This is a genomic window from Amycolatopsis sp. VS8301801F10 (assembly GCF_046195355.1).
Classification (GTDB): Bacteria; Actinomycetota; Actinomycetes; order Mycobacteriales; family Pseudonocardiaceae; genus Amycolatopsis.
The window spans coordinates 6,174,450-6,231,854 of record NZ_CP176065.1 but is presented as its reverse complement, the minus strand read 5'-3'; the positions used below and the strand labels follow the sequence as shown (position 1 = coordinate 6,231,854).

At 71.2% G+C, this 57,405-nt stretch carries 53 protein-coding genes (2 of these 53 running past the window's edge); 31 read left to right on the top strand and 22 right to left on the bottom strand.

Annotation, left to right across the window (positions count from 1 at the left end; genetic code table 11):
- Positions 1-19, bottom strand: partial view of a glycosyltransferase family 4 protein gene (locus F9C11_RS29430; RefSeq protein WP_409180602.1) — the start only. It extends 1,115 nt beyond the left edge of the window; only the first 19 of its 1,134 coding nucleotides appear in the window; the start codon lies at positions 17-19; its stop codon lies beyond the left edge, outside the window.
- Between the two features lie 91 nt (positions 20-110).
- Here F9C11_RS29430 and F9C11_RS29425 point away from each other — a divergent pair, with 91 nt between their 5' ends.
- Positions 111-251, top strand: coding sequence for a hypothetical protein (locus tag F9C11_RS29425; protein ID WP_409180601.1), 141 nt, complete (start codon positions 111-113; stop codon positions 249-251).
- A gap of 7 nt (positions 252-258) precedes the next feature.
- Here F9C11_RS29425 and F9C11_RS29420 read toward each other — a convergent pair whose 3' ends face one another.
- The 9 genes from F9C11_RS29420 to F9C11_RS29380 all read right to left on the bottom strand — a co-directional run bounded on the left by F9C11_RS29420 (position 259) and on the right by F9C11_RS29380 (position 11,406).
- Entirely contained in the window at positions 259-1,512 is a 1,254-nt protein-coding gene (locus tag F9C11_RS29420; protein ID WP_409180600.1) for a polysaccharide pyruvyl transferase family protein, read from the bottom strand.
- Positions 1,513-1,765: 253 nt separating this feature from the next.
- Positions 1,766-2,941, bottom strand: coding sequence for a glycosyltransferase family 4 protein (locus tag F9C11_RS29415; RefSeq protein ID WP_409180599.1), 1,176 nt, complete (start codon positions 2,939-2,941; stop codon positions 1,766-1,768).
- Positions 2,886-4,226 carry a lipopolysaccharide biosynthesis protein gene (locus F9C11_RS29410; RefSeq protein ID WP_409180598.1) on the bottom strand — a complete coding sequence of 447 codons (1,341 nt, stop codon included), beginning with the start codon at positions 4,224-4,226 and terminating at the stop codon, positions 2,886-2,888. Before F9C11_RS29410 ends, F9C11_RS29415 begins: the two co-directional genes overlap by 56 nt.
- Positions 4,223-5,371, bottom strand: coding sequence for a glycosyltransferase family 4 protein (locus tag F9C11_RS29405; RefSeq protein ID WP_409180597.1), 1,149 nt, complete (start codon positions 5,369-5,371; stop codon positions 4,223-4,225). Before F9C11_RS29405 ends, F9C11_RS29410 begins: the two co-directional genes overlap by 4 nt.
- Entirely contained in the window at positions 5,368-7,635 is a 2,268-nt protein-coding gene (locus F9C11_RS29400) for a hypothetical protein (protein WP_409180596.1), read from the bottom strand. Before F9C11_RS29400 ends, F9C11_RS29405 begins: the two co-directional genes overlap by 4 nt.
- Positions 7,632-8,729, bottom strand: a complete 1,098-nt coding sequence (locus F9C11_RS29395) for a glycosyltransferase family 4 protein (RefSeq protein ID WP_409180595.1) — start codon at positions 8,727-8,729, stop codon at positions 7,632-7,634. The genes F9C11_RS29400 and F9C11_RS29395 overlap by 4 nt, the downstream gene beginning before the upstream one ends.
- Complete coding sequence (locus F9C11_RS29390) at positions 8,726-9,196, bottom strand: hypothetical protein (protein ID WP_409180594.1); 471 nt, start codon at positions 9,194-9,196, stop codon at positions 8,726-8,728. The genes F9C11_RS29395 and F9C11_RS29390 overlap by 4 nt, the downstream gene beginning before the upstream one ends.
- A 2-nt stretch (positions 9,197-9,198) precedes the next feature.
- A complete protein-coding gene (locus tag F9C11_RS29385) occupies positions 9,199-10,068 on the bottom strand; it encodes a glycosyltransferase family 2 protein (RefSeq protein ID WP_409180593.1) in 870 nt (289 codons plus the stop codon).
- Between the two features lie 534 nt (positions 10,069-10,602).
- Positions 10,603-11,406, bottom strand: a complete 804-nt coding sequence (locus F9C11_RS29380; protein ID WP_409180592.1) for a crotonase/enoyl-CoA hydratase family protein — start codon at positions 11,404-11,406, stop codon at positions 10,603-10,605.
- A gap of 71 nt (positions 11,407-11,477) precedes the next feature.
- On the opposite strand from F9C11_RS29380, the gene F9C11_RS29375 reads away from it, so the two are divergent.
- Both F9C11_RS29375 and F9C11_RS29370 read left to right on the top strand, forming a co-directional pair.
- Entirely contained in the window at positions 11,478-12,026 is a 549-nt protein-coding gene (locus F9C11_RS29375) for an HD domain-containing protein (RefSeq protein WP_409180591.1), read from the top strand.
- Between the two features lie 85 nt (positions 12,027-12,111).
- The gene (locus F9C11_RS29370; protein ID WP_409180590.1) at positions 12,112-12,546 is read left to right on the top strand and encodes a L,D-transpeptidase; all 435 of its coding nucleotides are present in this window, start codon (positions 12,112-12,114) and stop codon (positions 12,544-12,546) included.
- On the opposite strand, the gene F9C11_RS29365 is transcribed toward F9C11_RS29370, so the two are convergent.
- The gene (locus F9C11_RS29365) at positions 12,547-13,704 is read right to left on the bottom strand and encodes an NAD(P)/FAD-dependent oxidoreductase (RefSeq protein WP_409180589.1); all 1,158 of its coding nucleotides are present in this window, start codon (positions 13,702-13,704) and stop codon (positions 12,547-12,549) included.
- Positions 13,701-14,018, bottom strand: a complete 318-nt coding sequence (locus F9C11_RS29360) for a bifunctional 3-phenylpropionate/cinnamic acid dioxygenase ferredoxin subunit (RefSeq protein WP_409180588.1) — start codon at positions 14,016-14,018, stop codon at positions 13,701-13,703. Before F9C11_RS29360 ends, F9C11_RS29365 begins: the two co-directional genes overlap by 4 nt.
- Before the next feature lie 280 nt (positions 14,019-14,298).
- Here F9C11_RS29360 and F9C11_RS29355 point away from each other — a divergent pair, with 280 nt between their 5' ends.
- Positions 14,299-15,420, top strand: coding sequence for an aromatic ring-hydroxylating oxygenase subunit alpha (locus tag F9C11_RS29355; protein WP_409180587.1), 1,122 nt, complete (start codon positions 14,299-14,301; stop codon positions 15,418-15,420).
- On the opposite strand, the gene F9C11_RS29350 is transcribed toward F9C11_RS29355, so the two are convergent.
- Positions 15,417-16,079 (bottom strand): GntR family transcriptional regulator, encoded by a 663-nt coding sequence (locus F9C11_RS29350; RefSeq protein WP_409180586.1) that lies wholly within the window; start codon positions 16,077-16,079, stop codon positions 15,417-15,419. The genes F9C11_RS29355 and F9C11_RS29350 overlap by 4 nt on opposite strands.
- Before the next feature lie 71 nt (positions 16,080-16,150).
- Here F9C11_RS29350 and F9C11_RS29345 point away from each other — a divergent pair, with 71 nt between their 5' ends.
- From F9C11_RS29345 to F9C11_RS29310, 8 genes are all read left to right on the top strand, one after another.
- Entirely contained in the window at positions 16,151-17,395 is a 1,245-nt protein-coding gene (locus F9C11_RS29345; protein ID WP_409180585.1) for a sarcosine oxidase subunit beta family protein, read from the top strand.
- Between the two features lie 8 nt (positions 17,396-17,403).
- Complete coding sequence (locus F9C11_RS29340; protein ID WP_409180584.1) at positions 17,404-17,682, top strand: sarcosine oxidase subunit delta; 279 nt, start codon at positions 17,404-17,406, stop codon at positions 17,680-17,682.
- Entirely contained in the window at positions 17,679-20,456 is a 2,778-nt protein-coding gene (locus tag F9C11_RS29335) for a 2Fe-2S iron-sulfur cluster-binding protein (RefSeq protein ID WP_409180583.1), read from the top strand. Before F9C11_RS29340 ends, F9C11_RS29335 begins: the two co-directional genes overlap by 4 nt.
- A complete protein-coding gene (locus tag F9C11_RS29330) occupies positions 20,446-20,997 on the top strand; it encodes a sarcosine oxidase subunit gamma (protein WP_409180582.1) in 552 nt (183 codons plus the stop codon). The genes F9C11_RS29335 and F9C11_RS29330 overlap by 11 nt, the downstream gene beginning before the upstream one ends.
- On the top strand, positions 20,994-21,839 hold the full coding sequence (gene purU / locus F9C11_RS29325) for a formyltetrahydrofolate deformylase (RefSeq protein WP_409180581.1): 846 nt from the start codon (positions 20,994-20,996) through the stop codon (positions 21,837-21,839). Before F9C11_RS29330 ends, purU begins: the two co-directional genes overlap by 4 nt.
- Positions 21,840-21,858: 19 nt before the next feature.
- The gene (locus F9C11_RS29320; RefSeq protein ID WP_409180580.1) at positions 21,859-24,282 is read left to right on the top strand and encodes an FAD-dependent oxidoreductase; all 2,424 of its coding nucleotides are present in this window, start codon (positions 21,859-21,861) and stop codon (positions 24,280-24,282) included.
- Between the two features lie 18 nt (positions 24,283-24,300).
- Positions 24,301-24,771 (top strand): hypothetical protein, encoded by a 471-nt coding sequence (locus tag F9C11_RS29315; protein WP_409180579.1) that lies wholly within the window; start codon positions 24,301-24,303, stop codon positions 24,769-24,771.
- 84 nt (positions 24,772-24,855) lie between these two features.
- Positions 24,856-25,644, top strand: a complete 789-nt coding sequence (locus F9C11_RS29310; protein ID WP_409180578.1) for an aldo/keto reductase — start codon at positions 24,856-24,858, stop codon at positions 25,642-25,644.
- Between the two features lie 228 nt (positions 25,645-25,872).
- On the opposite strand, the gene F9C11_RS29305 is transcribed toward F9C11_RS29310, so the two are convergent.
- The 5 genes from F9C11_RS29305 to F9C11_RS29285 form a co-directional block, all read right to left on the bottom strand.
- Positions 25,873-26,559 (bottom strand): hypothetical protein, encoded by a 687-nt coding sequence (locus tag F9C11_RS29305; RefSeq protein ID WP_409180577.1) that lies wholly within the window; start codon positions 26,557-26,559, stop codon positions 25,873-25,875.
- An 89-nt stretch (positions 26,560-26,648) separates the two neighbouring features.
- Positions 26,649-27,581 (bottom strand): 3-methyladenine DNA glycosylase, encoded by a 933-nt coding sequence (locus tag F9C11_RS29300; RefSeq protein WP_409180576.1) that lies wholly within the window; start codon positions 27,579-27,581, stop codon positions 26,649-26,651.
- A complete protein-coding gene (locus tag F9C11_RS29295) occupies positions 27,578-28,621 on the bottom strand; it encodes a hemolysin family protein (protein WP_409180575.1) in 1,044 nt (347 codons plus the stop codon). The genes F9C11_RS29300 and F9C11_RS29295 overlap by 4 nt, the downstream gene beginning before the upstream one ends.
- On the bottom strand, positions 28,618-29,943 hold the full coding sequence (locus F9C11_RS29290; RefSeq protein WP_409180574.1) for a hemolysin family protein: 1,326 nt from the start codon (positions 29,941-29,943) through the stop codon (positions 28,618-28,620). The genes F9C11_RS29295 and F9C11_RS29290 overlap by 4 nt, the downstream gene beginning before the upstream one ends.
- Positions 29,944-30,231: 288 nt before the next feature.
- Positions 30,232-30,819, bottom strand: coding sequence for a TetR/AcrR family transcriptional regulator (locus F9C11_RS29285; RefSeq protein WP_037814298.1), 588 nt, complete (start codon positions 30,817-30,819; stop codon positions 30,232-30,234).
- Between the two features lie 131 nt (positions 30,820-30,950).
- Here F9C11_RS29285 and F9C11_RS29280 point away from each other — a divergent pair, with 131 nt between their 5' ends.
- From F9C11_RS29280 to pip, 4 genes are read left to right on the top strand one after another with little or no spacing between them, the layout of a single operon-like run.
- Entirely contained in the window at positions 30,951-31,334 is a 384-nt protein-coding gene (locus F9C11_RS29280) for a hypothetical protein (protein WP_409180573.1), read from the top strand.
- A 35-nt stretch (positions 31,335-31,369) separates the two neighbouring features.
- Positions 31,370-32,155 (top strand): PPE domain-containing protein, encoded by a 786-nt coding sequence (locus F9C11_RS29275; protein ID WP_409180572.1) that lies wholly within the window; start codon positions 31,370-31,372, stop codon positions 32,153-32,155.
- A gap of 24 nt (positions 32,156-32,179) precedes the next feature.
- Complete coding sequence (locus F9C11_RS29270) at positions 32,180-32,908, top strand: ESX secretion-associated protein EspG (RefSeq protein WP_409186998.1); 729 nt, start codon at positions 32,180-32,182, stop codon at positions 32,906-32,908.
- 11 nt (positions 32,909-32,919) lie between these two features.
- Positions 32,920-33,864, top strand: a complete 945-nt coding sequence (gene pip / locus F9C11_RS29265) for a prolyl aminopeptidase (RefSeq protein ID WP_409180571.1) — start codon at positions 32,920-32,922, stop codon at positions 33,862-33,864.
- Between the two features lie 227 nt (positions 33,865-34,091).
- Here the strand turns inward: pip and F9C11_RS29260 are convergent, their stop codons facing one another.
- Entirely contained in the window at positions 34,092-35,288 is a 1,197-nt protein-coding gene (locus F9C11_RS29260) for a Glu/Leu/Phe/Val dehydrogenase dimerization domain-containing protein (RefSeq protein WP_409180570.1), read from the bottom strand.
- A gap of 120 nt (positions 35,289-35,408) precedes the next feature.
- Between F9C11_RS29260 and F9C11_RS29255 the strand changes: the two genes are divergently transcribed.
- The 10 genes from F9C11_RS29255 (at position 35,409) to F9C11_RS29210 (ending at position 47,677) form a co-directional block, all read left to right on the top strand.
- Positions 35,409-36,335, top strand: a complete 927-nt coding sequence (locus tag F9C11_RS29255; RefSeq protein ID WP_409180569.1) for a LysR substrate-binding domain-containing protein — start codon at positions 35,409-35,411, stop codon at positions 36,333-36,335.
- 268 nt (positions 36,336-36,603) lie between these two features.
- Entirely contained in the window at positions 36,604-37,866 is a 1,263-nt protein-coding gene (locus tag F9C11_RS29250) for a glutamate-cysteine ligase family protein (RefSeq protein ID WP_409180568.1), read from the top strand.
- A 62-nt stretch (positions 37,867-37,928) separates the two neighbouring features.
- Complete coding sequence (gene egtB / locus F9C11_RS29245) at positions 37,929-39,278, top strand: ergothioneine biosynthesis protein EgtB (protein ID WP_409180567.1); 1,350 nt, start codon at positions 37,929-37,931, stop codon at positions 39,276-39,278.
- Between the two features lie 4 nt (positions 39,279-39,282).
- On the top strand, positions 39,283-40,047 hold the full coding sequence (egtC, locus tag F9C11_RS29240) for an ergothioneine biosynthesis protein EgtC (protein WP_409180566.1): 765 nt from the start codon (positions 39,283-39,285) through the stop codon (positions 40,045-40,047).
- Positions 40,044-41,015 (top strand): L-histidine N(alpha)-methyltransferase, encoded by a 972-nt coding sequence (gene egtD / locus F9C11_RS29235; protein WP_409180565.1) that lies wholly within the window; start codon positions 40,044-40,046, stop codon positions 41,013-41,015. The genes egtC and egtD overlap by 4 nt, the downstream gene beginning before the upstream one ends.
- Complete coding sequence (locus tag F9C11_RS29230) at positions 41,008-41,478, top strand: nitroreductase family deazaflavin-dependent oxidoreductase (protein ID WP_009078086.1); 471 nt, start codon at positions 41,008-41,010, stop codon at positions 41,476-41,478. The genes egtD and F9C11_RS29230 overlap by 8 nt, the downstream gene beginning before the upstream one ends.
- 534 nt (positions 41,479-42,012) lie before the next feature.
- On the top strand, positions 42,013-43,641 hold the full coding sequence (locus F9C11_RS29225) for an alpha/beta hydrolase (RefSeq protein ID WP_409180564.1): 1,629 nt from the start codon (positions 42,013-42,015) through the stop codon (positions 43,639-43,641).
- Positions 43,642-43,758: 117 nt separating this feature from the next.
- On the top strand, positions 43,759-44,898 hold the full coding sequence (locus F9C11_RS29220; protein ID WP_409180563.1) for an EfeM/EfeO family lipoprotein: 1,140 nt from the start codon (positions 43,759-43,761) through the stop codon (positions 44,896-44,898).
- Positions 44,895-46,055: a Dyp-type peroxidase gene (locus tag F9C11_RS29215; protein WP_409180562.1), complete on the top strand. Its 1,161-nt coding sequence runs from the start codon at positions 44,895-44,897 to the stop codon at positions 46,053-46,055. The genes F9C11_RS29220 and F9C11_RS29215 overlap by 4 nt, the downstream gene beginning before the upstream one ends.
- Positions 46,056-46,072: 17 nt before the next feature.
- On the top strand, positions 46,073-47,677 hold the full coding sequence (locus F9C11_RS29210; RefSeq protein ID WP_409180561.1) for a phospholipase C: 1,605 nt from the start codon (positions 46,073-46,075) through the stop codon (positions 47,675-47,677).
- Positions 47,678-47,991: 314 nt separating this feature from the next.
- Here the strand turns inward: F9C11_RS29210 and acnA are convergent, their stop codons facing one another.
- Entirely contained in the window at positions 47,992-50,817 is a 2,826-nt protein-coding gene (gene acnA / locus F9C11_RS29205) for an aconitate hydratase AcnA (protein WP_409180560.1), read from the bottom strand.
- 371 nt (positions 50,818-51,188) lie between these two features.
- On the opposite strand from acnA, the gene F9C11_RS29200 reads away from it, so the two are divergent.
- Entirely contained in the window at positions 51,189-52,541 is a 1,353-nt protein-coding gene (locus tag F9C11_RS29200) for an NlpC/P60 family protein (RefSeq protein ID WP_409186997.1), read from the top strand.
- Here the strand turns inward: F9C11_RS29200 and F9C11_RS29195 are convergent.
- Positions 52,531-53,325, bottom strand: coding sequence for a GNAT family N-acetyltransferase (locus F9C11_RS29195; protein ID WP_409180559.1), 795 nt, complete (start codon positions 53,323-53,325; stop codon positions 52,531-52,533). The two genes, F9C11_RS29200 and F9C11_RS29195, sit on opposite strands and share 11 nt — an antisense overlap.
- Positions 53,326-53,451: 126 nt before the next feature.
- On the opposite strand from F9C11_RS29195, the gene F9C11_RS29190 reads away from it, so the two are divergent.
- The 4 genes from F9C11_RS29190 to F9C11_RS29175 all read left to right on the top strand — a co-directional run bounded on the left by F9C11_RS29190 (position 53,452) and on the right by F9C11_RS29175 (position 57,168).
- Positions 53,452-54,006: a molybdenum cofactor guanylyltransferase gene (locus F9C11_RS29190; protein WP_409180558.1), complete on the top strand. Its 555-nt coding sequence runs from the start codon at positions 53,452-53,454 to the stop codon at positions 54,004-54,006.
- Positions 54,007-54,118: 112 nt separating this feature from the next.
- Complete coding sequence (locus F9C11_RS29185; RefSeq protein WP_037806526.1) at positions 54,119-55,183, top strand: MoxR family ATPase; 1,065 nt, start codon at positions 54,119-54,121, stop codon at positions 55,181-55,183.
- 76 nt (positions 55,184-55,259) lie between these two features.
- Positions 55,260-56,141: a DUF58 domain-containing protein gene (locus F9C11_RS29180; RefSeq protein ID WP_409186996.1), complete on the top strand. Its 882-nt coding sequence runs from the start codon at positions 55,260-55,262 to the stop codon at positions 56,139-56,141.
- A gap of 46 nt (positions 56,142-56,187) precedes the next feature.
- The gene (locus F9C11_RS29175; protein WP_409180557.1) at positions 56,188-57,168 is read left to right on the top strand and encodes a VWA domain-containing protein; all 981 of its coding nucleotides are present in this window, start codon (positions 56,188-56,190) and stop codon (positions 57,166-57,168) included.
- Here F9C11_RS29175 and F9C11_RS29170 read toward each other — a convergent pair.
- Positions 57,134-57,405, bottom strand: the final stretch of a protein-coding gene (locus F9C11_RS29170) for a helix-turn-helix domain-containing protein (RefSeq protein WP_409180556.1). It continues 580 nt past the right edge of the window; 272 of the gene's 852 nt are visible here — the last part of the coding sequence; the start codon falls outside the window, past its right edge — the gene reads right to left on this strand; its stop codon occupies positions 57,134-57,136. The two genes, F9C11_RS29175 and F9C11_RS29170, sit on opposite strands and share 35 nt — an antisense overlap.

The window sequence follows — 57,405 nt, the reverse complement described above, 5'->3', positions numbered from 1 at the left end:
CGGTGCGTTCTCGGCTCACGGAGGCTCCTGTCCTCATTGGTCCGGTTGGCTGGCCGCGCGCGGATGTGATGGTGTGTGTGCGGGGATGGGGGACTTCGAGGAGGCGCAGGATGTCCGGGATCCGGATGCCGTGGGCGACGGTGCGGTGCCGCGCGTGCGGCCACGAACGCAGCGAGCACCAGCATTTGCGCGGCGGCACCGACTGCGGGCGCTGCGGCTGCCGCCGGTTCCGCTGGCTGCGCCGGGGCTGACCGCGGTTCAGGCGGCATCGAGCAGCGCGCTCAGGTCGCGGGCCCGGCGCGCGTACGGGGGAAGCACTTCGCGCAGGTGCCGCCGGTAGGTGTCGCGGTGGTCGACGAGGGCGTCGAGCAGCGCGGGCAACGTGGTGTCGCGGACCTCGCCGATGCCGACCACCCACTGTTCGAGGCCGAGATCGCGCATGATGCCCCCGGTTTTGTGGTCGTACTCGATCGCCAGGCACGGGACGTGCGCGGTGAGGGCGAAGATGACCGAGTGGAACCGGGTGCCGATGACCAGGTCGGCTTCGGCGTAGAGGGCGCGGGCGTCGCGGTGGTCGAAGGAGTCGTCGCCGAGGACGCGCAGCCGGGGGTGCTCGAGTCCGGCGGCGAGGCGGGTGTTGATCCGGCGGTCGTCGTCGCCTTGGTAGGCGCAGGTCACCTGGGGGACGAGGACGACGTGGTACCCGCGGCCGAGCAGATGCCGGATTCCCGCGGTCAACGCGCGCTCGTACCGGAGCTGTCCGGCGTCGTCGAGCCACTGGCGGGCGGTGACCATCGCGATCCGGGCGTCGGCGGGGAGGCCGAGAGCGGTGCGCCAGTCGCGGTCGGACCGGGTTTCGAAGGCGAAGGCGCTGTCCACGCTGCGGGTGAGCAGCTGCGCCGGCAGCCCGATTTCGGTGAGCCGGTCGCGGCTGATGTCTTCGCGGACGAGCACCGCGTCCGCGCGGCCCAGGACGTGGCGCACCAGCACGCGCTGGACGCGGCGGGGGAACGGCCCGTAGGACTGCGGGCCGGTCACGACCCGGACGCCGAACCGCTCGGCGAGCCACAGCGGCAGCAGCAGGAACAGGATGTTCAGGTCGGAGGCGAAGTCCGCGCGTCCGTTCAGGTGGCCGCCGCCGACGGAGACGACGAGATCGGCGGTGGCGAGGGCGCGCAGTTCGCGGCGGGGTTCGGCGGGCAGCAGCCGGGCCGCGGCCAGCCGAATCCGCCGCGGGAGCCGGGCGGCGGCGAGGGCGACGACGGGCAGCAGGCTGAGTTTCCGCAGGATCCGCCGGAGCCGGGGGATGTCCTCCTCGCCCGAGTAGCGGCGGAACGAACCGAGGTTGGGCACGCCCTCGAACTCCGGCCAGCGCGCGGGATGCTCGAAACCGGCGATCGCGATCCGGGCTCCGGGCAGCGCGCGGCGGATCTGGTCGAGCAGCACGCTGAGCAGGGCGGCGTCGCCGCGGTTGCCGCGGTCGAACGCGTTGACTACGACGACGCGGGTCATCGGCGGGCCTCCCGGCGGGGGCGGAGGGGGCGAAGCGGGTGTGCGGGCAGCGGAGTGGGGAAGCGAGTCACGGCTAGGGCTCCCTGTGGGGTCGCGCGGTCCGGACCGCAGTGGCGTGCGGCGGCTCCGGGACAGGGCGTGGGGTCGTCGGCAGGCCTCCCCGTGGGAGCGGGGGCGGGCGGGCGGCGGGCGCGGAAAGCGGGTGATGACCGGGGCTGGCGAGGTCGCGCCGCGGCGGGGCGGGGAACGCGGGTCATGCCCGAACCTCCCGGTAGTGCTGTTCCAGCCGGTCGAGGAAAGTGCCGAGGCGGTGGCACGCGGCGAGCCCGGCCGAGCGTGCTCCCATCGCCCGGCGCAGGCCCGGGTCGCCGAGGAGGCGGGTGAGGGCGTCGGCGAGGGCGCGCGGCTCTCCCGGCGGGACGAGGATCCCGTTGTGGCCCGCCCGAACCAGCTCGGGGATGCCGCCGACGTCGGTGGCCGCGACCGCCCGGCCCACGCCGAGGGCTTCCAGTGCGACCGTCGGGAAATTCTCCGGCCACACCGACGGGATCGCCACGACCGAAGCGGCGCGGTAGGCCTCCGTCAGTTCGCGGCCGCGGAGCCAGCCGGCGAACCGGACGCGGTCGGCCAAGCCGTGTTCGCTGACCGCCTTTTCCAGGGCCGCTCGCTGGGCGCCGTCGCCGGCGAGGGTGAGCCGGGCGTGCGGCAGGCGGCGGGCGACCGTCGCGAAGGCGGCCACGAGCACGTGCGCGCCTTTCACCGGTTCGAGGCGGCCGACGAACAGCGCGTCCGGGGCGTCGGGGACCGGAGAGGCGGCGGGCAGCGGCACGCCGTTGGGAACGACGTGGATCGGGGTCCGGGGCAGGTCGTGCCGGACGGCGTCGGCGAGGAACCGGCTCGGGGTGAGGATCCGGTCGACCGTCCGCAGGCGGCGCAGGTAGGCGGGGCGTTGCAGGAAACGCAAATAGGCCAGCCGGGCGACGTCCATTGTGGACAGCCGGGCGCGGCCTTCGGCGCGGCTGCGCAGGTTCCACGACAGCAGCTGCCCGGTCCAGTCCTCCGGGCCGTGCACGGTGAGCACCCGGGGATAGGCCGCGGACGCGCTGAGCACGGCCGGGCTGAACTCGCCGATGGTGTGCAGGTGCACCACGTCGGGCCGGAAAGACCGCAGCGCGGCGGTCACCCGCCGGTAGGCGGGCCGGTGCCAGAAGTAGCCCGCGACGCGCGCGGCCGGGCCGCCGCGGATGGCGGGCACCAGGACGTCGGCGAACACCTCCCGGTCGCTGACGGCGGGATCGTCGAGCAGGTGGTCGGTGGCGACGACGAGGACCTGGTGCCCGCGGCGGCGCAGCCCGTCGGAGACGAGGCGGACGCTACGCTCCGCGCCGCCGGCTTCGAAGCCGACGTTGACGACGTGCGCGATCTTCATCCGAACCTCCTTTGCCAGACGGAGACAGTCCGCGCAGGGCGAGCGCGGCGACCGCGACCAGGCCGGACGCGAGATTGCCGGCGCCCCAGGCCGCCGCGATCCAGACGAGGCCCCGCTGGGCCCCGAGCGCGGCGAGGCCGACGGTGACCGCCGCGTAGACCACATTGGACAGATTCAGCGCGGGCAGTTGCCGGGTCACTTTGAGCAGGAACCCGGACCACGTGGTGAACGCGACCGCGAGAGCGGAGACCGCGAGCACGACGAGGCAGTTCCGGGCCTCGGCGGCGTAGCTGGCGCCGAACAGGGCCAGCACCGGTTTCGCGAGGACGACGGCGGCGCCGACGGCGGGCAGCACGATCGCGAGGATGAGCAGCGCCGAGCGTTTCGCCAGCCGCTTGAGGTCTTCCTGTTCGTGCGAGCCCTCGGCGAACAGCGCCTCGCCGACGGCGAACGGGACGGCGTTGACGAAGTTGGCGATCTGGAACGCCACGAAGTAGGCCGCCGACGCTTCCGGCCCGAGCGAACGCAGCACCAGCAGCGGAATCACCAGCAGCGGCACCAGATTCAGGCAGCTGGAGGCGTAGTTGCCGAGCGAGTACGCCAGTGTGGAGCGCAGCGTCGCCGGGTGCACGCGGGGCCGCACCGGGATCCGCAGGCGGCGGCGGATGACGAGCACGCTCGCGACGGCGGCCACCGCGGAAGCCACCGTGCTGGACAGGAAAACGCCGATCGCGCCCGCGCCGACGAAAACGATCGGAAGGGCGATTTTGACCGCGCTCATCAGGACGCCGTTGAGGAGCAGGTTGTACTTCGCCGCGCGCGAGGCGACGAACACCGAATCGGTGAGCAGGTTCTGCGCGACGGCCATCGCCAGCAGCGCGAACAGGGCGACTTGCGGGAACGAGCCGCTGAGGAACGCCAACTCCGGCGAAACGAACGGTGCCACGAGGGCGAAACCGGCCCCGAGAACAGTGCCGGTGACGGCCACCGCGGTGAGCGCGGAACTCACGTGCGCCGCGCGGGACGGGGCCGTGGGCAGGTACCGGACCAGGCTGGAACTGAGCCCGAGCCCGCTGAAGTAGCTCAGCAGGGTCACCGCGGAGAGCAGCGAACTCGCCAGCCCCACTTCGGCGGGCGGGTACAGCCGGGCGACGACGATCCAGAACACGAATCCGGACCCGGCGCCGAGCGCGGTCGTGGCCATGAGGAAGAACGAGTTGCGCACCAGCGGGTCGGATTTCAGCCGCGCGGCGAACGACGGCTCGGGGTCGGCGACCGCGGTCATGCCGGAACCTTGGCCGGGCCGAGCGCTTCGCGGTAGCTCTCTTCGAGGCGCTGGGCGTGGCGCGGCCAGGAGAAGTGTGCGGCGGCGAACCCGGCGGAGTAGCGGCCCATGGCGGCGCGGCGGGCGGGGTCGGCGGCGAGGGAACGCAGCGTCGTGCGCAGGATCGCCGCGTCGCGGGGGAGCAGCGCGACTTGCGTCCGGTCGAGGCCGTAGCAGGCGTAACCCGGGTCGTCGGTGGTGACGACCGGGAGGCCGGAGGCCATGGCTTCTTGGACCGTCAGGGGGAATCCTTCCGCCGTCGAGGGCAGGGCGAAGACGTCGCAGGCGCGGTAGAGGCTGCTGAGGCGGCCGGGGCTCTGCGCGCCGAGGTGGTGCACCGACGGATCCTCGGGGACGTGTTTCGGCCGTTCCCCGGCGAAAACCAGGTCGTAGTCGGGATGCCGGGCCGCGAGCAGCAGGTCGTAGCCCTTCTTCGGCACCGGCCGTCCGACGAACAGCACCAGGACCCGGTCGTGCGGCAGCTGCCAGCGTTCGCGCAGCCGCCGGGCTTCTCCGGGGAACGCGGGCCGGTAGCGTGCGGTGTCGACGCCGTTGGGCAGCACCTCTACGCGGCCGCCGCGAAACCGGCGCACGAACGCCGCGACGGAATCGTTGACCACGAAAACCTCGCGGCTGGCCCGGAACAATCGCCGTCCGATCGACCGGTACACCGCGTGCTGAACCGCGCGCACCAGCTCCGACGGATGCTCGACGACCGCGACGTGCTGGGTCAGGAAGAGCGGCGTGCCGGTCCGCGCCGCTCGCCGTCCGGCGCTCCAAGAGGAGGGGTACAACGTGTCGTGCACGTGGACGACATCCGCCCACCCCACCCATTCCCGGACCGCGCGGAACAGCTGGGGCCCGAACACCGGAAACGGCACTCCGGTCCGGTCTTCGATCCAGTTGAAGGCGGGGACGCGCACGACCCGGAATCGGTCGGCGGGGGCCGGGCGGGCGGCGGGCAGCGCGCTCGTCAGCACGGTGACCTCGGCGCCGCGGGCGGCGAGCGTCCGGGCCTGCTGGGCGGCGACGTTCTCGATCCCCCCGACGTGCGGCGGGTAGTAGTGCGAGACGAGCAGGATCCGGAGGGGACGGGAGGGCGTCATCGGTACACACTCGTTCCATTGCTGCTGTAGACCTTGTTTTTGGTGGCGTCGAGGAACTGCAGCGGATAGCGGTAGGTGACGAGATCTCCTTGGTAGAACACGGTGACCTCGCCCTTGCGGACGGCCGGGTAGCCGAGCAGGACGAACGAGCCGGGCCGCACGAGCGGGGGATAGATGTCGTCCCCCGGACGGCCGTCGAGCAGCGTCTGGAGCCGGCTGAGCGTGTAGCGGTCGGACTGGATGCGCTGGGCCGCGGTGTGCTGTTCGAGCCACGCGAGGGCGGCTCGTTCCTGCGGGTGCGCGTAGTAGATGTCGTAGTACAGCCCGGCGTTGTCCAGTTGCAGTTGCGCGGGATAGCCGCCGAACAGCCGGGGCAGCGCGCCGGTGAGGTCGAGGAACAGCAGCAGCGCCACGGCGGTGGCGGCGGGCATTCGCCACCGTTTCCGGAGCCACGACAGCGCCCAGACCGAGCCCATCGCGATGAACGGGGCGAAGCCGAACAAGCCTTGCTGGAACGTGCGCAGGAGCCCGTAATCGACCGAGAGCTGCGGCAGCGCGAGTTCGGCGGCGAGCACGCCCAGGCCGCCGGCGGCGAGGACGAACAGGTCGTGCGTCGGCCGGAACACGGTCGCGGTGGCGATGAGGGTTCCGGCTAGGCCGAGGAGCAGCAGCACTTGCAGCCCGTCCGCGCACCAGGTGCGGAGGAGGGCGTTGATGCGGGGGACGTCGAGGCCAAGCTGGTCGAGCGCGGAACCGGCCGCGGTCAACGGCAGCTTGCTCGGCGGCGCGACCTGAGTGGTCGCCGCGCGCAAGGCCAGGGGCGGCGCACTGCCGGTGCTCGCTCGGGTCGATTCGGCGTAATCGCGCAGCCGTTGCTGCGGGCTGACCCGGGCGGAGCTGAAGATGCTGTACGCGGTGTCGGACGAGCCGCGTTGAACCTGGTCCGGGTGGAACAGGCCCTGGGCGGTGGCGACGGCGGTGTGCTGGAGCTGATGCCAGGTGCCGGTGACCGGTCCGGTCCACAGCGCGGAGCACAGGACCGCGACGCCGATCATCGGCCAGGCGACGAAATCGGTGGCCTCCTTCGGCGCACGCTCGGCGAGACGGCGGCGCAACGGCGGAACCACCCGGATGACGCCGCTGGCGAGCTTTCCCAGCAGCAGCACGCCGATCAGCACGTAAGTGGTGGAGTAATGCGAGAGCACGATTCCCGCGAACAGGACGGTGAACGCGATCCGCCGCGCGCGCCGTGGGGCAGTGCGGTCGCTCAACGCCAGAACCGCGCAGCCCAGCAGGAGAAACGCGATCTCCTGGCGGCCGAGGAACGGCATGTCGGTGAAAAACGTGGGGAAGGCGAGGAAATAGGTCGCGGCGAGCAGCGAAATGCGTTTAGCCGTGAGATTGCGCGTCGTGCGGTACACCGCGACCGGTGCCGCGGCGAACAGCATCGGCAGCACCACCTTGAAGATCGCCAGGCCGGGCAGGCCGGTCAGCTGCGCCAGCGAGGCGGGCAGGAGGGTGATGCTGAGGCAGGCCTGGTACGCGTCGGGGTCGCCGGAAACATCCCAGTGGCCCTTGGCTGAAGTCAGCTGGAAAAGCAGGTATTCGCGTTGGATGTCGTGCCCGGTGACGAACCAGCCGCGCAGCGAGGTCAGCAGGAGCAAAGCCGTTGCCGCGCACAGGATTCCGCACGCGAGGACGCCGTCCCCGTACCGGTCCGCCTGGACGAACAGGAGCCCGAGCAGCGCCGCGACGAGGAACAGTGCGAGCAGGCTCGTCGCGCCGGTGAACCCGTTGTTCAGCCGGATGGCTCCGGCGATCGCGACCGTCAACGCGAGGAGTCCGAGGACCGCGACCGGTGCGACGTCGCGCACCGGCATCAAGCGCGGCGCCCGCACCGGCGGCGAAGTGCCGGTGAGCCGTCGGTCCACCACCGCGAGCGCCGCCGCGGTCAACATTTGGGCCACCGCCAGCGACGCGGCCGTCAACGGGCGTGACACGCCGAACCAGGGGAGCACGGTGTTGACGGCCAGCGCGGCGACCATCGCGGCCAGCACGGCGAAACCCAGCCCCAGCAGCCACTGAGCCTCGCGGGTGGACGCGATGCGGGTGGAAATCCGGCGGCACAGCCAGGCCGGGGCGCCCAGCACGAGCCACAGACCGGCGACTGTCACCAGTACTGCTGGTCGCCACGGCAGCAGCTCCACGAGACCGGCGGCCAGCACCGTACCGAGCACGACGGTGCGCTGACTGGGAAGCATCACGGCAGCACCTCGGCGTAGACGGCCTCGACCTGGTCCGCCACCGCGGTCCAGGTGAACTCCCGAGCTGCTCTCGCGCTGGCCGCGGCGGTCCGTTGCCAGAGGTCCTCGTCCGCGGCGAATTCGTCGATCGCCGCGGCCAGTGCGGCGGAATCGGCCGGGGCGAGGGCACCGATGCCGCGGAGGAGTTCGGTGTTTCCCGGTACGTCGGTCGCGAGCACCGGCAACCCGGCGGCCATCGCTTCGAGCGCGGCGAGCGACATTCCCTCGCGATCCGAGGGCAACACGAACAGGTCCGCTTGCTCGTAGCGGTTTCGCAGAGCGGCACCGTGCAGCCGGCCGTGAAACCGCACTCCCGGAATCCCTTGCTGCTGCACGGTTTCCTCGAGCTGCTGCCGTTGCTCCCCGTCCCCGGCCACATCGAGGACCACCGGCCGGCGCACCAGCATCAGCGCGCGCAGGAGCCGCGCGAGGTTCTTCTGCGGGCTCAGCCGTCCGACGAACAGCAAGCGCAGCACCGGTTCCCGGCGCGGGCGCGGCGGGAGGAAGAACTCGCCGGACACTCCGTTCGGCACCGCGAAGATCCGCCCCGGGTCCACCCGGTACGCGGTGCGGACGAATTCCCGCTGCGCCTCGGTCAGCACCAGCACCCCGGCGGCGGCCCGCAGAACGCGGCCGAACACGTGTTTTTTGTAGTGCGGCAACAGCCATCCCAGTTTTCCGGACTGGTCGACGTCCAGGTGGAAGTGGAGCAGGAACGGCTGGCGGCGCACGGCCGCGGCGAGCGCGACCTGCTCGGGCAGCACCGCGTGGGCGGCGTGCAGATGCCACACCGCGGTCCTCGGCGTGCGCAGCAAAGCGGGAACGAGACCGGCGGATACCGGCGTATGCGCGACATCGAGCGCGGCGGTGCGGATGGTGGCGACGTTGTGCACCAGCTCGCGCCGCGGCGAGTCGCGCGCACCGACGGTCGTGGTGAGCACGGTGACTTCGTGGCGTTGCGCCTGCTGCCGGGCGAGATGCTGCACTACCGCTTCCATTCCGCCCAGATGCGGCGGGTAGTACGGAGTGATCTGGACGATCCGGCGGCGCTTCACGGCCTGCCCCCGGAAGCGTTGCCGGGCAAGCGGAACCGGAGGTTCTCCAGGCCGCCCGCGACGTTCACCGCGATCGCGTCGACGACCTGCCCGGGCGGGATCGGCAGCCGGAAGTCCACCGCGGTGAACTGGCCGGGCTCGAGGGTCACGTGCCGCGAGACTCCCGGGAGCCGGTCCGCGGACGGGGTCTCCAGCGCGGCCACCACGGTGTAGTCCGCGCGGGCGGGACCGTGGCGCACCAGCGCGACCTCCGCGGCGACCGCTCCGTCCCGGAACGTTGGCGTGCCGACGAAGTACAGCTCGGTGTAGGTCTCGGGCTGTTCGGTGAAGGATTGCCGGAACAGCGTCCGGGCGGCCGGCCACCCCAGGACCGTCACCGTCCCGAGCACCGCCACCGCCGCGACCGCACCGGCGAATTTCAGCCAGCCGCGGCCGTGGCCTCGGTCTACTTCCGCGGAGTCGGCCACGCTCAGTCCGCCATCGCCAGGACGCATTCGGCCTCGCCCGCGCAGAGCGCGTTCGCCGGCCCCCGCGCGGTGCGCGCCCGGTGGGCGGCCAGCTGCGCGAGGTTGCGCAGGCCGTCGCGCACGGCGTGCAGTTTGACGTCGCCGCCGCGGATCCGGTACTCGATCGGCGTTTCGCCGCAGCGGAAACCGCGGACGTAGGCGTCGTTCTTGATTTCCTGCGAGAACGGCATCCCGCCGGAGCGGATGTCCAGATGGCGCCAGACGTGCCGGCGGAACACCCACATCCCGGACTGCGAATCCCGGAACGGCGAACGGAAGAAGAACCGGCTGATCAGCGTCAGCGCCCGGTTGCCGATCCGGTGCGACGGCTTCATCGCGTCGCGGTTCTCGCGGCCGAGCCGGTTGGTGGACAGGAAATCGAGCTGCCGCTCGGCCAGCGTGGCCAGCAGTCCCGGCAGGTGGTCGAACGGGTAGGTGCAGTCCGCGTCGCCGGTGGCGATCACGTCGCCGGTCGCCGCGGCGAACCCCGCGTGGTAGGCGTGCCCGTACCCGCGCAGCGGCTGCCGGATCACCCGGGCGCCGAGCGCGGCGGCCACGTCGCCGGTCCCGTCGGTCGAGGCGTTGTCGACCACGAGCACCTCGGTCTCGTAGCCCAGCGCCGCGAGGCCGGAGTGCGGGATCGTGGCCAGCACGCGCGGCATGTTGACCCGTTCGTTGAGCGCGGGGATGACGACGGAGAGCCTGCGCGGGCGGGCCCGTTCGGCGCGGGTGCCGCGGCTCGCGGTCCGGAGGCGGCAGCAGGGCCCGGCGGCCGGGCTCGCGGCGGTGTCGTCCGACGGCGAGGAGCTGGAACGCTCGATGTTCGACGTCATGGAGGAACCTCGGTTCTGGTCTGGTGCTCGGCGGGGACAGGCGCGGGAGAGCACGCGGGCGCGGCCGGATCCGGAGGCGGGAAGCACCGATTGCCCGGCCTCGTCAGGCCGGGTGGTCGGAGTCCGCCGGCGGGGAGCCTGCCGGCGACGGGTCGGGGGCGGGGTTGTGTTGTGGAGGCGGGCGGTGCGAACGGCCGCGAGGGCCGTGCGAGCGCGCTTCGGCGCCCGGCCTTGTATCTGTATCGATGCCGAGCACCTGGGCGCTACGTGCGGTTAGCGAATTTCTCGTGCGCTCGACCAGTGCGGCGCCGAATGCGGCCGCGAGAATGAACGGTCGTCGCAGGTAATGGTGACGGGTGCGCAAAAAACCGAAAGGGATTCGCGTGCGGTTTCACTCGGTCGGCCTACTACGAAAAGCGCGTCCGGCGGGCCGGAAATGGCGGCCTCGTGCCGGATGCGAGGTATGCCCGCATGCGGTCCCCGGTTTCCTGGACGCGGGTATATGCCTTGCTGTGCAACGGTAATCGGACGGGACTAACGCCCGAACGATCCGTGCCTTCCCTCGCCCTCGGCCGAACGGGAGGCTCCCGCAAGGGCATCCGAGCGCAGCGACTGAATCCCGTGCCGGAATTCGTTTTCCAGTGCGGATTCCTCGCTCAAGGACTCGTTCTCCAGCAATGCCGCCCGGTCCTCTCGCAAACACGTCTGCGGAAACGCGGCGAGTTCCCGGGCGAGCGCGATCGCGGCGGGCAAAGCCTGCCCGGACGGCACGACGCGGTCGGCCAATCCGATCCGGTGCGCTTCCTCCGCGCCGACCGGCCGCCCGGTGAGCACCAGATCGAGCGCGTGGCCGCGGCCGATCAGCCGCGGCAGCCGGACCGTGCCGCCGTCGATCAGCGGGACGCCCCAGCGGCGGCAGAACACGCCGAACACCGCGGTCTCGTCGGCGATCCGGAGGTCGGCCCAGATCGCCAGTTCCAGTCCGCCCGCGACGGCGTGTCCGGACACCGCCGCGAGCACCGGCTTGCGCAGTCGCAGGCGGGTCGGCCCCATCGGGCCGTCGCCGTCCGGTTCGGTGCGGTTGCCGCGGCCCTCGCTCACCGCCTTGAGGTCCGCTCCCGCGCAGAAAGTCCCGCCAACGCCGTACAGCACGGCGACGGAGGCGTCCGAAGCGTCGAAGTCCCGCAAGGCGTCGGCCAGCGCCTCGGCGGTGGCCCGGTCGACGGCGTTGCGGCGTTCCGGCCGGTTGATGCCGATGGTGGTGACCGGACCGTCGTGTTCGACCAGCACAGTGCTCAACGGGGCCTCCTGCGGAAGAAGCGGCTGTCCGCGCAGCATGCCACGGCCCGTAGGCTCCGGCAGGGAAGAGGGCACGGGAAACGGCACGGGATCGGGAAGGGGACCGCGGAATGGACGGCCTGGCGGCGTTCGGATTCGAGCTGGGGGTGCTCAAGCGGGTCCGCCGCGCGGGCTGGTGGCAGGCAGGGGTCCGCGACCCGGAATCGGTGGCCGAGCACAGTCTCCGGGCGGCGCAGCTGGCCGCGCTGCTCGCTGCCGAGGAGGGTGCGAACCCCGAGCGCGCCGCGTTTCTCGCGCTGTGGCACGACACGCAGGAGACCCGCACCGGCGACCTCCCGCACACCGCCGCGCCGTACCTGACGAAGCCGGAGCCGCGCGCGATCACCGCGGACCAGACGGCGGGTTTGCCGCGTGCGTCGGCGGAAACCGTGCAGACGGCGGTAGACGAGTACGAAACGCGCGAGTCGCCCGAGGCGCGGTGCGCGAAGGACGCCGACAAACTCGAGATGCTTCTCCAGGCGCTGGAATACCGCGCGACCGGAGTATCCACAGTGGACGAATGGCTCGCGTCGGCGCAGGCCGGGCTTTTCACCGATACGGCCCGGCGGGTCGCCGAGGCCGCGCTGGCGACGGAGCCGCTGGCGTGGCGGTCTCGTTAGCGCTCACCCACATGGGCGCACTTTTGGTTTAAAACTGTCCTCTCTGGGAAAGATCCAATGTACGACCATCTCGGGGAGGCACAGGATGAACCGGAAACTCACCGCAGTGCTGGCCAGTGTCGCCGCGATGGCGGCAACGATCGGATTCGCGGCCACCGCGGAGGCGGCGGGACCGCCGTGCGGGCCCCAGGCGAAGGCGTGCCTGAAGCTGTCGTCCAACACGGCGTGGCTGATGGACAACGGCAAGGTCACCCGCGGCGGCGTGCCCGTCACGGTCGGCAAGCCCAAGTATCCGACCCCGGTCGGCACGTTCCGCGTGCAGTACAAGGACATCGACCACTACAGCAAGCAGTTCAACGGCCCGATGCCGTACTCGGTCTTCTTCACCACTACCGGGGTCGCGTTCCATCAGGGCAGCCTGAAGGTCCAGTCGCACGGCTGCGTCCACCTGTCGCACGCCGACGCGGTGGCGTTCTACAACACGCTGCAGCCGGGCGACGTGGTCCAGGTGGTGCGCTGATCACCCGACGGGCGCCGGCCGCCGCAGCGCTTGCCGGCGCAGGCGGCCGAACCCCCGCGGGTCGTTGAGCCCGAACACCGCCACGGTCCGGCCGTCGCGGTGGTAGGTGGCGAGGAAGGATTCGTCGTCCGGGCCGCCTTCGGCGAAGCGCACCTCGTCACCGGGGGAGGGATGCCCGGCGAGCTGGATCGTCCCGGCGTATTGATCGGACCAGACGTAGCCGCTCGGCTCGTACTCCCGGACCACTTGCCCGGCCAGCAGATTGGCGACCGCGACCGAGGCCTGTTCGGTGGCGTTGGTCCAGTGCTCGTGCCGGGTGCCTGCCGGGCCGTACGCCGCGACATCGCCCGCCGCGACCACGTTCGGCAGCGAAGTGACCAGGCCGGCGTTCGTATGCACGCCGTTGCCGGTCGCCAGCCCGGAGCCGTCGAGCCATTCGACGGCCGGAACCATGCCGATCCCGGCGACGACCACGTCCGCGGGCAGAATCTCCCCGGTTTCCAGCTGTACCCCGGTGACCCGGCCGTCGAGCGTCGACAGCCCGGCCACTGAAGCGCCGCAGCGCAGGGTGACGCCGTTCCGTCCGTGCAGACGCGCGCAGATCGCGCCGAGTTCCGAACCCAGTACGCGGGCCATCGGCGTCGGCAATGCCTCCAGCACGGTGACGTCCAGGCCCAGAGCGTTGGCCGTCGACGCCACCTCAGCCCCGATGAACCCGCCTCCGACGATCACCACGCGCGCACCGGGAACCAGTTCCTCGCGCAGCGCGAGTGCGTCTTCCACAGTGCGCAGAACATGAACTCCGGCAACGGATTCCGTCCCCGGCAAGGCGCGAGCGCGTCCGCCGGTGGCAAGGACGACGCCGTCCGCCTCCAGCTCGCCCTCGGACAGCACGACGCGGCCGGTCGACGGGTCGAGCCGCTCCGCGCGGATGCCGAGCCGGACGTCCAGCGTGGCGAGGTCGTCGGCGTCGAGCAGGTCCAGCGACTCCCGCGACGCGGTACCGGCCAGGAAGGCTTTCGACAGCGGCGGCCGGTCGTAGGGGAGATGCGGCTCCTCGCCGATCAGCACCACGCGACCGTCGAACCCTTGGGCGCGCAGCTCCTGCGCGGCGCGGGCGCCGGCGAGCGAAGCGCCGACGATCGCGACCGTTTTCACGCAGCGTCCTCGGCGGCGTCGGCGAGCACGTAGATCACGCCGTCGTCGACCCGCACCTGGTAGGTGCGCACCGGCTGCTTGGCGGGCAGGCAGGACGGCATCCCGGTGCGCAGGTCGAACAGCGCCGCGTGCAGCGGGCATTCCACGAAGCAGCCTTCGAGCCAGCCGTCGGCCAGCGACGCGTCCTGGTGGGTGCAGGTGTCCCCGATCGCATACAGCTCGCCGTCGGCATTGAAGACGGCGATGGGCTCCGGCCCCGCGATCCGGACGGACTCGCCCGGGGGCAGCTCGTCCACAGTGCACGCGCGCAGCATTGATTCCTCCGAAGCTGGGGATTGTTGCGTATTGAGGAACACCTGACGTGATACGCAACAGAGTCTGAGCGCGCGGAAGGGGCGCCGTCAAGAGGTTCCGGGGTGGAGTTTTTCGGAGCGCCGTTCCGGGTGAAAGCCGTGGTCGAAGGCGGTTCCGGCGAACGGGTGCGGCACCGGGGAGGGTGCTTGACAGCGCTCCGGCCGGGCCTCATCTTGTTCCGGAGAGGGCAACAAGACGCGTAATACGCAACTTCGACCGTGTTCGAGAGGAGCCCTGCCGGTGACCGCTATCGACCTCCCGCAGAGCCTGCTGCCGACTCTGCCCGGGCCGCACTACACCGACCCGGCGATCTTCGCCCGGGAGCAGGAGCGGATCTTCGAAGCGGGGTGGTTCTGCGCGGTGCGCAGCGCTGACCTGCCGTCGCCAGGCCAGTTCGAGACCGTGCAGATCGGCCGCGAAAGCGTGCTGATCGCCCGCGGCCGGGACGGGGCGCTGCGCGCGTTCCTGAACGTGTGCCGGCACCGCGGCGCGCGGCTGTGCACCGACGAAAAGGGTTCGGTGAAGCGCGCTTTCCAGTGCATGTACCACGCCTGGACCTACGGCCTCGACGGAAAGCTCGTCGCCGCACCGAATTTGACCGGCATGCCGGACGTCGACCGCGTCGAATACGGCCTCACGAAGGTGCATTTGCGCGAATGGCTCGGCTACGCCTGGGTTTGCCTCGCCGAAGAAGCACCGTCCTTTGCCGACACGGTGATGGCCGACGTGAGCGAACGGCTCGGCGGCCCGGGCGAAATCGAGGCTTACGGCATCGAGGATCTCGCGCTGGGCCGGCGCATCGAGTACGACGTGCGCGCGAACTGGAAGCAGATCATCGAGAATTTCATGGAGTGCTACCACTGCGCGACCATCCATCCGGAACTCACCGAGGTGCTCCCGGAGTTCGCGGACGGATACGCCGCGCAGTATTTCGTCGGCCACGGCGCGGAATTCGGCGCGGACGTCACCGGGTTCACTGTGGACGGCGGCGACGGCCTGCCGCGGCTGCCCGGCGTCGGCGAGCACCAGGACCGCCGGTACTACGCGATCACGATCCGGCCGCAGGTGTTCGTGAACCTGGTGCCCGACCACGTGATCGTGCACCGGATGTTCCCGCTGGCCCCGGACCGCACCCTGGTCCGCTGCGACTGGCTGTACCTGCCGGAGGTCGTGGAATCGGGCGCGGACCTCGACCGGTCGGTGGAGCTGTTCCACCGGGTGAACCAGCAGGATTTCGAGGCGTGCGAACGATGCCAGCAGGCGATGGGGTCCCGCGCGTACGCCCGCGGCGGCGTGCTGGTGCCGAGCGAACACCACATCGGCGAGTTCCACGCCTGGGTGCGCGCGAAGGCCGGGGACTAGATCAGCGCCCGGATCGCCTCCTCGAAACCGGTCACGTGGTCGAGCGTCAGCGCCGCCGCCTTCTTCGCGTCCCCCTCGGCGATCGCGGTCAGCAGCGGCGAATGCTCGTCCACGTGCCCGGCCATCCCGCGCAGCCGGGGGAGGAACACGCACCAGATCCGGGTGGCGAGGTTGTCGTAATGGATCAGCGTGTCCTCGAAGAACGGATTGTGCACGCAGCGGTAGATCGCGCGGTGGAGTTCGAGGTCGGTGCGCAGCAGTTCGGCGTTTTCCCTCGGCGTGGCCGAATCCAGCTGATCGCGCAGGGCGACGAGCCGGGCGCGGTCCTCGTCGCTCGCCCGCGTCGCGGCGGACGCGGCGGCCGTCGGCTCGAGGGTGCGCCGGACCTCGGAGATGTGCGCGAGGTCGGAGATGTTGACGTCGGTGGCGAACGTGCCGCGGCGCGGGTACGCCACCACGAGGCGTTCGGTTTCCAGGCGTTTCAGCGCTTCGCGGATCGGCGTGCGGCCCATCTCGAGCACGCTGCCCGCCCATTCCTCGTTGATCGGGTCGCCCGGCTTGATGTCGAGCATGACGAGGCGGTCGCGCAGGAACTCGTAGGCGCGTTCGGCCAGCGACGGGGCGGGGGCCGGGATGACGTGGTTGACCGGGGTGCTCACCCGCCCTACTCTACAGCGAAGATTGATATATCAGTAGTCGACCAGTTGTCCGATACGGGAGGCCAGCCGGAATGACCACGACCGACCAGCCTCGTCCGCCGGGTGCGGACCTGCCGGAGCACCCGGATTTCCTGTGGCGGGACCCGGAACCGCGGCGCGCGTACGACGTCGTCGTGGTGGGCGGCGGCGGACACGGCCTCGCGACCGCCTACTACCTCGCCAAGGTGCACGGCATCACGAACGTCGCGGTGCTCGAGAAAGGCTGGCTCGCCGGCGGGAACATGGCCCGCAACACCACGATCATCCGGTCCAACTACCTGTGGGACGAAAGCTCCGGCATCTACGAGCACTCGCTGAAACTGTGGGAGGGCCTCGAGGAAGACCTCGGCTACCCGATCCTGTTCAGCCAGCGCGGCGTGCTCAACCTCGCGCACAGCCTGCAGGACGTCCGCGACAGCGTGCGCCGGGTGAACGCCAACCGGCTCAACGGGATCGACGCGGAATGGGTCGACGCGGACGGCGTCAAGGAACTCTGCCCGATCGTGAACACCTCGCCGGACGTGCGGTACCCGGTGCTCGGCGCGACCTACCAGCCGCGCGCCGGGATCGCCAAACACGACTACGTGGCTTGGGGTTTCGCCCGCGCGGCGGCCGCGCTGGGCGTCGACCTGATCCAGAACTGCGCGGTGACCGGCCTGGAAACGCGCGACGGCAAGGCGGTCGCGGTCGAAACCAGCCGGGGCCGGATCGCCGCCGGGAAGGTCGCGCTGTGCGCCGCCGGGCACAGTTCGGTGCTGGCGAAGATGGCCGGCATCGACCTGCCGCTGGTGTCGCACCCGCTGCAGGCGCTCGTGTCGGAACTGCTCGAACCGGTGCACCCGACGGTGGTCATGTCGAACGCCGTGCACGTCTACGTTTCCCAGGCGCACAAGGGAGAACTCGTGATGGGCGCGGGCATCGACTCCTACGCCGGCTACGGCCAGCGCGGCGCGTTCCACATCATCGAGGACCAGATGGCCGCCGCGCTGGAGCTGTTCCCGGTGTTCGCGCGGGCGCACCTGCTGCGGACCTGGGCGGGCATCGTCGACGTGACCCCGGACGCGTCGCCGATCATCGGGCTGACCCCGGTGGAGAACCTGTACCTCAACTGCGGCTGGGGGACCGGCGGTTTCAAGGCCACGCCGGGCGTCGGCGACTGCTTCGCGCACACCGTCGCGAAGGGCAAGCCGCATCCGTACGCCGAGCCGTTCACCCTCGAGAGGTTCACCACCGGCGCGCTCGTCGACGAGCACGGCGCCGCCGCCGTCGCGCATTAGGAGCCACTGTGCAGCTGATTCCCTGCCCCTGGTGCGGTCCCCGCGAGGAGACCGAATTCCACTACGGCGGCCAAGCCCATGTCGCGTACCCGCAGGACCCGGCGGCGCTGTCGGACGAGGAGTGGGCGAAGTACCTCTTCTTCCGCGCCAACCCGAGCGGCCCGCTCGCCGAGCGCTGGTCGCACAGCGCGGGCTGCCGCCGCTGGTTCAACGCCGTCCGCGACACCCGCACCCACGAATTCGCGGCGGTCTACCGCCTCGACGAACCCCGGCCGGTGATCCCATGACCTTCCGCGTCCCCAGCGGCGGCCACGTCGACCGCGACACCCTGCTCCGGTTCGCCTTCGACGGCCGCGAACTCACCGGCCACCCCGGAGACACGCTCGCGTCCGCGCTGCTCGCCAACGGCGTGCACCAGGTCGCACGGAGCGTCAAGCTCGGCCGCCCGCGCGGCATCATGGCCGCCGGCGTCGAAGAGCCGAACGCGGTCGTGCAGCTGGAAAAGCCGTTCCCCGAGCCGATGCGGACCGCCACCACCGTCGAGCTGTACGACGGCCTGGTCGCGCGCAGCCTGTCCGGCCAGGGCCGGTTGGCGACCGAACCGGACCCGGCGCGGTACGACGCGAAGCACCTGCACTGTGACGTGCTGGTGGTCGGAGCCGGGCCGGCCGGTCTGGTCGCGTCCGTGACGGCGGCGCGGGCCGGAGCGCGGGTCGTGCTGGTGGACGACCAGCCGGAGCCCGGCGGTTCGCTGCTCGGCTCGAACGAGTACGTCGACCTCAAGCCCGCCGTCGAATGGGCGCGCGCGATCGCCGACGAACTCCGCGCGACCCCGGACGTGCACGTGCTCGACCGGACCACCGCGTTCGGCGCCTACGACGACGGGTTCGTCCTGGCATTGCAGCACCGCACGTCCGGCGCGGCCCGGCAGCGCGTGTGGCGGATCCGCGCGCGGCAGACCGTGCTCGCGACCGGCGCGCACGAACGCCCGATCGTGTTCCCGGACAACGACCGCCCCGGCCTCCTCCTCGCGAACTCCGCACGGACGTACCTGCACCGGTACGGCGTCGTCCCCGGCCGCCGCGCCGTCGTGTTCACCATGGACGATTCCGCCTACGCCACCGCGATCGACCTCGCCGACGCGGGCGTGGAAATCCCGCTGGTGGTCGACGTCCGCCCGGCCGCTCCGGAAAACTGGGCCGCCGCCTGTGCGGAACGGGGCATCGAAGTCCGCACTGGCGCGGCGGTCACTGGCACGGAGGGGACCGAGCGCATCACCGGCGTGCGCGTCGGCGGGGAACTGATTCCCTGCGACACGCTCCTGGTCTCCGGCGGCTGGACCCCGGCAGTGCACCTGTTCAGCCAGCAACGCGGTGCTCTGCGCTACGAACCCGCGCTCGGCGCGTATCTCCCGGACGGCGATCTCCCGACCGCACGCGTGGCAGGCAGCGCGAACGGCACTTTCGACTTCGCCGGCTGCGTGCGCGAAGGCCGCGCCGCCGCCGCGAAGGCCCTAGGCGAAGCACCGGAGGAGATCCCGCTCCCGGTCTCCGACGCCCGGCCGCGCGAGCTGGCTCCGGCCGTCGCATGGCAGATCCCCGGTCCGGAGTCCGAAGTGGACACCCGGTTCGTCGATCTGCAGCGCGACGCGACCGTCTCCGACATCCTCCGCGCGACCGGCGCGGGCCTCGCCTCGCTGGAGCACGTCAAGCGCTACACCACCATCGGCACCGCGCACGACCAGGGCAAAACCTCCGGCATGCTGGCGGCCGGGATCACCGCCGAAGCCCTCGGCGCCGACCTGGCGGACCGCCGTCCGACCACCTACCGCCCGCCGTACACGCCGGTCGCCTTCGCCGCGCTGGCCGGCCGGAACCGCGGCGAGCTGCACGACCCGGTCCGCGTCACCGCGCTGCATTCCTGGCACGTCGAACACGGCGCGGAATTCGAGAACGTCGGCCAGTGGAAGCGACCGTGGTACTACCCGCGGCCGGGGGAGGACCTGCCCGAGGCGGTCCGCCGCGAATGCATTGCCGCGCGCACCGACGTGGCCATGATGGACGGTTCCACCCTCGGCAAGATCGACGTGCAAGGCCCGGACGCCGCCGAATTCCTCGACCTGCTCTACACGAACCTGATGAGCACGCTCAAGGTCGGCCGGATCCGGTACGGCGTGATGTGCGGGGTCGACGGCATGGTGATCGACGACGGCACCGTGATCCGCGTGGCCGAGGACCGCTTCCTCGTCACCACGACCACCGGAAACGCCGCGATGGTGCTGGACTGGATGGAGGAGTGGCTGCAGACCGAGTGGCCGCACCTGCGCGTGTTCGCCACCTCGGTCACCGAGCACTGGGCCACCGTCGCGCTCGTCGGCCCGCGTTCGCGCGCGGTGCTGGCCGGGCTCGCTCCGGAGCTGGACGTCAGCAACGAGGCCTTCGGTTTCATGACCTGGCGCGACGCCGAGGTAGCCGGGATCTCCGCGCGGGTATGCCGGATCAGCTTCTCCGGCGAGCTGGCCTACGAGATCAACGTGCCGTCCTGGTACGGCCTGGCGCTCTGGGAAGCCTTGGCCGCGCGGGGAATCACGCCGTACGGCACCGAAACCATGCACGTCCTGCGCGCGGAGAAGGGCTACCCGATCATCGGCCAGGACACCGACGGCACGGTCACTCCTCAGGACCTCGGCATGAGCTGGGCGGTGTCCAAGAAGAAGGCCGACTTCCTCGGCAAACGGTCGTTTTCCCGGGCGGAAAACCTGCGCCCGGACCGCAAGCAGTTCGTCGGCCTGCTGCCGGTCGATCCGACCGTGCTGCTGCCGGAAGGCGCGCAGATCATCGAGACCGCGCACGTGCCGAAGCCGCCGGTCCGCATGCTCGGACACGTCACGTCCAGCTACCCGAGCGCCGCGCTGAACCGCACCTTCGCGCTGGCTCTCGTCCGCTCCGGCCGGGAACGGATCGGGGAGACGCTGTACGTCCCGGTCGGCGACGAGGTGGTGCCGGTGACGGTGACCGAATCCGTGCTCTACGACAAGGAGGGGACCCGCCGTGACGGCTAAGACCGTGTCTCCGCTCGCGGAGCACGCGGGCCTGCTCGCCAGCTGCGCACCAGCCGTGCTCGCCGAGGAACGCCCGTTCGTTTCGCAGCTGAACGTCCGCCTCCGCGAGGGCCACGACGCCGCGGCGGCCGTGCTCGGCGCCGCGCTCCCGGAGGCCTGCCGGTTCACCAGCGGTATCGGCGATGTCCTGTGGCTCGGCCCCGACGAGTACCTCGTGCTCGGCGCTCCCGAAGGCACCGAAGCCGCGCTGCGGGAAGCCATCACCGTCGGCGCGGTGACGGACGTGTCCGCGCAACGCACCACGGTGCAGCTGGCCGGACCGGCGGCCCGAGACGTCCTCGCGCACGGCTGCGCGCTCGACCTCTACCCCAAGGCCGCGCCGCCGGGCACCTGCGTCCAGACGCGGTACGCGCGCACCGGAATCGTCCTGCTGGTGCGGGAAGCGGACGAATTCACCGTCCTCGTGCGCCAGTCGTTCGCCCCCTATTTCGCCGCCTGGCTCGCCGACGCGGCGCTGGAGTACCGAGAGGAGGAGTCTTGACCCAGTTCACCTTGACCCTGCACTGCCCCGAGCGCTCCGGGATCGTGCACGCCGTCACCACGTTCCTCGTGAGCAACGGCTGCGACATCGTCGAGCATCAGCAGTTCGACGACGACGTGCACGGGGAACTGTTCCTGCGCACCGAATTCACCTGCGCCGGACCGGCCACAGTGGACGATCTCACCCGCGAGTTCGACCTCGTCGCCCGCGACTACGCCATGCGGTACCGGTTCTCCGACCGCACCCCGGACCGGCTGCTGGTGATGGTCTCCAAGGCCGGACACTGCCTCAACGACCTCCTCTTCCGCTGGCGGGCGGGCGCGCTCGGCGCGGAAATCGCCCTCGTCGCGTCGAACCACGAGGACCTGCGCCCGATGGCCGAGGCCGCCGGGCTGCCCTTCGTGCACATCCCGGTCACCCCGGCGACCAAACCGGAGGCCGAGCAGCGGCTGCTCGACCTGGTGCGCGAACACGACATCGACCTCGTCGTGCTCGCCCGCTACATGCAGGTCCTCTCCGACGAGCTGTGCCAGAAACTGCAGGGCCGCGCGATCAACATCCACCATTCGTTCCTGCCCGGGTTCAAGGGCGCGAAACCGTACGCGCAGGCCTACGACCGGGGCGTGAAGTACGTCGGCGCGACCGCGCACTACGTGACTCCCGAACTCGACGAGGGCCCGATCATCGAACAAGAGGTGCAGCGGGTCGACCATTCGCACTCGCCGCGCGCGCTCGCGACCGTCGGCCGCGACGCCGAAGCCCTCGCGCTTTCCCGCGCGGTGCGCTGGCACTGCGAGCGGCGCGTGCTCCTCAACGGCAACCGGACCGTCGTCTTCCGCTGACCTATCCCAGGGAGTTCTCATGACCCGTGTCGTGATCATCGGCGCCGGAATCGTGGGCGCGAACCTCGCCGACGAGCTGACCCTGCGCGGCTGGACCGACGTGACCGTGCTCGACCAGGGCCCGCTGCCGCTGACCGGCGGTTCGACGTCGCACGCGCCGGGACTGGTGTTCCAGACCAACCCCTCCAAGGCGATGACGGAATTCGCCGGCTACACCGTCGCGAAACTGCTCGACCTCGGCTGTTTCCACCAGGTCGGCGGCATGGAGGTGGCCAGCACCGCGGCGCGGTGGGAGGACTTGAAACGCAAGCACGGCTGGGCGACGTCGTGGGGCGTCGAAGCGCGGCTGATCGACCCGGACGAATGCGTCCGCCGCTGGCCGCTGCTCGACCGGAACCGCATCTTTGGCGCGTTGTACGTCCCGAGTGACGGGCTCGCCGTCGCCTCGCGGGCGGTGGACGAGCTGATCAAACGGGCTTCCTCGCGCGGCGCGCGTTTTGTCGGCTCGACGCGGGTGACCGGCATCGAGCAGGCGCACGGGCACGTCACCGGCGTCCAGACGGCCGGCGAGGTGCTCCCGGCCGACATCGTGGTGTCCTGCGCCGGGTTCTGGGGCCGGGAGATCGGCGAGATGGCCGGCATGACCGTGCCGCTGCTCCCGCTCGCGCACCAGTACGCGAAGACGGGCCAGCTCGCCGAGTTGGCCGGGGCCGACCCGGCGCACCCGGCGCTGCCGATCCTGCGGCACCAGGACCAGGACCTCTACTTCCGCCAGCACGGCGACCGGCTCGGCATCGGCTCGTACGCGCACCGCCCGATGCCGGTGGACAAGTTCGCCGAACCCGGCGAGGTGACCGCGTCCGCGATGCCTTCGATGCTGCCGTTCACCGAGGACGATTTCGCGCCGTCGTGGGAGGAAAGCAAGCTCCTGCTGCCCGCGCTCGGCCAGACCAAGGCGGAGGAGGGCTTCAACGGCATCTTCTCCTTCACCCCCGACGGCGGTTCGCTGGTCGGCGAATCGAGTGAAGTACGCGGATTCTGGATCGCCGAAGCCATCTGGGTCACGCATTCCGCGGGCATCGCGAAGGCGGTCGCGGAGTCCATTGTGGACGGCCGCGCCGAAACCGACCTGCACGAGCTGGACGTGCACCGGTTCGAGGACGTCCAGCTCGCCCCGGAGTACATCCGCGAAACCGCGCAGCAGAACTTCGTGGAGATCTACGACGTGCTGCACCCGCTGCAGCCGCGGCTTTCGCCGCGCGACCTGCGGGTCAGCCCGTTCCACGCGCGCCAGCGGGAACTGGGCGCGGTGTTCCTGGAAGCGGGCGGCTGGGAACGGCCGCACTGGTTCGAGGCCAACGCGTCCCTGCTGAAAGACCTGCCGCACGACTTCCTCCCGCCCGCGCGCGACGCGTGGGCCGGGCAGTTCCATTCGCCGATCGTGGCGGCGGAGGCCTGGCACACCCGAAACGGCGTCGCGATGTACGACATGACGCCGCTCAAGCGGGTCGAGGTCAGCGGACCGGGTTCGCTGGAATTCCTCCAAGGGCTCACGACGAACCAGCTGGCGAAGTCGGTCGGCTCGGTGACGTACACGCTGATGCTCGACGACGCGGGCGGCGTCCGCAGCGACATCACCGTGGCGCGGCTGGGACCGGAGCTGTTCCAGGCCGGCATCAACGGCAACATCGACGTCGCGTACCTGCGCAACCGGGCTCCGGAAGGCGTCCGGGTGGTCGACACGACCGGCGGCACCTGCTGCCTCGGCGTCTGGGGCCCGCTCGCCCGGGACCTGGTGCAACCGCTGTCGGCGGAAGACCTTTCGCACACCGGGCTCAAGTACTTCCGCGGCCGCCGCGCCCGGATCGCCGGGGTGCCGGTGACGATCCTGCGGCTGTCCTATGTGGGCGAACTCGGCTGGGAGATCTACACCTCCGCGGACAACGGCCAGCGCCTGTGGGACGCACTATGGCGCGCCGGGCAGCCGCTCGGCGTGATCGCGGCCGGGCGGGGCGCGTTCAACAGCCTCCGGCTGGAGAAGGGCTACCGGCTGTGGGGGACCGACATGACCACCGAACACGACCCGTACGAGGCCGGGGTCGGGTTCGCCGTGCGCCCGGCGAAGGGCGAGTTCGTCGGCCGGGCAGCCATCGAGGGCCGCAGCGAAGAAACCTCGGCGCGGCGGCTGCGCTGCCTCACCGTGGACGACGGCCGGACGGTCGTGCTGGGCAAGGAACCGGTGTTCGTCGACGGCGCCCCAGCGGGTTACGTCACGAGCGCCGCCTACGGCTACACGATCGGCCGCCCCATCGCCTACGCCTGGCTGCCGGGCACGACGGAGATCGGCGACCCGGTGGAGATCGAGTACTTCGGACGGCGAGTCCCCGCGACCGTGGCCGCGGAACCGCTCGTCGACCCTGGGATGGAGCGCATCCGGCGCTGAGCGAGAAGGAGATCGGCCATGCGGGACCAGATCGTGAGCGACTTCCTGAACACCCTCGCCCGGCCCGCGGTCCCGGCTCCGGCCGGGGCGACGGTCGCGGCTCTCGCGCTCGCCCAGGCGGCGGCGCTGCTGAGCCGGGCGGCCGGCGGCGACACCGAAGCGGACCACCTGACGCGGCACGCGTTGCGGCTGGCGGAGATCGACGCGCACGCCGTCACGCACGACGTGCCCGACCGCGCCCAGCCCGCCGCGGACGTGGTCGCCGCGGCCGGGGAGGTGGTCCGGGTGGCGGAACGCCTGCTGTCCACTGTGGACTCTCGTGCGCTGCCGGACGTCGCCGCGGCGGCGGAAATGGCCGGTTCCTCGGCGACGACCGCATGCGTCGCGGCCGAAGCCCGAAACGGTTTCGCGGCCGGCGCGGACGCGGTGGCCGAACGGGCCGCCCGGGTGACCGCGGCGGTCCGTTCGGGGGCGCACAGCGGGGGGTGACGGCAGCGGCGGCCGGGGAGTGGCAAGATCTGCGGTGTTCGCCAGGAGACCCGTCCCCGAGAACACCGCAGTGAGGATCGCCGCATGGCTGTGCCGCCCCTGCTCACGCTGAACAACTCGGTCACCGTCCCGCAGCTCGGACTCGGCATGTACCAGGTCCGGCCCGACCAGGTCGGCAAGGTCGTCGCGACGGCGTTCGAAGCCGGGTACCGCAGCCTCGACACCGCCGCGATGTACGGCAACGAGGCCGAGGTCGGCGCGGCGGTGCGGGAGTCCGGGCTGCCGCGCGAGGAGGTCTTCGTCACCACGAAGGTCTGGAACACCGACCACGGCTACGACAACACCCTGCGCGCGTTCGACCGCAGCGCCGAAGCACTCGGCCTCGGCCCGGTCGACCTGTACCTGATCCACTGGCCGAACCCGGAGCTGGACCGCTACGTCGAAACCTGGCGCGCGCTGGAACTGCTGCTGAACGAGGGCCGCGTCCGGGCGATCGGCGTGTCGAACTTCGGCATCGACCACCTGCGCCGCCTGCTCGACGAGACCGACGTGGTGCCGGTGGTCAACCAGGTCGAACTGCACCCGTGGCAGCAGCAGGCCCCGCTGCGCGAGTTCCACGCCGAGCACGGCATCGCGACCGAGGCGTGGAGCCCGCTGGCCCGCGGCAGGCACCTGAACGACCGGGTGATCACGGCGCTGGCCGCGAAGTACGGGAAGTCGCCCGCCCAGCTCGTGCTGTGCTGGCACCTGCAGCAGGGCATCATCGCGATCCCGAAATCGGCGACGCCGTCGCGGATCCGGGAGAACGCGGACGTGTTCGACTTCGAACTGGCCGAGGACGACCTGCTGGCACTGGCCGAACTCGACTCCTGAACGGGGCGACGCGGAGCCGGGCGGCGGCGTGCAGTCGGGGTCGTGAGTGCCTATGCCGGTTAGAACCGCGATAGGCACTCACGACGCCCGAGGCGCTCAAGCCCGCGTTGACGGCGAGGTGGCTCAGGCGGTCCGCTCGGCCCGGGCGCGGTCAGGCGGCGCGCCCGGCTGGCCCCGGATGCGCGACACCGCCCCAGCCCAGACGCGGGCGGGGGCGGTGTGCCGGGGTCAGGAAGCGCGGATGCCCGCCGCCGCGAAGTCGGCCAGCTGAGCCGGTTCCTTCAGGAACGCCCGGAAGCTCTGCGTCCCGCGCTGCTGCACCTCGTCGATCGTCTTCCCGGACAGGCCGACGAACGGGTAGTCCGCGGGCGGGCCGGAGCCGATCGGCATCGCGGGGGAGCCGATGACGTCCGGCTTGGCCTTCGAGAGCTGGGCGATCCAGTACGACGATTCCGGGATCCAGCCGTCGGGCAGGCCGCCGATCGCGTCGAGCGAGGACTTGCCGGTGAGCGCGTTCAGCACGTCGGAGGCGGGCTTGCTCTGCACGGCCACGTGCACGCAGCTGCCGTGCACCTGCGTCAGGTCCTGGTTCCAGCGCGCCGCCGCGGCCTCGACCGGCTTGGTGATCTGCGGGGTCACCACGATCCGGATGTCGGTGCGGCCGCCGTTGCAGCTCGCGGCCTGCGCCTCGGCGCGGTTGTTGAGCACGCTGTCGGCCCAGTTCCAGCCGACCACGCCGAGCGTGGCCAGCACCACGAACCCGAGGGCCACGAGAGGCCACTTCGCGATCCGCCGGCGAGGCGCCTTCTTGGCGACGATCCGGTGCGACCCGGTCGTCTCGCTGCGGCCGGCCGGCCGCTTCGGCGGATCGAGAGGGTGCGGCACCGGCTCCTCGGGCAGGCTGTGACGCCCCATCGTTGTCCTTTCGTGACATGCACAACACGCTCAGTTATGCAATCGAACCGTTATCACTCTATCAGGCCAGCGACCTGCAGTGAATACCGTTACGCAGAGTTGTCGGCTCCGCGGCCGGCCGACTCCGGCACGGCGTCCGGCGGCTTCGCCGGATCGGCGAGCAGGCCGCGGCAGAGGCCGATCAGGCGGGCCCGCAGCGGCGCGGCCCGCTCGGCGAATCCGGCCTGGGCGCGGGCGTAGGAGGCGCGCCCTGCGGCGGTCTCGATCGGCACCGGCCGGTAGCCGTAGTCCGCTAGATCGTACGGGCTGGCCCGCATGTCCAGTTCACGGACGTCCGCGGCGAGCTCGAAACAGTCGCCGACCAGCTCGGCGGGCACGAACGGATCGAGCTTGTACGCCCATTTGAAAAGATCCATGGTGGCGTGCAGGCAGCCCGGCTGCTCCAGCGCGACCTGCGATTCCCGCGTCGGCGCGAGCGTGTTCCGCGGCCGCGCCGGGCCGGTGAAGAACCGGAACGCGTCGTAGTGCCCGCACCGGATGTCCATCGACTCCACGACCTCGTCGGTCCCGGCCGAGCCGAGCCGCAGCGGGACCTGCGCGTGCCGCACCGAGTCCGCGGGCTCGCGGTAGACCATGGCCCATTCGTGGAGCCCGAAGCAGCTCAACCGCGGCGCCCGGGACGCCGTGGCCGTGAGCAGCTTCAGCACGAACTCCGCGGTGCGCGCCCGGCGGCCGGTGAACGCCGCCGGGTCGAGCAGCACCCCGGCCTCGGTCTCGACGTAGGCCGGACGGTCGAGGAACCGCCGCGCGGACGCGCCCGCGAGCACCACGCCCGGGCCCGGCTGCCAGCGTTCGAGATGCCCCGGCCGGTGCGAGTAGTAGGTGAACAGGAAATCCAGCACGGGATGCTTCTCGCCCCGCGCCCGGCGTTCCTGGTGCGGCCCGGTCCACGCGCGCATCCGCTCGGCGTGCGCTCGCTCCCGGGCCTGCCACTCCGCCTCGGCGAGCACGACCGTGCTCATGCCGCCACGTGGGTGCCGTCGCGCACGGTCCCCACGTATTCCTCGACGAGGTCCTCCAGCGCCACCACGCCGACGGCCGCGCCGGAAGCGTCGAGCGCCCGCGCGAGGTGGCTGCCTTCCTTGCGCATGGCCGAAAGCGCGACGTCCAGCCGCGCGTCCGACCGGAGTTCGGTGAGCGGCCGCGTCTTGTCGTCCGGAATCACCGTGCCGGGGTCCTGGCCGACGAGGTCCAGGACGTCCTTCACGTGGATGTAGCCGGTGAGCGAACCGTCGTCGGTGCACACCGGGAAGCGCGAGAACCCGGTGGTGGACACCGCGCGCTCGACGTCGCCGAGCGTCGGGCCGCAGGGGAGCGTCGTGAGTTCCGAGGTGGGCACCAGCACGTCCGCGACGGTCTTGGCGACCGACGACAGCGTCTGCGAAAGCCGCCGGTGCTCGGACTGGTCGAGCAGCCCTTCCTGGCGCGATTCGCTGAGCAGTTCGGCCAGCTCGTCCGAGCTGTACGCGGTCTCCAGCTCGTCCTTCGGCTCCACCTTCATCAGGCGCAGCAAGGAGTTCGCGACGAAGTTGAGGAAGGCGATGATCGGATTCGCCACCTTCACCCACGCCACGTGCACCGGCACGAGCCACAGCGCCAGCCGCTCCGGCTCGGCGATCGCCAGGTTCTTCGGCACCATCTCGCCGATCAGCACGTGCAGCATCGTGATGAACGCCAGCGCGATGGCGAACGAGATCGGGTGCAGCAGCTGGTCGGGCAGGCCGAGCAGGTCGAACAACGCCGACAGCCGGTGCGCGACCGCGGGCTCGCCGAGCCGGCCGAGCAGCAGCGAGCAGATGGTGATCCCGAGCTGCGCCCCGGCGAGCATCCGCGACACGTGCTTGCTCGCGTTGATGACGGTCTGCGCGCGGGTCTTCCCCTGTTCCAGCAACGCTTCCAGCCGGTCGCGGCGCGAGGAGATCAGGGTGAATTCCGCGCCCACGAAGAACGCGTTGGCCAGCAGCAGGACCACGACGAGGGCGATGTTCAGCCAGTCGCTCACGCGGTGACCTCGCGTTCGGCCGGGCGCACCTGGACCTCGGCGACGCGGTGCCGGTCCATGCTGGTGACCGCGAGCCGCCAGCCGTCGACCTCGACGGCGTCGCCCTCGGCCGGGATGGCGCCGAGCCGCTCCAGGATGAGGCCGGCGATCGTTTCGTAGTCGCCCTCGGGCATCCGGAAGCCGGTGATGTCGCGGACCTCGTCCGCGCGCAGCTGCCCGGACACGAGCCAGCGGTCCGCGCCGAGCTGCTGCGCGGCCGGGGCCTCGCGGTCGTCGTGCTCGTCGCGGACGTCGCCGATGATCTCCTCGACCACGTCCTCCAGCGTGACCAGCCCGGCGGTGCCGCCGTACTCGTCCACCACGATCGCGAGCTGGTAGCGCGAATCGCGCAGCCGGTTCAGCAGATCGTCGCCGGGCAGCGATTCCGGGACCGTCGGCACCGGCCGCATCGCCGACCGGATCCGGGTGGTCGCGCGGTCGGCGGCCGGGACGGCGAACGCCTGCTTGACGTGCACCGCGCCCTGCACGTCGTCGAGATCCTCGGTGTAGACCGGGAACCGCGAGAACCCGGTGCGCCGGGAGATGTCGATGAGGTCGTCGATCGTGTCGTCCACGGTGAGCGATTCGACCTGCACGCGCGGGGTCATCAGCTCGTCCGCGGTGCGGTCGCCGAAGCGCAGCGAGCGGTCCAGCAGCTCCGCGGTGGACGTGTCGAGTTTCCCGCTTTCCGCGCTGGAGCGCACGATCGAGCCCAGCTCCTGCGGCGACCGCGCCGAACGGAGCTCCTCCTGCGGCTCGATGCCGAACTTGCGGACGAGGAAGTTGGCGCTGTTGTTCATCAGCGTGATGAGCCAGCGGAACAGCGCGGAGAACCGGGCGTGGTAGCCGGAAACCGCGCGCGCGGTCGGCAACGGCCGCGCGATCGCGATGTTCTTCGGCACCATCTCGCCGAGGATCATCGACAGGAACGTGGCCAGCACCAGCGCGACCGCCACCGCGACCCCGGACGCCGCCGAAGCGGGCAGGCCCAGCGCGTCGAGCAGCGGGCGGACCAGGTCGCCGATGAGCGGTTCGGCGAGGAAACCGGTGACCAGCGTGGTGAGGGTGATCGCGACCTGCGCGCCGGAGAGCTGGAAGCTCAGCGTGCGGTGCGCTTTCTGCACCGTGCGCGAACGCTTGTCACCGACCTGGCGGACATCCGCGTCGACCGTGCTGCGCTCGAGCGCGGTCAGCGAGAACTCGGCGGCCACGGCGAGGCCGGTGCCGATCGTGAGGAGAAGGAAGAGCAGCACGCCGAGCACGGAAAGCAGGACGTGGATCACGGCGCACCGTCCGGGACGGCCGAGCGGACGGCGGGCGGGAAGCCGGGTCGGGCGGGACCCGGCCCGGTACTGTCACCGGGCGATGGCGCAGCGCGCACGGATGGAAGTCACTCCTCGCGAAACTGGTTTGTAGTGCGACGATGCCGACAATCGTACCGGGTCCGGGCGGCCGCGCCGCGATCGGACGCGAACCCGGCTCCGGTTTTTTCCTCCCGGCGGGGCGCCTGCGGCGGGGGAGCAGGCGCCGCCTCTGTCCACTGTGGCGGTTCGGCGCGGCCGGTCGGGAAGCTAGCTCCGCGCGCCCGGCCGGTGCCGCCGCACGGTCTCCTCGACCAGGTCCAGCACCGGCCCGAGGTCGTCGCCGGGAAGGCCCATCGCGAGGTGCGAGACCAGTCCTTCGAGGACGAGTTCCAGGAACGCGGTCAGCACGCTGACGTCGACGTCGTCGCGCAGGTTCCCGGCCTTGCGCTGCCATTCGAGCCGGTCGCGGGTGGCCTCGGTCAGCTGCTGGGAGCGTTCGGCCCACCGGCCGCGGAACTCCGGGTCGGTGCGCAGCCGCCGGGACACCTCCAGCCGGGTGCCGAGCCAGTCCGCCGGGTGTTCGCTGTTCCCGGCCAGCAGGTCGCGCATGACCTGGACCAGGCCCTGTTCGGCGACGACGTCGGCCATCCGCACCGCGTCGTCCTCGGCGAGGGCGAGGAACAGCGATTCCTTGTCGCGGAAGTGGTGGAAGATGGCCCCGCGCGACAGTCCGGTCGCTTCTTCGAGGCGGCGGACGGTGGCGCCCTCGTAGCCGTAGCGTGCGAAACACACGCGCGAGCCGTCGAGGATCTGCCGGCGGCGTGCGTCGAGGTGATCCTGGCTGACCCGTGGCATCCTGAAATCCTGACATCGCGGACCGGGTTCTCGCAATCCGTACGTACGTACTGTGACGTGACGGGGGAACGGACGCGCACCGGCGCCCCGCCGCGCGCTCGGCTGACACGGCCGGGCCGGATGACTACGCTGTGCGCAGCACGACCGCACCGCACGACGCGAGCACCGGAAAGGGAGCGGCCTTGGTCATCGGCGAGTCGGGCCGCGCGCGCGGCGGTTTCGCCATGGACGCGGCGGAGCTGACCGCCGTCATCCGGCTGTGGGAGGACCAGCTCGGCAAGATCGCCGCCGACGGCCGCGCGATCGACGAGATCCTGGCGGTCTTCTCCGCCCCCGGCTCCGACCCGGCGAGCGCGGAGTACGCCGCCGCCGGCGCGGATTCCCTGCGCACGCTGCGCGACCAGAACGAGGCGCTGCACCGCTACGCCGCCGGATACCTCGACAAGCTGCGCGCCGCGCGGGACCGGACGGCCGCGGCGGACCAGGCCGGCGCCGACCTCGGCCGCGGCCGGTAACGCGGACGAGCCCGGTCGCGCACGAAGGGAACCAGGTGGACGGCAAGCAGATCTTCGACAACTTCCGCGGCGGCGACACGTCCGGGTTGCGGGCCGCCGCGGCGAAGGTCCAGGAGCTTTCGGCGGCCTATCTCGAGCGCGCGCAGAGCGTGAAAGACCTGCAGGAGCGGATGGTGCGCTCGTGGACCGGCGACGCCGCGGACGCGGCGAAAGCGGGTGCCGGACCGGTCGAGGCCGGGTTCCGGGAGTCGGCCGATCCGCTCGACCTCACCAGCGCGTCGATGGACACCCAGGCCAGCAGCTTCGAAAGCTCGCGGCACGCGGTCGTCGACGTGCCGCCCCGGCCCGAACGGCCGCAGCCGTGGACCGGGCCGCTGCAGGCGGTGCTGCCCGCGTCGGCCGCCCCCGCGTCCTTTCAGGACAGAATCGACCGGTTCCACGGCGCGAACGAGAACAACGTGCGGGTGATGGAGCAGTACTACGGCGTCACGATGAACACGAAACGCGTGCTGCCGAAGCAATACGGCCCGATCGTCCCGGACAGCGCCCCGGTCCGCCGGACCTCGCCGGACAGCACGACGACGCAGGCCGCCGCGGGCCACGACCGGAACGGCCCCGGCGCCGCGGTGCTGCCCGCTCCGGTCAGCGAACCGTCCCAGCGCGGCGCGGGCCCGGCGGTCGGCGGTGCTCCCGCCGCGCAGGGCGGTCCGGGCGACGGCTTGCACTGGCGGCCGGATTATCTGCTCGAAGCCGATCCGGAGGGTGTGTTCGGCGTGGACGGTTCGGCGACCCCGCCGGTTCTCGGCGACGAGGAGGAGTAGCCGGTGGCCGATCCGGCGGGACGGGTGGATGTCCCGGTCGAAGCGCTCGCGGCGCTGGCCGAACGCGAGCAGGTGGGCCGGTTGCACGTGACGCTGCGGCCGGATCCGGCGTGGCTGTCGGAAACCGAGCGCGACGAAGCCGCCAAGCGGGTGGACGACGCGCTGGCGCTGGCCGGACTGGTCGACTCGCGCGGCCGGGCCACGGTGGACTTCCTCGACTGGCTGCCGCTGCTCGTGCGCCCGGTGGTCGAGTACTACGGCTGGGTCGCGACCGGCGACCGCACGTACGGGGTGCTCGCCGCGGCGAGCGGACTGCAGGCGGTGCTCGCGGTGTCGGACGGCGAACACGTCGGCGTCCAGGAGATCGACCGCGAACGCGTGCTGGAAACCCTCGTCGAGCAGCTGCCCGCGGTCGGCCCCGGCGGCGGGCACGAGCGCACCGTGCGCGTCGCGGACCTGACCGAAGCCGCGCGCCGCGGCGAGGAGGCTTTTCCGTTGGACCCGGTGCTGTCGGACGTGCTAACCCTGGTGCAGCGTCCGGTGCACGGCAGCGGAGAGCTGTACGCGGGACGACGCGACGACGTCGGCCGGTACGTCCGGCTGGAAGAACCATTGCACTACGCGGACACCGACTGGGGCCGGTACTTGAGCTACACCGTCGGGACCGGGCCGGACGCGGAAATCCGGATCGGGCCGGCCGGCCCGGCTGAACTGTGCGGTGCGCTGCGGGCTCTGGAGCGCACCCTGAACTGAGGGGAACGCCGTTGCGCTATCCGGAAATCGAGCCGTACGACAGCGGCCTGCTCGACGTCGGCGACGGCCACCGGGTGTACTGGGAAACCTGCGGCAACCCGGCCGGCAAACCCGTCGCGGTCCTGCACGGCGGCCCCGGAACCGGCTGCAGCGACGGAATGCGCCAGTTCTTCGACCCGGCGCGCTACCGCATCGTCCTGCTGGACCAGCGAGGCAGCGGCCGCAGCACCCCGCACGCGGGCGACACCGTCGACGCGCTGAAGGCGAACACCGCCGACCACCTGATCAGCGATTTCGAAATGCTCCGGGAAAAACTGGGCATCGAACGCTGGCAGCTCTTCGGCGGGTCGTGGGGCTGCGTGCTGGGCCTGGCCTATGCGGAAAAGCATCCCGGACGAGTGACGGAAATCGTCATGATGGGCCTGGCTACGGACCGCCAGGTCGAAATCGACCTGCTGACCGGCGGGCTGGCGGAAATGTTCCCGGAAGCCTACGCCCGCTTCCGGGATGGGGTACCGGAGTCCGAACGAGACGGCGACCTGGCAGCGGCCTATTACCGCCTGCTGACCGACCCGGACCCGGCAGTGCACGAGAAAGCTGCAAAAGATTGGTGCGACTGGGAATCCGCCATGCTCCCCGGCGTCCCGCCCTCCCCGAAATTCGAAGACCCCCGCTTCCGCCTGGCCTTCGCCCGCCTCGTCACCCACTACTTCTCCCAGGGTTGCTTCCTGGAAGACGGCGGAATCCTGCGGAACGCGGCAAAACTGTCCGGAATCCCCACCGTCCTGGTCCAAGGAATCCTGGACCTGAGCAGCCTGGCCGGCACCCCCTGGCTGCTGGAACGCGCCATCCCCGGCGCAGAACTGATCCTCGTCAACGGCGCAGGCCACACCACCGCAGTCCCCTCCATGGAAACCGCCCTGATCGCCGCCACGGACAAATTCGCCACCAGGTAGGCGAAACCTCAGCTTCACCACCCTAAAAACCGCCGCCGCTGCACCCAAACAGCGAGGCACCCACACCTCCCCCCGCCCCCGATACGAAGCCTCCCTGCGGTTCGGGGGTGCTTGTCAAGGCATCTTTCCCGCCTTGACAAGCACCCCCGAACCGTCAGCACAATCAAGCTTCGGGGGCCCCACGCAACCCACCACGAGCAATGTCGCCGCCAGGCGACGAGCCGCAGTCAGGGAATCATCAACGCAGGCACCCCAGCGCCGAGGGACTCCTCCGCCCGAGCAGCCCGGACCGCCTCCGCCTGCCGCAACGCGGTGACCCGAGGCGGAACCCGATCCAAATGCCACTCCGCCAGCACCAACGCCACCTTGGCCTGCATCTCCGTCCGCAACCGCAGGAACGAATCCGCCGGATCCGCCCCGACCTCGCCGAGCAGCAACCACCAAGCCCACGCAGCAGCCCCGGCATTGGCGATGAAGTCCGGAATCACCGCCACCCCGCGAGCCGACAACGCCGCCTCCGCCTCGGGAGTAGTAGCCGCATTCGCCGCCTCCACCACCACCTTGGCCTTGACGAGATTCTCGTTGTCCACCCGCAGCGCATAAGAAATAGCCGCAGGCACGAGAATATCCGCCTCCGCGGCCACCACCGCCTCCCGCGGCAACGCCTGCACCCCCTCCGGCAACCGTCCCCGGTCGACCTCCCCGAACCGGTCGCGCAACTCCAGCAGCGCCGGAATGTCCAACCCGTCCGGGTGGTACAACGTCCCAGCAGCATCCGCGACGGCCACGACCTTCATCCCCGCCTCATGCAGGTACCAAGCCGCGCCACCGCCCATCGTCCCGATCCCCTGAATCGCGACGGTCGTCTCCGGCACCGCCCAGCCCCACGTATTGGCGGCACCGAGACAAGCCTGCGCGACCCCATACCCCCCGATCACGTCCCCGAGCAACTGCCCGCCGGGAACCGGCGCGTTGAGCCCGGCCTGAACCCGCCGAAGCGTGCGAGCCGGATCGGCCGACCGGCGGATCGCGGCGTGGTACGACTGCTCCAGCCCCAGCTTCGCGAAAACCTCGTCGATGAGGTGCTGCGGCACCCCCAGGTCCTCCGCGGTCACCCAGCTGGAGTCCAGCCAGGGGCGCAGGAACTCGCAGAATCGCGTGAGCACGCCGGTCGCGCGCGGGTCCTTGGGGTCGAAGTCGATGCCGCCCTTCGCGCCGCCGACCGGGAGGTTGAACGCGGCCGTCTTGTTGGCCATGCCGCGCGCGAGGTCGGCCACCTCGTCGACCGTGCAGCCGGCGCGCATCCGCGTGCCGCCCGTGGCGACGCCGGAGACCAGGCTGTGCACGACCAGGTAGCCGTGCGCGCCCGTGACCGGGTCGGTCCACGTGAGCTTCATCAGCGGTTCGGCGATCCGCGGGTCCATCGAGCCACTCACCTCCTCGAGTCCTCGGCGGCGCGGTTCGCCGCCTGCTTCCGAGGGTGGGGCCGGAGCCGGGCCCGCGTCCATTTACCGAATGTGCACGAAGTTGTTTAGGGTTCGTACATGGAGCTTTCGTTGCACCGCTTGAGGATGCTCCGCGAACTGCACCGCAGGGGCACGGTCACCGCGGCTGCCGCGGCGTTGCATTACACCGCTTCGGCGGTATCCCAGCAACTCGCGCAGCTCGAACGCGACGTCGGCGCGAAGCTGTTCGAACGGCTCGGCCGCCGGGTGCAGCTGACCGAACTCGGCATCCTGCTCACCGAGCACGCCGAGGAGATCCTGGGCTCGGTCGAGCGCGCGACGCTCGCGCTGGAGGAGGCGCAGGGCACGATGTCGGCGCGGCTGACCGCGGGCGTCTGGGCGTCCGTCGCGTCCGGTTTGCTGCCGACCGCGCTCACCGCGCTGGCGGCGGACTACCCGGGAATCCAAGTGCGGACGAAGGAACTGGCCCCGGAGGCGACCGCGGACGCGGTGCGCGACGGCACGCTGGACCTGTCGTTCGTCATCGACTATTCGGATGCCCCGATGGAGTGGAGCGCCGGGCTGGAACGCGCGGTCGTGGCCGTGGAACGGCTGCACGCGGCGGTCCCGGCGGGCGCGCTGCCGTCCGCCACGGCTCCGCTCGACGCGCTGGCCGAGCACCCGTGGATCCTGGCGAGCCCGAAGTCCCATTTCGGCCGCGCGATCCGGATTGCCTGCCAGCGGCACGGTTTCCAGCCGAAAATCAACCACGAGGTCGAGGAGCAGTCGACGGCGATGGCGATGGTGGGCGCCGGGCTCGGGGTCACGCTGGTGTCCGATCTGGGGCTGCGGCTGCTGCGCCCGCCGGGGATCGACGTGGTCGCGCTGGCTCCGCCGCTGCTGCGGACGGTGTCGATCGCCTACCGCCGCACGGAGATCCGGCGCCCGGCGCTGCATCTGGTGGTGGGCGCGGTGCAGGAGGCGGCGGCGGAGCTGGGGCTGGGAACCGAACCCGCCCTGCCCTGACCGGAGTGTCCGGTCCGGGGTCCGCGGACGTCGTCGTTCGCGCCCGGTGCGGTGCGGGTCCGACCCGCGCTGCCGTGCTCCGGGGTGCCCCGGATGGAGCAGTCCGGCCGAGTGTGATCTGTTCGGCGAACTCCCAGGTCAACGCAGATTACGAGAGTATTGCCGCGCGGCGCTGAGCGTTCTCGGCCCTGTTTTTGTCGGACCCCGCGTGTAGCGTCGCGAAGCGACGAGGTCCGGCCCCCGGACCTCCCGATGGGGACGGCGACAGATGATTGCAGTGCACGACTTTCCGGACAGATCCGGGAGTGCGGCGAACCTGACGGCGCGGGTGCTTGCCGACCGCGCGGAGGGGGAGCGGTACGTCGCGTCGGTGTGTTTCAAGCACGGGCCGCCGAGACTGCTCGGGGTGGAACTGGAGTTCACCGTGCACCACTCCGGCGACCCGGTCCGCCCGCTCGACCCCGATGTCCTCGCCGCGGCGCTCGGCCCGCACACCCCGCGGACGCTGCGCCCCGACAGTCCCGCGATCCCGCTCCCGGCCGGCGCGCCGGTGAGCCTGGAACCCGGGTGCCAGGTGGAGATCTCCGCTCCGCCGCAGGCCTCGCTGCGTGCGCTGCACGCGGCTGTGGAGGCCGATCTCGCTCATCTCACCGGTCTTCTCGCCCGCCACGGCCTCGAACTCGGGACCGCGGGCATCGACGAACACCGTCCGCCCCGGCGCGTTCTGCGCACGCCTCGCTACGCCGCCATGGAACGCCGGTTCGCCCCGATCGGGGCGGGCGGCATCACCATGATGTGCAGCACCGCGGGCCTGCAGATCTGCGTCGACGCGGGCGAAGCCCATGAGGTCGCCGCGCGCTGGGCGGCCGCGCACGCGATGGGTCCGCCGCTGCTGGCGCTGTTCGCGAATTCGCGCGTGCACGCCGGAGCCGACACGGGATTCGCGTCGGCGCGCTGGCTCGCGGTGATGGAAACCGAACCGGTCCGCACGCAGTCGCCCGAGCCCGGGGAAGACCCGGCGCGCGCCTGGGCCCGCCGGATGATGGACACGCCGCTGATGGTGTTCCCGCGCGGAGAACGGCCGTGGGACGCGCCGGAGGGGCTGACCTTCGCCGACTGGATCAGCGGCCGGGGCGCGGCCACCGTGCTGCGCCGTCCGACCGTCGCGGACCTCGACTACCACCTCACCACGATGTTCACCCCGGTGCGGCCGCAGGGCTACCTCGAGCTGAGGTACCTGGACGGGCAGCCGCCGGGGGAATGGCTGCCGCCGGTCGCGCTGGTGACCGCGCTGCTGGCCGACCAGTCCACAGTGGACAAAGTGCGCGAGGTGTGCGCGCCCGCGGCCGGCCGCTGGGCCGACGCCGCCCGGTGCGGGATGGCCGACGCGCGACTGGCGGCGGTCGCCCGGGAACTGGTGGAGCTGGGCATCGCCGGGCTTCCGGCCACCGGGCTTCCCGGCGACACCGTCGCCCGGCTCGCCGCCGGGCTGCGCGCCCGGGCCGCCGGAGTGCCGCGCCAGGACCGATGAGCAGGACCGAGAACACCGCCGGGCCGGGCGCCCGGCGAACCGGACTCGAGGAGTCAGGAGCCATGAGCACCATCCCCGAACAGAACCCGTTGCTGGAGCTGAGCCCGCAGGACCTGCGGGCGCACGCGGCCGCCGCCCTCACCCGGGCGCGCGAGCGCAGCGTGGCCCTCACCGACGCGGTCGACGACGAAGACCTCGTGCGGCAGCATTCGAAGCTGATGTCGCCGCTGGTGTGGGACCTCGCGCACATCGGAAGCCAAGAAGAGCTGTGGCTGGTCCGCGACGTCGGCGGACGGGAGCCGCTGCGGCCGGACATCGACGACCTCTACGACGCCTTCCAGCACGCCCGCGCGGACCGTCCGGCGCTGCCGCTGCTCGGCCCGGCCGAAGCCCGGGCCTATGTGAAGGAAGTGCGCGAAAAGGCGTTCGACGTCTTGGAAACCGCGCCGCTGGAGGGCCGCCGGCTCACCGAGAGCGCGTTCGCGTTCGGCATGATCACCCAGCACGAACAGCAGCACGACGAGACCATGCTGGCCACCCACCAGCTGCGCAAGGGCGAACCGGTGCTGCACGCCCCGGAGCCGCCGCGCGCACCCGCGCGCAAACTGCCCGCCGAGGTGCTCGTGCCCGGCGGCCGGTTCACCATGGGCACCACCGCCGAACCGTGGGCGCTGGACAACGAACGCCCGGCGCACGAGGTCGACGTGCCTGCCTTCGTTCTCGACACCACCCCGGTCACCTGCGGCGCGTACGTCGAGTTCCTCGAGTCCGGCGGCTACCACGACCAGCGGTTCTGGAGCGAGCCCGGCTGGGCGTACCGGCAGGAGCACGGCATCACCGCGCCCCGGTTCTGGCACCGCGAACCGGATGGCTGGTGGCGCACCCGTTTCGGCGTGCGCGAACGCGTCCCGGAGAACGAGCCGGTCGTGCACGTGTCGTACTACGAGGCGGACGCGTACGCGCGCTGGGCGGGCAAGCGGCTGCCCACCGAAGCGGAATGGGAGAAGGCCGCCCGGCACGACCCGGAGAGCGGCCGGTCGCGGCGTTTCCCGTGGGGCGACGAGGAACCGACGGCCGAGCACGCCAACCTCGGGCAGCGGCACCTGCGCCCGGCCGAGGCGGGCGCGTACCCGGCCGGTGCGTCGCCGCTGGGCGTGCACCAGCTGATCGGCGACGTCTGGGAGTGGACGAGCACCGATTTCCACGGCTACCCGGGCTTCGCGGCGTTCCCGTACCGCGAGTACTCGGAGGTGTTCTTCGGGCCGGAGTACAAGATCCTGCGCGGCGGGTCGTTCGGCACCGACGCGGCGGCGATCCGGGGCACGTTCCGCAACTGGGACTACCCGATCCGGCGGCAGATCTTCTCCGGCTTCCGGTGCGCGCGCGATCCGCGGCCGGGCGAGGCGGGCTAGCCGGATGTGCCGTCATCTCGCCTATCTCGGCGCGCCGGCGTCCCCGGCGGAGCTGATGTTCGCCGCGCCGCACGCGCTGCTCGTGCAGTCGTACGCGCCGCTCGACATGCGCGGCGGCGGTTCGGTCAACGCCGACGGCTTCGGCCTCGGCTGGTACCCGGAACCGGGCGCGCCGCCGCAGCGCTACCGCCGCCGCGAACCGCTGTGGACCGACCAGACGCTGCCCGCGCTGGCCGCGTCGGTGCGCACCACGGCGTTCGTCGCGGCGGTGCGCAACGGCACCACCGGAATGCCGGTCACCGAAGCGGCCGCAGCGCCGTTCGCCGAGGACCGCTGGCTGTTCAGCCACAACGGCGTGGTCCGCGGCTGGCCTGGTTCGATGCGCGGGCTGGCCGGGCAGCTGGACGTCACCGAGCTGTTCACGCTCGAAGCGCCGACGGATTCCGCACTGCTGTGGGCGTTGCTGCGCGCCCGGCTGCGCGCGGGGGAGGAGCCGCTGGAAGCGGTGACCGGCCTCGTGCGCGAGGTCGAGGCGGTCGCCCCGGGCTCTCGGCTGAACCTTCTGCTCACCGACGGCGAACTGCTCGTCGGCACCGCTTGGACGCACTCGCTGTCCGTGCGCCGCACCGAAACCGGCGTGGTGCTGGCGTCCGAGCCGTGCGATCCGGACCCGGCCTGGACCGCCGTGCCCGACCGTCACGCCGTGCGCGCCACCGCGGCCGGCGTCGACGTCCTTCCCCTGACCCTGGAACGGAGCACCGTCCGATGACCGAAGCGGACCTGGAGAGCCATCGCCGCGACGTGACCGCCGAGTTGCGCGCGGACGTGCGCGAGGGGCTCACGGCCGACCAGAAATGGTTGCCGCCCAAGTGGTTCTACGACGCCGAAGGCAGCAAGCTGTTCGAGAAGATCACCGCGCTGCCGGAGTACTACCCGACCCGCAGCGAGCGCGAGGTGCTCGCGGACCGGGCCGGCGAGATCGCCGAACGCACCGGCGCGCACACGCTCGTCGAGCTGGGTTCCGGGTCGAGCGAGAAGACCCGGCTCCTGCTGGACGCGCTCACCGCGCACGGCACGCTGGAGGCGTTCGTGCCGATGGACGTGTCGGAAACCGCGCTCGCCGAGGCCGCCGCGGCGATCACCGCGGACTACCCGAAGCTCGAGGTGCGCGGGGTGGTCGGCGACTTCACCCAGCATCTGCAGCTGCTGCCCGGCACCGCGCCGCGGGTGGTCGCCTTCCTCGGCGGCACCATCGGCAACTTCCTGCCCGGCGAACGCGCCGAGTTCCTGCACTCGGTGCGGGACGTGCTCGGCGAAGGGGAGTGGCTGCTGCTCGGCACCGACCTGGTGAAGGACCGCGAAACGCTGGAGCGGGCCTACGCCGACGCGGCGGGCGTCACCGCGGCGTTCAACCGCAACGTGCTCCGCGTGATCAACGCCGAACTGGGCGCGGACTTCGACCCGGACGAGTTCGACCACGTCGCGTACTGGGACGCCGAGCACGAGTGGATCGAAATGCGGCTGCGCGCCCGGCATCGGACGGAGGTGCGCATCCCCGGCGCGGACCTGATCGTGCCGTTCGCCGAGGGCGAGCACATCCGCACCGAGGTGTCGGCGAAGTTCCGGCCGGACGGCGTCGAGGCGGAACTGAACGCCGCCGGGTTCGCGCTGGAACGATGGTGGACAGACTCACAGCAGCGGTTCGGGGTGAGTTTGGCAAGATCAGTGCGTGCGTAACCCTCTCGCGGCACTCGCCCGCAAGCTCGGCACCCAGCCCCGGCTGATGGGCGCCTCGCGCGCCATCATCGCGACCGACCGGCAGCTGCACCGGTGGTTCGGCGGCCGGATCAGCCTGGTCGGCCTGGCCGGGCTGCCGTCGCTGCGGCTCACCACCACCGGACGCCGCAGCGGCCTGCCGCGGAGCACGAACTTGCTGTACTACCCGCACGGCAGCGAGTTCGTGCTCACCGGCTCCAACTGGGGCCGCCCGAAGAATCCGGCGTGGACCCACAACCTGCGCGACAACCCGAAGGCGACGGTCGCGCTGCGCGGCCGCGAGATCGAGGTCAAGGCGCGGGAGCTGGAAGGCGCGGAGTACGACCGGATGTGGGCGGAACTGCTCGAATTCTGGCCGGGCTACGAAATGGAACGCGACGCGGCGGGGAGGGAGCTGCCGGTCTTCGTGCTGACCCGCTGCTGAGCGGGCCGGGAAGGGGCGGACGAATCTGCCGGCACCACGGCTGGTTCGAGCTGGACGAATCCCCGGCCGAGCCTGCCTGGGGCGAGGAGAAGTTCGACGAGCTGCTCGCGGGGGTCAGCGAGCGGGCAGCCGGTTCCTGTTCCGGTTCCGGCGAAGCGCGGATCAAGGTGGTCAACGGCAGGCACGTCCTGATACGGCATGCCGAACCATCGGGGCCGGGAAGGGCCCGATCTGCTCGAACTCCTGGAGCACGTCGCTTCCCGGCTCGCGCGGCCTCTTGTCCATCCGGGACGAGGAGCCGCCCGGATTCAGCGGCTACCGGGTCGGGTCGTACGGGGCGAGCTGACCTTCCGGTTCGCCCCGCTCCTCTCGCCGTTCCAGCCGGTCGTCGAGGATCCCTGAGCCGCACAGCGCGGTGCCGCTCCTTTCCGAACCCGCACTTCCTCCTTTTGGCCGGTGCCCGGCTTGGCCGGATTATGCCAGTCTCGGTGACGCCCCGTAATCAGACGGGTGTGCAACCAGGGGAGATTCCACGTGCGCGGAGCGAAAAGAGCACGAACCGGAGCTGTGGTCGCGGCGATCGCGACCGCGTTGACCGGATTGGCGGGCACTGCTGGGGCGGCGCCCGCCGATCCGGCTGCGCAGCAGGCCAAACCCGCGGAAATCGCGCGCACCGCGCCGGTCCGGTGGGAGGACTGCACCAAAGAGCAGCTGCGCGGGGTCCCGCAAGACCAGCTGAAGCTGTACAGCTGCTCGCGGTACCGCGTGCCGATCGACCACGACGACGCGTCGCTTGGGACCATCGACATCGCGCTGATGAAGCGCGCCGCCAAAGTGCCCGGCCAGCGGATCGGGTCGCTGTTCCTCAACCCGGGCGGCCCGGGCGGGTCCGGGCTGCGGATGCCGATCGCGGGCGACCGGTACTTCCGCCCGCAGGTGCTGGACCGGTTCGACCTCGTCGGGTTCGACCCGCGCGGCGTCGGGGCCAGCAATCCGCTGCGCTGCTTCACCACCGCCGAGGACTCCGCGGACGTGCAGGGCCAGATGGTCGCGGTTCCGTTGTCGCGCAAGGAAATCTCCGGCACGCTCGCCGCGTACCGCGACTACGGCCAGTTCTGCCGCCGCAACGCCGGCGCGCTGCTCGACCACATGTCCACCCGCGACGTCGTGCGCGACCTCGACCAGCTGCGCGCCGCGGTCGGCGACAAGCAGCTGACCTACACCGGGTTCTCCTACGGCACCCTCGTCGGCGCGACCTACGCGGCGATGTTCCCGAAGCAGACCCGGGCGATCGTGATCGACGGGAACGTCGACCCGCAGCTGCGCACCAACGACGGCGTCACCTACGACCTCGCGCGGGCGCAGGGCTTCGAGATCGCGCTCGACGCCTTCCTCAAGCGCTGCGCCCAGGTCGGCGACAAATGCGCGTTCAGCGCGGGCAATCCGCGGGCGAAGTTCGACGAACTGCGCGAGCACGTGCGCACCGACCCGATCACGCTGCCCGACGGCACGAAGGTCGACATCGGCACGCTGACCGGCTCGGTGTCCAGCGCGCTGTACAAGCCGGCCCAGTTCAGCGAGCTGGCCGAGGGCCTGCAGCAGGCGTACTCGGCGCTGCACCCGTCGCTGCAGGCGCAATCCACGCGCAAGGGCACCCTTTCCGCTGGGCACGGCGGTCTGCTCGACCTCGCCCCGGACAGCCCGTACACCGGCGACGACTCGTACTTCGCGGTGAACTGCGCGGACAAGCCGATGCGGATCCGGCAGGAGCAGGTCCCGGGCATCGCGGCCAAGGCGGACCGGGAATCGCCGACGTTCGGCCGCTACCAGGTGTTCTCCGACATCGCCGCGTGCCCGGTGTGGCCCGCCGCGAAGACGTCCGACCCGTACCGCGGGCCGTGGCGCGCCAACACCGCGACGCCGGTCCTCGTGGTCAGCAACTTCTACGACCCGGCCACCCGGTACCGGTTCGGCCAGCGGATGGCCGAGGAACTGGGCAACGCGCGGCTGCTGTCGGTCGACGCGTTCGGCCACTGCGTCCTCGGCAGCGCGCGGGGCGTGGACGACGCGACCGCCGCGTACCTGATCGACCTGAAGGTGCCCGCCGACGGCCAGGTGTTCCAGCCCGACCGGCAGCCGTTCACGACGCCCGCGAACGGCTGATCGGTTGATCTTCGGGCCGATCTCGGCCCGGAATCGGGCATAACGGCACAACCCTCTTGTCAGCGCCCGGCGGATCGGTGAAAGTGTCCGCCAGATGTTCACCTGAGGGGAGTTGACGTGCGGCGCTGGGCGGGCGGGTTCGGCGCGGCCGCGGTCCTTGCCGGGACCGCGGTGCTCGCGAGTTGCTCCGGCTCGCCCGCCCCGGCCGGCCCGATCGCGGTTTCGCGCTCGGCCTGCGGCGACGGCTGGACCGCACCGCCGGCCGGGCCGCAAACCCTGCAGGTCCGCAACGACGCCGCCGTCACGATGGAAGTCGAACTCGTCGACCCGGCCACCGGCACGGTCTTCGGGGAACTGGAAGGCGTCGGCCCGGGCACGACGCGCGCGTTGCCGGTGACCTTCGGCAATGGCGCCTACGCCCTGCGCTGCGCGCCCGAGGACGGCACCCCGTTCGTCGGCCCGGCTGTGCAGGTCACCGGCGGCGCGGACCGCCCGGGCCCGGCCGTGGTGCCGGTGACCAACGCGGATTTGCTCGGTCCGCTCAAGCAGTACCACGGCTATGTCGCCGACGGCCTCGGCACGCTCACCGGCGAGACCGCGGCGCTGGCGCAAGCCGTCCGTGCGGGCAATCGCGGTGCGGCGCAACAGGCTTGGCTCACCGCGCACCTCACCTACGAACGGCTCGGCGCCGCCTACAACGCGTTCGGCGATTCGGACGGAGCCATCAACGGCACCACCGCCGGATTGCCGAACGGGGCCGCCGATCCCGGCTTCACCGGCTTCCACCGCCTCGAAAACGGCCTGTGGCACAACGAAGCGCTGCCCGCGCTGAGCCCGGTCGCCGACCAGCTCGACCAAGCGGTCCAGAAGCTGCGCACGTCGTTCGCCGACGCCCAGATCGACCAGAACGACCTCGGCCTGCGCGCGCACGAGATCATGGAGAACACCCTCCAGTTCGAGCTGACCGGCCGCACCGACTACGGCAGCGGCTCGAACCTCGCGACCGCCCGCGCGAACCTCGCCGGGACCCGCGCGGTCCTCGACGTGTTGCGCCCCCTGCTGACCACGAGGTTCCCCGGCCTGAAAGCCCTCGACGCCTGGATCGCCCGCACCGATCGCGATCTCGGTGCGGTGGCCGGAAAGCCGCTGTCCGCTTTGGACCGGAAAGGGCGGCAGCGGATCAACGCCGACGTCGCCGAGCTGACCGAGCGCCTGGCCCCGGTCGCGGCGATCGCGGAGCCGAGGAGGATCTCGTGACCTTGGGGCGGCGCGCGTTCCTGCGCGGAGCGGCGGCCGCCGGAGCGGGCGCGGGTCTGGTCGGCCTGTCCGGAAGCGCGACGGCGGCCGGGACGGCGGTGCCGTTCCACGGTCCCCGGCAGACGGCCGTGCTGGCGGAGCCCGCGCGACATTCGGTCGTCGCCGCGTTCGACGTCGTCGCCGAGAACCGCGCCGAACTTGCCGACCTGCTCAAGGAACTCACCGCTCGCGCGCGGTTCCTCACCGGCGGCGGCGCGCCCGCGTCGGTCGGGATCACCGGGCCGCCCGCGGATTCCGGCGTGCTCGGTCCGGAGGTGCCGAAGGGCGAGCTGTCCGTGCTGGTCGGCGCGGGTGCGTCGTTGTTCGACGACCGGTACGGGCTCGCCGCGCGCAAGCCGCCGAAGCTCAAGCAGATGCCGATGTTCCCGGACGACGCGCTCGATCCGCAATGGTGCCACGGCGATCTGAGCCTCGTGCTCAACGCCGCCGAACCGGACACCGTGCTGCACGCGCTGCGCGACATCGCCCGCGCGACCCGGGGCGGGATGCAGCTGCGCTGGAAGATCGACGGGTTCAGCTCTCCGCCGCGTCCGGCCGGGACGCCGCGCAACCTGCTCGGGTTCAAAGACGGCACGTCGAATCCCGCACCGTCCGAAGCGGACAGTCTCGTGTGGACGGACGACGGCGGCAGCTACCAGGTGATCCGGCTGATCCGGATGCTGGTCGAGTTCTGGGACCGGGTGTCGCTGTCGGAGCAGGAGAACATGATCGGCCGCCGCCGCGACACCGGCGCGCCGCTCGACGGCGCGGCCGAACACGACGTCCCGCGCTACGCCGAGGACCCGATCGGCACCGTCATCCCGCTGACCAGCCACATCCGGCTCGCGAACCCGCGCACGCCGCAGACGGACGGCCAGCGGATCCTGCGCCGCGCGGTCAACTACGACCGCGGCGTGGACGCCAACGGCAACCTCGACATGGGCCTCGTCTTCACCTGTTACCAGCGCGACCTCGAGCAGCAGTTCGAGGCCGTGCAGAAGCGGCTCGCCGGGGAGCCGCTCACCGACTACGTCTCGCCGTTCGGGGGCGGGTACTTCCACCTGTTCCCGGGCGTGACGGACCCGGCCGACCACTACGGCCGGGCAGTGCTGGGCTGAGCGGAAGGAGTTCTGCAGTGAAGCGGACCAGGAAGCGGGCCACCGCGGCGGCCGCGCTGGCGGCGACCGCGGCGCTGGCCGCGGCGTGCGCGAGCAGTTCGGCGTCGACCTCGGCCCCGGCGCACGCGATCGCCGCCGAGACGTTCGCGACGGCGACACCGATCAAGCACGTCGTGGTGATCTTCGGCGAGAACATCTCCTTCGACCACTACTTCGGCACCTACCCGAACGCCACCAACGAAAACGGCACCCCGTTCCACGCCGCGCCCGGCACCCCGAAGGTCAACGGCCTCACTCCCGACCTGCTCCAGCACAACCCGAACGCCTACAACCCGAAGCGGCTGAGCCCGGACCAGGCGCTCACCTGCGACCAGGCGCACGACTACAAGAAGGAACAGGCCGCGTTCAACGGCGGCAAGATGGACAAGTTCGTCGAGTACACCGAGAAGGACAAGTGCACCGGGCAGCCCGTACTGTTCGGCGAGCCCGGTCTGGTGATGAATTATTTCGACGGCAATACTGTCACGGCGATGTGGAATTACGCCCAGCGTTACGCGTTGAACGACAATTCCTTCAATACCGTTTTCGGGCCGTCCAGTCCCGGTGCGATCAATCTGATCTCCGGTCAGACGCACGGTTTGCAGCCGGTCGATTCGGTCACCGGGGAGCCGAAGGTGGATCCGCACACGGCGGCTTCGCCGGATTCCCGCGGGGTCGGCACCATGATCACGGATCCGGACCCGGCGTTCGACGACTGCTCGGACAAGAACCACACGGCGAAGGACAACCTCGGGGCGTTTCAGGGGCGCAATGTCGGCGATTTGCTGAATGCGCGCGGGGTTACGTGGGGGTGGTTCCAGGGCGGGTTCCGGCCTACTGGCGAGGCGAACGGGTATGCCGTTTGCGGGACTAAGCACGCGAATGTGGGCGGGCAGGCTTCGGTCGATTACAGCCCGCATCACGAGCCGTTCCAGTATTACCGGTCTACTGCCAACCGGAAGCATTTGCCGCCGTCGTCGTTGCACGCGGTGGGGCAGCAGGATCAGGCTAACCATCAGTACGACGTCCGGGACTTCAACGATGCGCTCGCGGCGGGGACCGTGCCCGCGGTGAGCTTCCTGAAAGCGCCGGAATACCAGGACGGGCACGCGGGGTACTCGGATCCGTTGGACGAGCAGGCGTTCGTGGCCGACGAGATCAACCGGATCCAGGCTTCGCCGCAGTGGAAGAACACCGCGATCGTGCTGGCGTACGACGATTCGGACGGCTGGTACGACCACGTCGCGCCGAAGATCCTCAACGGCTCGCACGATTCGGGGCAGGATGCCGCGATTTGCACGGCGAAGCCGGTGAAGCTGGGCGGGTTCGCGGATCGGTGCGGGTACGGGCCCCGGTTGCCGTTGCTGGTGATTTCGCCGTACAGCCGGGTGAATCATGTCGATCACACGATGACGGATCAGACTTCGGTGTTGCGGTTTATCGAGGACAATTGGCATTTGGGGCGGATCGGCGGCGGGTCGTTCGATGTGATGGCGGGGTCGTTGTCAGGGATGTTCGATTTCTCGCGTCCGAAGGCGGGATCGGTGAGGCTGGATCCCCGGACTGGGGCGGTGGTTGGGTAAGGGGGGTGCGGGTTCGGCTCGTCGCCCTGGCGGGCGACATTGCTGTTGATGGGTTGCGTGGGGCCCCCGAAGTTTTATTGTGCTGACGGTTCGGGGGTGCTTGTCAAGGCGGGAAAGATGCCTTGACAAGCACCCCCGAACCGCAGGGAGGCTTCGTATCGGGGGCGGGGGGAGGTGTGGGTGCCTCGCTGTTTGGGTGCAGCGGTGTCTGTATAGGGCTGTGAGGGTTTCTCTCACGGACGTTGCGGGGGGCGGAAAACAAGCGTGGCCCGCCCGGGAGAACCGGGGCGGGCCACGAGCTTGGGGTCAGATCGTCAGGACTGGGTCATCTTCCGCAGCACGTACTGCAGGATGCCGCCGTTGCGGTAGTAGTCCGCTTCGCCGGGGGTGTCGATGCGGACGACCGCGTCGAATTCCACCTTCGAGCCGTCTTCCTTCGTGGCCGTCACGTGCACCGTGCGCGGGGTCTCGCCCTCGTTCAGCTTCGTGATGCCCTCGATGTCGAACGTTTCGGTGCCGTCCAGCTTCAGCGACGACGCCGACTCGCCCTCCGGGAACTGCAGCGGGATGACGCCCATGCCGATCAGGTTCGAGCGGTGGATGCGCTCGAACGACTCGGTGATCACCGCGCGCACGCCCAGCAGGCTGGTGCCCTTCGCCGCCCAGTCGCGGGACGAGCCGGAGCCGTACTCCTTGCCGCCCAGCACGACCAGCGGGATGCCCGCCGCCGCGTAGTTCTGGGCCGCGTCGTAGATGAACGCCTGCGGGCCGCCCTCCTGGGTGAAGTCGCGGGTGTAGCCGCCCTGCACGTCGTCCAGCAGCTGGTTGCGCAGCCGGATGTTCGCGAAGGTGCCGCGGATCATGACCTCGTGGTTGCCGCGGCGCGAGCCGTAGGAGTTGAAGTCCTTGCGCTCGATGCCGTGCTCGGTCAGGTAGCGGCCGGCCGGGGTGTCGGCCTTGATCGCGCCGGCGGGGGAGATGTGGTCGGTGGTGACCGAGTCGCCCAGCTTCGCCAGCACCCGGGCGCCCGAGATGTCCTGCACCGGGGCCGGTTCGGCGGTCATGCCGTCGAAGTACGGGGGCTTGCGGACGTAGGTGGACTCGGCGTCCCATTCGAAGGTCTTGCCGGTCGGCGTCGGCAGCGACTTCCAGCGCTCGCCGCCGTCGAAAACGTCGGCGTAGTCCTTGGTGAACATCTCCTGGGTGATCGCGGAGTCGATGGTCTCCTGGATCTCCTGCGGCGACGGCCAGATGTCCTTCAGGAACACGTCGTTGCCGTCGGAGTCCTGGCCCAGCGGCTGGGTCTCGAAGTCGAAGTCCATCGTCCCGGCCAGCGCGTACGCGATGACCAGCGGCGGCGACGCCAGGTAGTTCATCTTGACGTCCGGGTTGATCCGGCCCTCGAAGTTCCGGTTGCCCGAGAGCACCGAGACCGCGGTGAGGTCGTTCTCCTGGATCGCGGCGGAGATCTCGTCCGACAGCGGGCCCGAGTTGCCGATGCAGGTGGTGCAGCCGTAGCCGACCAGGTGGTAGCCCAGCTTCTCCAGGTACGGCCAGAGACCGGCCTTGTCGTAGTAGTCGGTGACGACCTGCGAACCCGGAGCCATCGACGTCTTGACCCACGGCTTGACCGACAGGCCCTTCTCGACCGCGTTGCGCGCGAGCAGCGCCGCGCCCAGCATGACCGACGGGTTGGAGGTGTTGGTGCACGAGGTGATCGACGCGATCACCACGGCGCCGTGGTCGAGCACGAACTCGCCGCGGTCGGCGGTGGACACCTTGACCGGCTTGGTCGGCCTGCCGGTGGCCCCGTTGGCCGCGGACTGGACCGGCACGGCGGTCTCGTCCTGGAACGACAGCGCGGCCGGGTCGGAGGCCGGGAAGCTCTCCTCGACGGACTCGTCGACGTTCGTGTGCGGGGTGGGCTGCTCGTCCCCGACGTAGTCGTGCACCGACTTGCGGAACGAGGACTTCGCGTCGGACAGCTCGATGCGGTCCTGCGGGCGCTTCGGGCCGGCGATCGACGGGACGACCGTCGACAGGTCCAGCTCGAGGTACTCGGAGTACTGCGCCTCGTGGGACGGGTCGTGCCAGAGGCCCTGCTCCTTGGCGTACGCCTCGACCAGCGCGACCTGCTCGGCCGAACGGCCGGTCAGCTTGAGGTAGCGCACGGTCTCGTCGTCGATCGGGAAGATCGCCGCGGTGGAGCCGAACTCCGGGCTCATGTTGCCGATGGTGGCGCGGTTGGCCAGCGGCACCTGGGCGACGCTCTCGCCGTAGAACTCGACGAACTTGCCGACCACGCCGTGGCGGCGCAGCATCTCGGTGATCGTGAGCACGACGTCGGTCGCGGTGACGCCGGCCGGGATCTCGCCGGTCAGCTTGAAGCCGACGACGCGCGGGATCAGCATGGAGACCGGCTGGCCCAGCATGGCCGCCTCGGCCTCGATCCCGCCGACGCCCCAGCCCAGCACGCCGAGGCCGTTGACCATGGTGGTGTGCGAGTCGGTGCCGACGCAGGAGTCGGGGTAGGCCTGGCCGTTCCGGGCCATGACGGTGCGGGCCAGGTGCTCGATGTTGACCTGGTGCACGATGCCGGTGCCCGGCGGGACGACCTTGAACTCGTCGAAGGCGCCCTGGCCCCAGCGCAGGAACTGGTAGCGCTCGCGGTTGCGCTCGTACTCGATCTCCACGTTGCGCTCGAAGGCGTCCGCGCGGCCGAACACGTCGATGATCACCGAGTGGTCGATCACCATCTCGGCCGGCGCGAGCGGGTTGACCTTGTCCGGGTCGCCGCCGAGAGCGGTCACGGCCTCGCGCATGGTGGCCAGGTCGACCACGCAGGGCACGCCGGTGAAGTCCTGCATGATCACCCGGGCGGGCGTGAACTGGATCTCGATCGACGGGTCCGCGTTCGGATCCCAGCCGCCGAGCGCGCGGATGTGGTCGGCGGTGATGTTCGCGCCGTCCTCGGTGCGCAGCAGGTTCTCGAGGAGGATCTTCAGGCTGTAGGGCAGCCGGGCGGAGCCTTCGACCTTGTCCAGGCGGAAGATCTCGTAAGAGTTCTCTTCCACCCGCAAGGTGTCCTTGGCTCCGAAGCTGTCCTTGCTAGGTGCAGTCACGTCTAACTCCAGTGGCATGGATTCCACGCCGCGGCGGGCGTGTCCTCCCGGGTCAGTTCGGTGTCGGTCTCCGGGTCGTCGGGATCGACCCGGGCGAGTCTTGCGCACCCCCACCGTAGAACCGGAACCGGGAGGGCACACCTCGTCTTCTCGACCCAAACAGTACGCGTGTCCTGTATTTCGTTCAAGACGACACGCGGAGTGACGTGCGCCATCCGGACACGCCGTCCCGCCCCGTCCCCCGAACAGGGGAAATGATCTCCGCGGTGTGTAAGTTCTTCCTGAGGCTTGTGATAGTGGTGTGACTGCAGTGGTACGCGGTGCGGCCGGAACGCGGCAGCCGGCGAGCGGAGGTGGCGGGCGTGAGGGTCCGGCGGGGACGGTCCGGGATGGCGGACGCGCTGGTGCGCGGCGCGGGAGCCCGGCGCGGCCTGACGGTGGCGACAGTCGCGCTGGCGGCGCTGCTCGGCGCGGCGGGCACCGGGCTCGCGGTGCCCCCGCCGCCGCCGAACCCCAGCGATTCGGCGATCGACTCGGCCAAGGGCGACGCGAACGCGAAGGCGGGCGAGGTCGGCAGGCTCACGAACCAGCTCGCCCAGGCCGAGCAGAAGCTGAGCGCGCTGCAGGACGAGGTCGAGCTCAAGCAGGAACAGGCCATGAAGGCCCTGGTCGACCTGCAGACCGCGCAGGACGAGGCGACCCAGGCGCAGAACGACGCGAAGTCGGCGCGCCAGGAAGCGGACGCGGCGGCGGGCGCGATCGAGAAGGCCCGCGCGGACGCGAAGAAGTTCGCCGCCGCGAGCTTCGAGCAGGGCAGCACGATCGGATCGGTCTCGGCGTACCTGACCTCGGACAGCCCGAAGGACCTGCTCGCCCGCGCCCAGCTGCTCAACGCCATCGGCGGCTCGCGGCTCAACGCGATGGAGCGGCTCCAGCAGGCGCAGACCGACAAGGCCAACAAGGACTCCGCCGCGCGCAAGGCGCTGGAACTCGCGCAGCAGAAGCAGGACGCGGCCACCCGGGCGAAGGGCACGGCGGACGCCGCGCAGTCCGCCGCGGTGGCCGCGCAGCAGGCCCAGGCCGCGCAGAACAGCCAGCTGGAAGCCAACAAGAACTCCGTCGAGCAGCAGCTGTACGCGGCGCAGGCGAAGGTCAACGGCCTGCAGGGGCAGCGCCAGCGCTACCAGGACTGGCTCGCGCAGAAGCAGCGCGAGGACGAGGAGCGCGCGCGGCAGGCGGCGCTGCGGGCAGCCGCGGCGAGCAACGACGACGACAACGACAACGGCGGCGGAAGCCGCGGCCGCCCGTCCCCGGCGGCGGGCAGCTCGATCGAAGCCGTGATCGCGCGGGCGCTGTCCAAAGTGGGCATGCCGTACGCGTGGGGAGGCGGCAACGGCAGCGGCCCGACCCGCGGCATCCGCGACGGCGGCGTGGCCGACCGGTACGGCGACTACCGCAAGATCGGCTTCGACTGCTCCGGCCTGATGATCTACGCCTTCGCCGGCGTGCAGGGCCTGCCGCACTTCAGCGGCTACCAGTACACCGCGGGCCGCCGGGTCCCGCTGTCGCAGATGCGCCGCGGCGACATGCTCTTCTGGGGCGGCTCGGGCGGCATCCACCACGTCGCGCTGTACCTGGGCAACGGGCAGATGGTCGAGGCGCCGCAGTCGGGTTCGTACGTGCGCGTGACGTCGGTCCGCTACGGCGGGATCATGCCGTACGCGACGCGCCTCATCGGCTGAGCGGGCTCCACACGTACGGCGTCGTTTCGGTGACCGCGGTGAAGCCCAGCCGTTCGAGGATCGGGCGGCTGGTCGGCAACGCGTCGACCTGCAGGTAGCTGACGCCGCGGGCCCGCGCCGCGTCGACCCGGTGTGCCACGAGGGCGCGGTAGAGGCCCCGTCCGCGCCATTCGGGCAGCGTCGCGCCGCCCCACAATCCGGCGAATCCCGTGCCGGGCACCAGCTCCAGCCGGGACGCGGCGACGAACCGGCCGTCCGCTTCAGCCACGACATGCGTGGTCGTTCCGGCATCGGCGCGAGCTCGGGCCAGCAGATCCGCGGCGACCGCGGCCTCGTCGTGGCCGAACACCGAGGCGGACAGCGCGGCGATCCGCAGCAGATCGTCGCAGCCGCCGGCTTCTCGCACGACGACGCCGGCCGGCGGCGGGGCCGAGGCGGCGACTGCGTCCAGCGGCGCGATCAGGACGGTTTCCGTTTCTTCCGGGGCGAATCCGGCGGCGAGCAACCGTTCCGGCAGTTCCGGGGGACGGTCATGGCTGCGGGTCTTCCACTCGAACTCCTCGCCGCGGGCGGCGAAGAACGCGCACTGCCGGGCGATCAGCGCGTCGAGAGCCTCGCCGGTTACGCCGAGGTCGGGCGGGCCGGAGACGAACCCGCGGCGGCCGCCGGTGAGGCGGGCGAGCGGGCCGTCGGGCGTCAGCTGCTGTCCGGGTTCGGCTTGGGTCAGCTCGGCTTGCCGGACCTCGCGGTCGTAGGCGGCGAGCAGTGGCGCGGAGTCGGGCACCTCGGGAACTTAACGCGAGTAGCCCTGGAGCGCGCGCGGGTTTCCGGCCTCGTGAGCGGCAATCGCGGTTCTAACCGGGATCGCCGCTCACGACCCCCCTGGCGCGCGCGGCTTACGCTGGCCCCCATGACTCACCACCCCCGGTTCGCCGGGATCGTCCTGGCGGGCGGGTCCGCGCGCCGGTTGTCCGGAGCGGACAAGCCGGAGCTGCGGGTCGGCGGGATCTCCTTGCTGGGCCGGGCGGTCGAGGCGCTGGCCGGGGCGGAGCCGGTCGTGGTGTGCGGGCCGCGGCGGCCGGGATACGACACGGTCGTCTGGACGCGCGAAGCCGTTCCGGGCACTGGACCGGTCGCGGCGCTGGCCGCGGGGCTTGCGGTGGTCGACACGGAACTCGTCGTGCTGCTCGCCGCTGACCTTCCCGGCATCCGGCGCTCCACTGTGGACCGGTTGCGGTCCACTGTGGGCAACGCGGACGGCGCGGTGCTCGTCGACGCGGCGGGGGAGCGGCAATGGCTGGTGAGCGCTTGGCGCACCGCGGCTTTGCGGCAGGCGCTGCCGGAGCGTCCGGAGAACGCGTCGCTGCGCCGGACGCTCGGCGGCTTGCGGATCGAAGAGGTCGCCGCCGAACCCGGCGAGAGCGACGACATCGACACGCCGGAGGACCTGGAAAAGCACCGCTGACACCGGCTTCACAGCTGTCACACTGGCGATGCGATTGGCTACCGTCGCGGGAAGTTCTCGACCCAGTAGGGTCGCGGGCGAGCACGCAGACGCGGAACCCCCTGGAGGAAGAGTGACCGAGCCCGGCTTCGCCGAGGGAGCGAACGGGCAGCAGCCCGGCACCCCGGCGCGGGACGCCCAGCTGCTGGAACGCACCGTGTTCGAGGTGAAGCGCGTCATCGTCGGACAGGACCGGCTGGTGGAGCGCATGCTCGTCGGGCTGCTGGCAAAGGGGCACCTGCTGCTCGAAGGCGTGCCCGGGGTCGCGAAGACGCTGGCGGTCGAGACGTTCGCGCGCGTCGTGGGCGGGTCGTTCTCCCGCGTGCAGTTCACCCCCGACCTGGTGCCCGCCGACATCCTCGGCACCCGCATCTACCGCCAGGGCGCCGAGCGCTTCGACGTCGAACTGGGCCCGGTCGTGGCGAACTTCGTGCTCGCCGACGAGATCAACCGCGCGCCGGCGAAGGTGCAGTCGGCGATGCTCGAGGTGATGGCCGAGCGGCACGTGTCGATCGGCGGCAAGACCTTCCCGATGCCCGACCCGTTCCTCGTGCTGGCCACGCAGAACCCGATCGAGAACGAGGGCGTGTACCCGCTGCCGGAGGCCCAGCGCGACCGGTTCCTGTTCAAGATCCTGGTCGAGTACCCCTCCGCCGAGGAGGAGCGCGAGATCATCTACCGGATGGGCGTCACGCCGCCGGAACCGCACGAGGTGCTGAGCCCGGCGGAGCTGGTGCGGCTGCAGGGCGTCGCGTCGCAGGTGTTCGTGCACCACGCGCTGGTCGACTACGTCGTGCGGCTCGTGCTCACCACGCGCACCCCGAACGACCACGGCCTGTCCGACGTCGCGGGCTGGGTGTCCTACGGGGCCTCGCCGCGCGCGAGCCTCGGCATCATCGCCGCGGCGCGGGCGCTGGCGCTCGTGCGCGGCCGGGACTACGTGCTCCCGCAGGACGTCGTGGACGTCGTGCCGGACGTGCTGCGGCACCGGCTCGTGCTGTCCTACGACGCGCTCGCCGACGGCGTCCCGGTGGACCACATCGTCACCCGCGTGCTGCAGACCGTGCCGCTGCCGCAGGTTTCCGCCCGGCCGCAGGGCGGAGCCGGCCCGGTGCCGGCGGGCGCCCCCGTCAGGTAGCGGCGTGGCCGGCACCTCCTCGAAAGAACCGGGCGGACGCCCCGCCTGGGCCCCGCCGGTCCTGCGCGGCGACCGGATGGAAGCGGGCCTGCGCACCCTCGAACTCGAAGTGCGCCGCCGGCTCGACGGGCTGCTGCAGGGCAACCACCTCGGGCTCGTCCCGGGGCCGGGCTCGGAGCCCGGCGAGGCCCGGCCGTACCAGCCCGGCGACGACGTGCGCCGGATGGACTGGGCGGTCACCGCGCGCACGACGACGCCGCACATCCGCGAGACGGTCGCGGACCGCGAGCTGGAGACGTGGGTCGTCGCGGACATGTCGGCGAGCCTCGATTTCGGCACCGCGCTCTGCGAGAAGCGCGACCTGGTGGTCTGCGCGACCGCGGCGGTCGCGCACCTGACCGGCGGCGGCGGGAACCGGATCGGCGCGCTCGTGTCGAACGGCGAAGGCATCGCCCGGATACCGGCGCGCGGCGGGCTGCCGCACGCGCGCGGGCTCGTCCGGCGGCTGGCCGAGACGCCCCGCGCGGCCGAGGGCGTCCGCGGCGATTTCGCCGGTGCGCTGGAAAAGCTGCGCCGTCCGCCGCGCCGGCGCGGCCTGGCGGTGGCGATCTCCGACTTCCTCGGCCCGCTGGACTGGGAGCGCCCGCTGCGCGCGCTCGGCGGCAGGCACGAGCTGATCGCGATCGAGATCGTCGACCCGCGCGACGTGGACCTGCCGGACGTCGGCACCGTCGTGCTGGCCGACCCGGAGACCGGACGGCAGCGCGAGGTGCACGCTTCGGCGTTGCTGCGCAAGGAATTCGGCGCGGCGGCGAACGCGCACCGGCAGGCGGTCGCGGCCGGCCTGCGCCGGGCCGGGGCGGCGCATCTGGTGCTGCGCACGGATTCCGACTGGATCGCGGACATGGTGCGGTTCGTGGTCGCCCGCAAGCGCCGCTGGTCGGGAGGGGTCGCGTGACCGCGCCCGCGACCGCTGCCCGGACGACCGGTAAGGAGGCGACGGCATGAGCCTCGCCGGATTCAGTTCGCCGTGGTGGTTCCTGCTGCTGATCGCGGTCGCCGCGGTGGCCGTCGCGTACGTGGTGTCGCAGCGGCAGCGCCGCCGCCGGGTGATGCGGTTCGCGAACCTGGAGCTGCTGGAGAAGGTCGCGCCCAAGGCGCAAGGCTGGATCCGGCACGTGCCAGCGGTGCTGATCGTGTTGTCGCTGCTGTTCCTGACGGTTTCGCTGGCCGGTCCGACGGCCGAGCAGAAAGTGCCGCGCAACCGGGCGACGGTCATGCTGGTGATCGACGTGTCGCTGTCCATGGAGGCCACCGACGTCGCGCCGACGCGGTTGAAGGCGGCGCAGGACGCGGCGAAACAGTTCGCGCAGAACATGACCCCGGGCGTCAACCTGGGCCTGATCTCCTTCGCCGGAACCGCCACGGTGCTGGTCAACCCGACCACGGATCGCGCGGGCGTGTCGAAGGCGATCGACAACCTGAAGCTCGCCCAGTCCACCGCCACCGGCGAGGGCATTTACGCGGCGATGCAGTCGATCCAGAGCTTCTCCGCGGTGGTCGGCGGCGCGGAAGGCCCGCCGCCCGCGCGGATCGTGCTGATGAGCGACGGAAAGCAGACGGTGCCGGAGGACCTGTACGCCCCGCGCGGCGCGTACACCGCGGCGCAGGCGGCGAAGCAGGCGCAGATGCCGATCTCGTCGATCTCGTTCGGCACCGAGCACGGGTCGGTCGACATCGAGGGCAAGCAGCAGGACGTCCGCGTGGACGACGAATCGCTGCGCGAGATCGCCCGGTTGTCCGGAGGGGAGTTCTACAAGGCGGCGAGCGCGGACGAGCTGAAACGCGTGTACGCCGACCTGGGCGAGCAGATCGGGTACGAGCTGAAGAACGCCGACGCGAGCAAGCCGTGGGTGGTGCTCGGGACGATCATCCTGATGGCCGGGGCGGCTACCGCGCTGGTGTTCGGTCAGAGACTGCCGTAAGCGGCCCGGCGGCCGCCTGCCACGCGCCCGGGCGGACGCCGGTCGCCGTGCGGAAGAACACCGAGAAGTTGGACGCGTCGGGAAAGCCGAGCGTGCGCGCGCAGGCGGCCGCGGTGAGCCGGTCGTGGGCGAGGAGCCGTTTGGCTTCCAGGACGATCCGCTCGACGAGGTACGCCTTCGCGCTGCGGCCGGTGGCCCGCTGCACCGCCCGGGTGAGGGTGCGGGGCGCGTAGCCCA

What these genes read in the sequence shown, in the direction of transcription:
- F9C11_RS29425 (WP_409180601.1), top strand. Translation starts at nt 111, where the DNA reads ATGTCCGGGATCCGGATGCCGTGGGCGACGGTGCGGTGCCGCGCGTGC.
- F9C11_RS29420 (WP_409180600.1), bottom strand. Translation starts at nt 1,512, where the DNA reads ATGACCCGCGTCGTCGTAGTCAACGCGTTCGACCGCGGCAACCGCGGC.
- F9C11_RS29415 (WP_409180599.1), bottom strand. Translation starts at nt 2,941, where the DNA reads ATGAAGATCGCGCACGTCGTCAACGTCGGCTTCGAAGCCGGCGGCGCG.
- F9C11_RS29410 (WP_409180598.1), bottom strand. Translation starts at nt 4,226, where the DNA reads ATGACCGCGGTCGCCGACCCCGAGCCGTCGTTCGCCGCGCGGCTGAAA.
- F9C11_RS29405 (WP_409180597.1), bottom strand. Translation starts at nt 5,371, where the DNA reads ATGACGCCCTCCCGTCCCCTCCGGATCCTGCTCGTCTCGCACTACTAC.
- F9C11_RS29385 (WP_409180593.1), bottom strand. Translation starts at nt 10,068, where the DNA reads ATGACGTCGAACATCGAGCGTTCCAGCTCCTCGCCGTCGGACGACACC.
- F9C11_RS29380 (WP_409180592.1), bottom strand. Translation starts at nt 11,406, where the DNA reads ATGCTGCGCGGACAGCCGCTTCTTCCGCAGGAGGCCCCGTTGAGCACT.
- F9C11_RS29375 (WP_409180591.1), top strand. Translation starts at nt 11,478, where the DNA reads ATGGACGGCCTGGCGGCGTTCGGATTCGAGCTGGGGGTGCTCAAGCGG.
- F9C11_RS29370 (WP_409180590.1), top strand. Translation starts at nt 12,112, where the DNA reads ATGAACCGGAAACTCACCGCAGTGCTGGCCAGTGTCGCCGCGATGGCG.
- F9C11_RS29360 (WP_409180588.1), bottom strand. Translation starts at nt 14,018, where the DNA reads ATGCTGCGCGCGTGCACTGTGGACGAGCTGCCCCCGGGCGAGTCCGTC.
- F9C11_RS29345 (WP_409180585.1), top strand. Translation starts at nt 16,151, where the DNA reads ATGACCACGACCGACCAGCCTCGTCCGCCGGGTGCGGACCTGCCGGAG.
- F9C11_RS29335 (WP_409180583.1), top strand. Translation starts at nt 17,679, where the DNA reads ATGACCTTCCGCGTCCCCAGCGGCGGCCACGTCGACCGCGACACCCTG.
- F9C11_RS29320 (WP_409180580.1), top strand. Translation starts at nt 21,859, where the DNA reads ATGACCCGTGTCGTGATCATCGGCGCCGGAATCGTGGGCGCGAACCTC.
- F9C11_RS29315 (WP_409180579.1), top strand. Translation starts at nt 24,301, where the DNA reads ATGCGGGACCAGATCGTGAGCGACTTCCTGAACACCCTCGCCCGGCCC.
- F9C11_RS29310 (WP_409180578.1), top strand. Translation starts at nt 24,856, where the DNA reads ATGGCTGTGCCGCCCCTGCTCACGCTGAACAACTCGGTCACCGTCCCG.
- F9C11_RS29305 (WP_409180577.1), bottom strand. Translation starts at nt 26,559, where the DNA reads ATGGGGCGTCACAGCCTGCCCGAGGAGCCGGTGCCGCACCCTCTCGAT.
- F9C11_RS29300 (WP_409180576.1), bottom strand. Translation starts at nt 27,581, where the DNA reads ATGAGCACGGTCGTGCTCGCCGAGGCGGAGTGGCAGGCCCGGGAGCGA.
- F9C11_RS29285 (WP_037814298.1), bottom strand. Translation starts at nt 30,819, where the DNA reads ATGCCACGGGTCAGCCAGGATCACCTCGACGCACGCCGCCGGCAGATC.
- F9C11_RS29260 (WP_409180570.1), bottom strand. Translation starts at nt 35,288, where the DNA reads ATGGACCCGCGGATCGCCGAACCGCTGATGAAGCTCACGTGGACCGAC.
- F9C11_RS29255 (WP_409180569.1), top strand. Translation starts at nt 35,409, where the DNA reads ATGGAGCTTTCGTTGCACCGCTTGAGGATGCTCCGCGAACTGCACCGC.
- F9C11_RS29250 (WP_409180568.1), top strand. Translation starts at nt 36,604, where the DNA reads ATGATTGCAGTGCACGACTTTCCGGACAGATCCGGGAGTGCGGCGAAC.
- egtB (WP_409180567.1), top strand. Translation starts at nt 37,929, where the DNA reads ATGAGCACCATCCCCGAACAGAACCCGTTGCTGGAGCTGAGCCCGCAG.
- egtC (WP_409180566.1), top strand. Translation starts at nt 39,283, where the DNA reads ATGTGCCGTCATCTCGCCTATCTCGGCGCGCCGGCGTCCCCGGCGGAG.
- egtD (WP_409180565.1), top strand. Translation starts at nt 40,044, where the DNA reads ATGACCGAAGCGGACCTGGAGAGCCATCGCCGCGACGTGACCGCCGAG.
- acnA (WP_409180560.1), bottom strand. Translation starts at nt 50,817, where the DNA reads ATGCCACTGGAGTTAGACGTGACTGCACCTAGCAAGGACAGCTTCGGA.
- F9C11_RS29200 (WP_409186997.1), top strand. Translation starts at nt 51,189, where the DNA reads ATGGCGGACGCGCTGGTGCGCGGCGCGGGAGCCCGGCGCGGCCTGACG.
- F9C11_RS29190 (WP_409180558.1), top strand. Translation starts at nt 53,452, where the DNA reads ATGACTCACCACCCCCGGTTCGCCGGGATCGTCCTGGCGGGCGGGTCC.
- F9C11_RS29180 (WP_409186996.1), top strand. Translation starts at nt 55,260, where the DNA reads ATGGAAGCGGGCCTGCGCACCCTCGAACTCGAAGTGCGCCGCCGGCTC.
- F9C11_RS29175 (WP_409180557.1), top strand. Translation starts at nt 56,188, where the DNA reads ATGAGCCTCGCCGGATTCAGTTCGCCGTGGTGGTTCCTGCTGCTGATC.